Source organism: Sphingomonas sp. BL-S-30 (assembly GCF_055521475.1).
Genome location: NZ_CM145481.1, coordinates 2,485,966 through 2,543,636, shown reverse-complemented (window position 1 = coordinate 2,543,636; position 57,671 = coordinate 2,485,966). Strand labels below are relative to the sequence as shown.

General features: G+C 66.4%; 46 protein-coding genes (2 of these 46 only partly in view). 23 read left to right on the top strand and 23 right to left on the bottom strand.

All coding sequences use genetic code 11. The features are described 5' to 3' along the window. The 3 genes in view from ACZ1I5_RS11785 to ACZ1I5_RS11775 are tightly spaced (each overlapping or abutting the next) and all read left to right on the top strand, a layout consistent with a single transcriptional unit that may run on beyond the window. Nucleotides 1–733 carry the 3' portion of a hypothetical protein gene (locus ACZ1I5_RS11785; RefSeq protein ID WP_465169443.1) on the top strand. It extends 179 nt beyond the left edge of the window, so only the last 733 of its 912 coding nucleotides appear in the window; its start codon lies beyond the left edge, outside the window; the stop codon is at nt 731–733. Beyond that, nucleotides 730–1,206 carry a nuclear transport factor 2 family protein gene (locus ACZ1I5_RS11780; protein WP_465169442.1) on the top strand — a complete coding sequence of 159 codons (477 nt, stop codon included), beginning with the start codon at nt 730–732 and terminating at the stop codon, nt 1,204–1,206. The genes ACZ1I5_RS11785 and ACZ1I5_RS11780 overlap by 4 nt, the downstream gene beginning before the upstream one ends. Continuing rightward, the gene (locus ACZ1I5_RS11775) at nt 1,203–2,060 is read left to right on the top strand and encodes an alpha/beta fold hydrolase (RefSeq protein WP_465169441.1); all 858 of its coding nucleotides are present in this window, start codon (nt 1,203–1,205) and stop codon (nt 2,058–2,060) included. The genes ACZ1I5_RS11780 and ACZ1I5_RS11775 overlap by 4 nt, the downstream gene beginning before the upstream one ends. Nucleotides 2,061–2,070: 10 nt before the next feature. Here ACZ1I5_RS11775 and ACZ1I5_RS11770 read toward each other — a convergent pair whose 3' ends face one another. The 4 genes from ACZ1I5_RS11770 to ACZ1I5_RS11755 are packed head-to-tail and all read right to left on the bottom strand — an operon-like array spanning nt 2,071 to nt 5,556. Further along, entirely contained in the window at nt 2,071–2,994 is a 924-nt protein-coding gene (locus ACZ1I5_RS11770) for a polysaccharide deacetylase family protein (protein WP_465169440.1), read from the bottom strand. Next, on the bottom strand, nt 2,994–3,920 hold the full coding sequence (locus ACZ1I5_RS11765) for a polysaccharide deacetylase family protein (protein WP_465169439.1): 927 nt from the start codon (nt 3,918–3,920) through the stop codon (nt 2,994–2,996). The genes ACZ1I5_RS11770 and ACZ1I5_RS11765 overlap by 1 nt, the downstream gene beginning before the upstream one ends. After that, nucleotides 3,920–4,603 carry an isochorismatase family protein gene (locus ACZ1I5_RS11760; RefSeq protein WP_465169438.1) on the bottom strand — a complete coding sequence of 228 codons (684 nt, stop codon included), beginning with the start codon at nt 4,601–4,603 and terminating at the stop codon, nt 3,920–3,922. Before ACZ1I5_RS11760 ends, ACZ1I5_RS11765 begins: the two co-directional genes overlap by 1 nt. Then, entirely contained in the window at nt 4,600–5,556 is a 957-nt protein-coding gene (locus tag ACZ1I5_RS11755) for a hydroxymethylglutaryl-CoA lyase (RefSeq protein WP_465173953.1), read from the bottom strand. The genes ACZ1I5_RS11760 and ACZ1I5_RS11755 overlap by 4 nt, the downstream gene beginning before the upstream one ends. A 106-nt stretch (nt 5,557–5,662) precedes the next feature. Between ACZ1I5_RS11755 and ACZ1I5_RS11750 the strand changes: the two genes are divergently transcribed. From ACZ1I5_RS11750 to ACZ1I5_RS11735, 4 genes are read left to right on the top strand one after another with little or no spacing between them, the layout of a single operon-like run. Further along, nucleotides 5,663–6,844, top strand: coding sequence for a CaiB/BaiF CoA transferase family protein (locus ACZ1I5_RS11750; protein ID WP_465169437.1), 1,182 nt, complete (start codon nt 5,663–5,665; stop codon nt 6,842–6,844). Between the two features lie 2 nt (nt 6,845–6,846). Continuing rightward, nucleotides 6,847–8,250 carry a 3-isopropylmalate dehydratase large subunit gene (locus tag ACZ1I5_RS11745; protein WP_465169436.1) on the top strand — a complete coding sequence of 468 codons (1,404 nt, stop codon included), beginning with the start codon at nt 6,847–6,849 and terminating at the stop codon, nt 8,248–8,250. Further along, nucleotides 8,247–8,873, top strand: a complete 627-nt coding sequence (leuD, locus tag ACZ1I5_RS11740) for a 3-isopropylmalate dehydratase small subunit (protein ID WP_465173862.1) — start codon at nt 8,247–8,249, stop codon at nt 8,871–8,873. The genes ACZ1I5_RS11745 and leuD overlap by 4 nt, the downstream gene beginning before the upstream one ends. Before the next feature lie 18 nt (nt 8,874–8,891). Next, nucleotides 8,892–9,446 carry a cysteine hydrolase family protein gene (locus ACZ1I5_RS11735; protein ID WP_465173861.1) on the top strand — a complete coding sequence of 185 codons (555 nt, stop codon included), beginning with the start codon at nt 8,892–8,894 and terminating at the stop codon, nt 9,444–9,446. Between the two features lie 80 nt (nt 9,447–9,526). On the opposite strand, the gene ACZ1I5_RS11730 is transcribed toward ACZ1I5_RS11735, so the two are convergent. After that, entirely contained in the window at nt 9,527–11,224 is a 1,698-nt protein-coding gene (locus tag ACZ1I5_RS11730) for an ArnT family glycosyltransferase (protein ID WP_465173860.1), read from the bottom strand. A 28-nt stretch (nt 11,225–11,252) separates the two neighbouring features. On the opposite strand from ACZ1I5_RS11730, the gene rfbF reads away from it, so the two are divergent. Then, the gene (gene rfbF / locus ACZ1I5_RS11725; RefSeq protein ID WP_465173859.1) at nt 11,253–12,026 is read left to right on the top strand and encodes a glucose-1-phosphate cytidylyltransferase; all 774 of its coding nucleotides are present in this window, start codon (nt 11,253–11,255) and stop codon (nt 12,024–12,026) included. After that, entirely contained in the window at nt 12,011–13,102 is a 1,092-nt protein-coding gene (gene rfbG / locus ACZ1I5_RS11720; RefSeq protein WP_465173858.1) for a CDP-glucose 4,6-dehydratase, read from the top strand. Before rfbF ends, rfbG begins: the two co-directional genes overlap by 16 nt. Here rfbG and ACZ1I5_RS11715 read toward each other — a convergent pair. The 9 genes from ACZ1I5_RS11715 to ACZ1I5_RS11675 are packed head-to-tail and all read right to left on the bottom strand — an operon-like array spanning nt 13,078 to nt 23,268. Next, nucleotides 13,078–13,539 carry a GtrA family protein gene (locus tag ACZ1I5_RS11715; RefSeq protein ID WP_465173857.1) on the bottom strand — a complete coding sequence of 154 codons (462 nt, stop codon included), beginning with the start codon at nt 13,537–13,539 and terminating at the stop codon, nt 13,078–13,080. The genes rfbG and ACZ1I5_RS11715 overlap by 25 nt on opposite strands. Next, nucleotides 13,524–15,344: a thiamine pyrophosphate-binding protein gene (locus ACZ1I5_RS11710; protein WP_465173856.1), complete on the bottom strand. Its 1,821-nt coding sequence runs from the start codon at nt 15,342–15,344 to the stop codon at nt 13,524–13,526. The genes ACZ1I5_RS11715 and ACZ1I5_RS11710 overlap by 16 nt, the downstream gene beginning before the upstream one ends. Further along, a complete protein-coding gene (locus ACZ1I5_RS11705) occupies nt 15,341–16,354 on the bottom strand; it encodes an NAD-dependent epimerase/dehydratase family protein (protein ID WP_465173855.1) in 1,014 nt (337 codons plus the stop codon). Before ACZ1I5_RS11705 ends, ACZ1I5_RS11710 begins: the two co-directional genes overlap by 4 nt. Beyond that, nucleotides 16,351–17,649 carry a hypothetical protein gene (locus ACZ1I5_RS11700; RefSeq protein WP_465173854.1) on the bottom strand — a complete coding sequence of 433 codons (1,299 nt, stop codon included), beginning with the start codon at nt 17,647–17,649 and terminating at the stop codon, nt 16,351–16,353. The genes ACZ1I5_RS11705 and ACZ1I5_RS11700 overlap by 4 nt, the downstream gene beginning before the upstream one ends. Next, entirely contained in the window at nt 17,646–18,644 is a 999-nt protein-coding gene (locus ACZ1I5_RS11695) for a glycosyltransferase family 2 protein (RefSeq protein WP_465173853.1), read from the bottom strand. The genes ACZ1I5_RS11700 and ACZ1I5_RS11695 overlap by 4 nt, the downstream gene beginning before the upstream one ends. Beyond that, the gene (locus ACZ1I5_RS11690) at nt 18,641–19,750 is read right to left on the bottom strand and encodes a capsule biosynthesis protein (RefSeq protein WP_465173952.1); all 1,110 of its coding nucleotides are present in this window, start codon (nt 19,748–19,750) and stop codon (nt 18,641–18,643) included. The genes ACZ1I5_RS11695 and ACZ1I5_RS11690 overlap by 4 nt, the downstream gene beginning before the upstream one ends. Nucleotides 19,751–19,752: 2 nt before the next feature. Then, nucleotides 19,753–21,627 (bottom strand): SLBB domain-containing protein, encoded by a 1,875-nt coding sequence (locus tag ACZ1I5_RS11685; protein WP_465173852.1) that lies wholly within the window; start codon nt 21,625–21,627, stop codon nt 19,753–19,755. Beyond that, on the bottom strand, nt 21,624–22,421 hold the full coding sequence (locus tag ACZ1I5_RS11680) for an inositol monophosphatase family protein (RefSeq protein WP_465173851.1): 798 nt from the start codon (nt 22,419–22,421) through the stop codon (nt 21,624–21,626). Before ACZ1I5_RS11680 ends, ACZ1I5_RS11685 begins: the two co-directional genes overlap by 4 nt. Before the next feature lie 37 nt (nt 22,422–22,458). Further along, nucleotides 22,459–23,268, bottom strand: coding sequence for an aldolase/citrate lyase family protein (locus ACZ1I5_RS11675; RefSeq protein ID WP_465173850.1), 810 nt, complete (start codon nt 23,266–23,268; stop codon nt 22,459–22,461). 146 nt (nt 23,269–23,414) lie between these two features. Here ACZ1I5_RS11675 and ACZ1I5_RS11670 point away from each other — a divergent pair, with 146 nt between their 5' ends. From ACZ1I5_RS11670 to ACZ1I5_RS11650, 5 genes are all read left to right on the top strand, one after another. Next, nucleotides 23,415–24,062: a M23 family metallopeptidase gene (locus ACZ1I5_RS11670; protein ID WP_465173849.1), complete on the top strand. Its 648-nt coding sequence runs from the start codon at nt 23,415–23,417 to the stop codon at nt 24,060–24,062. 98 nt (nt 24,063–24,160) lie between these two features. After that, nucleotides 24,161–24,673 (top strand): RNA polymerase sigma factor, encoded by a 513-nt coding sequence (locus tag ACZ1I5_RS11665; protein WP_465173951.1) that lies wholly within the window; start codon nt 24,161–24,163, stop codon nt 24,671–24,673. Between the two features lie 54 nt (nt 24,674–24,727). Then, on the top strand, nt 24,728–25,657 hold the full coding sequence (locus tag ACZ1I5_RS11660; protein ID WP_465173848.1) for a FecR family protein: 930 nt from the start codon (nt 24,728–24,730) through the stop codon (nt 25,655–25,657). Further along, the gene (locus ACZ1I5_RS11655; protein WP_465173847.1) at nt 25,641–28,094 is read left to right on the top strand and encodes a TonB-dependent receptor; all 2,454 of its coding nucleotides are present in this window, start codon (nt 25,641–25,643) and stop codon (nt 28,092–28,094) included. Before ACZ1I5_RS11660 ends, ACZ1I5_RS11655 begins: the two co-directional genes overlap by 17 nt. A gap of 144 nt (nt 28,095–28,238) precedes the next feature. Beyond that, entirely contained in the window at nt 28,239–29,162 is a 924-nt protein-coding gene (locus ACZ1I5_RS11650) for an HPr kinase/phosphorylase (RefSeq protein WP_465173846.1), read from the top strand. Nucleotides 29,163–29,168: 6 nt separating this feature from the next. On the opposite strand, the gene ACZ1I5_RS11645 is transcribed toward ACZ1I5_RS11650, so the two are convergent. The 3 genes from ACZ1I5_RS11645 to ACZ1I5_RS11635 are packed head-to-tail and all read right to left on the bottom strand — an operon-like array spanning nt 29,169 to nt 36,294. Further along, nucleotides 29,169–29,450 (bottom strand): PqqD family protein, encoded by a 282-nt coding sequence (locus tag ACZ1I5_RS11645; RefSeq protein ID WP_465173845.1) that lies wholly within the window; start codon nt 29,448–29,450, stop codon nt 29,169–29,171. A 16-nt stretch (nt 29,451–29,466) separates the two neighbouring features. Next, nucleotides 29,467–29,619 (bottom strand): hypothetical protein, encoded by a 153-nt coding sequence (locus ACZ1I5_RS11640; RefSeq protein WP_465173844.1) that lies wholly within the window; start codon nt 29,617–29,619, stop codon nt 29,467–29,469. A 36-nt stretch (nt 29,620–29,655) separates the two neighbouring features. After that, complete coding sequence (locus ACZ1I5_RS11635) at nt 29,656–36,294, bottom strand: beta strand repeat-containing protein (RefSeq protein WP_465173843.1); 6,639 nt, start codon at nt 36,292–36,294, stop codon at nt 29,656–29,658. A 163-nt stretch (nt 36,295–36,457) separates the two neighbouring features. On the opposite strand from ACZ1I5_RS11635, the gene ACZ1I5_RS11630 reads away from it, so the two are divergent. Further along, nucleotides 36,458–36,790: a DUF6481 family protein gene (locus tag ACZ1I5_RS11630; protein WP_465173842.1), complete on the top strand. Its 333-nt coding sequence runs from the start codon at nt 36,458–36,460 to the stop codon at nt 36,788–36,790. Between the two features lie 42 nt (nt 36,791–36,832). Here the strand turns inward: ACZ1I5_RS11630 and ACZ1I5_RS11625 are convergent, their stop codons facing one another. Both ACZ1I5_RS11625 and ACZ1I5_RS11620 read right to left on the bottom strand, forming a co-directional pair. Then, nucleotides 36,833–38,881: an NAD(+) synthase gene (locus ACZ1I5_RS11625; protein WP_465173841.1), complete on the bottom strand. Its 2,049-nt coding sequence runs from the start codon at nt 38,879–38,881 to the stop codon at nt 36,833–36,835. A 45-nt stretch (nt 38,882–38,926) separates the two neighbouring features. Continuing rightward, nucleotides 38,927–39,436 carry a homogentisate 1,2-dioxygenase gene (locus ACZ1I5_RS11620; RefSeq protein WP_465173840.1) on the bottom strand — a complete coding sequence of 170 codons (510 nt, stop codon included), beginning with the start codon at nt 39,434–39,436 and terminating at the stop codon, nt 38,927–38,929. A 101-nt stretch (nt 39,437–39,537) separates the two neighbouring features. Between ACZ1I5_RS11620 and ACZ1I5_RS11615 the strand changes: the two genes are divergently transcribed. Together ACZ1I5_RS11615 and ACZ1I5_RS11610 are read left to right on the top strand one after the other, a co-directional pair. After that, nucleotides 39,538–40,941, top strand: a complete 1,404-nt coding sequence (locus ACZ1I5_RS11615; RefSeq protein WP_465173839.1) for a M20/M25/M40 family metallo-hydrolase — start codon at nt 39,538–39,540, stop codon at nt 40,939–40,941. Nucleotides 40,942–40,951: 10 nt separating this feature from the next. Continuing rightward, a complete protein-coding gene (locus ACZ1I5_RS11610) occupies nt 40,952–41,398 on the top strand; it encodes a hypothetical protein (protein ID WP_465173838.1) in 447 nt (148 codons plus the stop codon). A 142-nt stretch (nt 41,399–41,540) separates the two neighbouring features. On the opposite strand, the gene ACZ1I5_RS11605 is transcribed toward ACZ1I5_RS11610, so the two are convergent. Continuing rightward, a complete protein-coding gene (locus ACZ1I5_RS11605; protein WP_465173837.1) occupies nt 41,541–44,087 on the bottom strand; it encodes a TonB-dependent receptor in 2,547 nt (848 codons plus the stop codon). A 116-nt stretch (nt 44,088–44,203) separates the two neighbouring features. After that, nucleotides 44,204–44,842, bottom strand: a complete 639-nt coding sequence (locus tag ACZ1I5_RS11600) for a TetR/AcrR family transcriptional regulator (protein ID WP_465173836.1) — start codon at nt 44,840–44,842, stop codon at nt 44,204–44,206. Between the two features lie 90 nt (nt 44,843–44,932). On the opposite strand from ACZ1I5_RS11600, the gene ACZ1I5_RS11595 reads away from it, so the two are divergent. Continuing rightward, the gene (locus tag ACZ1I5_RS11595; protein WP_465173835.1) at nt 44,933–45,598 is read left to right on the top strand and encodes an O-methyltransferase; all 666 of its coding nucleotides are present in this window, start codon (nt 44,933–44,935) and stop codon (nt 45,596–45,598) included. A 217-nt stretch (nt 45,599–45,815) separates the two neighbouring features. Here ACZ1I5_RS11595 and ACZ1I5_RS11590 read toward each other — a convergent pair whose 3' ends face one another. Continuing rightward, nucleotides 45,816–46,418 carry a TetR family transcriptional regulator C-terminal domain-containing protein gene (locus ACZ1I5_RS11590; RefSeq protein ID WP_465173834.1) on the bottom strand — a complete coding sequence of 201 codons (603 nt, stop codon included), beginning with the start codon at nt 46,416–46,418 and terminating at the stop codon, nt 45,816–45,818. A 102-nt stretch (nt 46,419–46,520) separates the two neighbouring features. On the opposite strand from ACZ1I5_RS11590, the gene ACZ1I5_RS11585 reads away from it, so the two are divergent. Both ACZ1I5_RS11585 and ACZ1I5_RS11580 read left to right on the top strand, forming a co-directional pair. Beyond that, entirely contained in the window at nt 46,521–47,720 is a 1,200-nt protein-coding gene (locus ACZ1I5_RS11585; protein ID WP_465173833.1) for an aromatic ring-hydroxylating oxygenase subunit alpha, read from the top strand. A 97-nt stretch (nt 47,721–47,817) separates the two neighbouring features. After that, a complete protein-coding gene (locus ACZ1I5_RS11580) occupies nt 47,818–49,431 on the top strand; it encodes a phytoene desaturase family protein (protein WP_465173832.1) in 1,614 nt (537 codons plus the stop codon). Here the strand turns inward: ACZ1I5_RS11580 and ACZ1I5_RS11575 are convergent. Then, nucleotides 49,403–50,716, bottom strand: a complete 1,314-nt coding sequence (locus tag ACZ1I5_RS11575; RefSeq protein ID WP_465173831.1) for an amino acid permease — start codon at nt 50,714–50,716, stop codon at nt 49,403–49,405. The two genes, ACZ1I5_RS11580 and ACZ1I5_RS11575, sit on opposite strands and share 29 nt — an antisense overlap. A gap of 70 nt (nt 50,717–50,786) precedes the next feature. Here ACZ1I5_RS11575 and ACZ1I5_RS11570 point away from each other — a divergent pair, with 70 nt between their 5' ends. The 3 genes from ACZ1I5_RS11570 to ACZ1I5_RS11560 all read left to right on the top strand — a co-directional run. Then, the gene (locus ACZ1I5_RS11570; protein WP_465173830.1) at nt 50,787–52,403 is read left to right on the top strand and encodes a tetratricopeptide repeat-containing sulfotransferase family protein; all 1,617 of its coding nucleotides are present in this window, start codon (nt 50,787–50,789) and stop codon (nt 52,401–52,403) included. A 114-nt stretch (nt 52,404–52,517) separates the two neighbouring features. Further along, nucleotides 52,518–55,094: a TonB-dependent receptor gene (locus tag ACZ1I5_RS11565; RefSeq protein ID WP_465173829.1), complete on the top strand. Its 2,577-nt coding sequence runs from the start codon at nt 52,518–52,520 to the stop codon at nt 55,092–55,094. A gap of 425 nt (nt 55,095–55,519) precedes the next feature. Then, nucleotides 55,520–57,671 carry the 5' portion of a LamG-like jellyroll fold domain-containing protein gene (locus ACZ1I5_RS11560; protein WP_465173950.1) on the top strand. Its footprint extends 1,592 nt past the window's final position, so the window shows 2,152 of its 3,744 coding nt (coding positions 1–2,152); it begins with the start codon at nt 55,520–55,522; the stop codon falls past the right edge of the window.

Sequence of the window (57,671 nt, the reverse complement as noted above, 5' to 3'; positions counted from 1 at the left end):
CTCGCTCGAGCCGGCAAGTGGGGAACGCGTGCCGCTGCGTTTCATCGAGACGCCCCATGTCGAGCCATGGCGGGCCCTCACCACGCATGGCTGGAATGCGACCGAGATCATCGTCGAGGACGTGAACGCGCTGGCCGAACGGATCGAGGGATCGCCCTTCCGCCGCATCGGCGGGCCGCGGCCGTTGACCAATTATCCGAAGATCAGCGCGATGCAGGTGATCGGGCCGGCCGGAGAATGCGTGTATCTCACGCATGCGCCACCGGGCTGCGGGATGAACCTCGGACCCGCAAAGTCGTTCGTCGGGCGAGTCTTCTCGGTCGTTGCCGGCGGGCCTGACATTGAGGCGATGAACGCCGCTTATGCCGCGCGGTTCGACAATCACGTCCGCCCGCCCAGGCCGACGCCGATCGGCATCATCAACGAGGCGAACGGCCTGCCGGCCGACCACAAGACCGATCTCGGGCTGGTTGAGATCGACTGGGGCACGGTCATCGAACTCGACGGCTATGCCGATGCGATGGGTCCGCGGCCGACCCGGCCAGGCGATCTGCCGCCGGGCATGGCGATCGTGACGCTCGACGTTCGGGCGAATGCCGACGGCTATGATCCGGACATTTTGGCCGCGCTGCCGCTTTCCGCCCCACCGGGGGAGGGCCTGTCGCTCTGGTCCGGCGCGGCGGGGGAGCTCATCGAACTCGCGGCCAGCGATCTTGCGAAGGAATCGGCATGACTATCGACCAGGAAATCTCTGCCTTCGTCGCTGACTATGTGCGGCTGTGGAACGCCTATGACGTGCCGGCGATGCGCGCGATGTGGGACGAGGCGGAGGAGAGCCCGATCTACGTCGCCGAAGAGGCGGAGCCGATGATCGGATGGCCGGCCGTGCATGCCTATTGGGCGATCGACCGCAGCAAATCCGACCGGCTGCTGACTCACGACCGGCTGACCGTGCGGCAGGCGGCAGACGATATCGCCATCGCCTTTTATCATATGCGCTGGAACGTCTTCATCCCGGGCAACCGACTCTACCCCCGGCCGTTCGGCGGCGCGGTACGGGTGAGCGCGATGCTGCGGCGGCGCGAGGGCGTGTGGAAGCTGTTCCACTATGTCGAGGCCCCGCTCGCTGCGCTGATCCAGCTCCGGCACGCCGCCGAGGCGATGGTCGATCCGGCGCTGCACGAACGCATCGCCGCCAGGGCGTGACGCAGATCGACCGCGCGTTCGTGCGCCTGCCGCAGGGGCTGGTGCATCTGCGGCGCGTGGAGGGCGAGGGTACGCCGCTGGTGCTGGTCCATGCCTCGCCCGGATCGTCGCGGGCGCTGGCGCCACTGCTCGGCGCGCTGGGTACGGCGAAATACTGCCCACCGCTGATCGCGCCGGACACGCCGGGCAACGGCGATTCGGACGGCTTCGCCCCGGCCGATCCGGCGATGGACTGGTATGCCGATACGCTGGCCGGCCTGCTCGACAGGATGGAGATCGAACGGTGCGACCTGTATGGCACGCATACGGGCGCACGGATCGCGATCGAGACGGCGGTCCGCCATCCGAATCGCATCGGGCGGCTGATCCTGGACGGTCTGACCGATTATCCGCCCGAGACGCGCGACCTGTTCCTGAAGCATTACGCCCCGGCGATGGCACCGGACGATTATGGCGGGCAGTTCGCCTGGGCCTTCAACTATATCCGCGATCAGGTCGTGCATTTCCCGCACTTCCTGCGCGATCCCGAGCACCGGCTGATGACCCGCGCGATGCCGTCCGCGGCGGACCTGCACGCCGCGACGCTCGATGTGCTGAAGGGGCTGACCTCCTATCACAAGGCATACCGCGCCGCGTTCCGCTATGCCGCGACGGAGCGCCTGCCGCTGGTGCGGGCCGAAACGCTGGTGTGGCGCGCGGAAGGCGAATTGCCCGAGTTGCGCGCGGCGAGCGAAGGGCTCGCCGCGTTGTTGCCGAACGGCCGGATCGAGGATGTCGGGCGCTCGGCCGCGGCCAAGGCCGCGTCCATCTTGCGGTTTTTGCGGCCCGGTGGACCGGGCGTACGTCCGGGGTGACGATCCAGCCCTAGATCACGCCCTTCGCCGCATCGACGATCTCATCGCCGCGCGCGAACCAGGTGGCCGGGCGGGCCGCGAGATCGGCGAGCAGGCGTTCGAACGCGTCGATCCGGTAAGGCAGGCCCATGATGTACGGCGTGAGGTTGAGCGGCAGCATGCGCCCGCCAAAGGTCGCGCTTTCGGCTTCGAGCAGGTCATAGGCGTCGGTCATCTGCTCGACATAGGAATCGACTGAATGCTGCTGGTTGACCAGGATCTGTCGATCCGAGAGCTCGTGGTTGAGCGGCAGGTTGACGATGTCGCCCTGGGGTGTGGCGAAGCGATAGGGGAGCTCGTCGTTCACCCAATCGCACATATAGTCGAGGCCTGCCTCGACCAGCAGGCCGGGTGTGGCGAAGCTTTGCGAGCGGGCGATCGAATGCCAGCCGCGCGGGCGCTTGCCTGAAACCTTTTCAAGCGAATCGATCGACTTCAGGATCAATTCTCGCTCCGCATCCGAACCCATGCCGCTGGCGATGGTGCCGTTCATGTCAGTCGAATGCGCGACGATCTCATGCCCCGCGGCGACGATATCGGCGATGATCGAGGGATAGCGATCGGCAATGGCCGCGTTGACCGCGACCGAGACGGGCGCGCCGACCTTCGCGAAAGCATCGAGCAGGCGATAGAAGCCGACGCGCGTGCCATATTCGCGCGCCGTATAATGGCGATAATCGGGATAGGAGGTCTGCATGTGCCCCGGCGCGCGGAACGGCTTGTCGGCCGGGGTGATCGGAAACCATTCGAGATTGACCAGCATCCATACCGCGACGCCCTTGCCGCCGGGCCAGGCGAGCGGCGGTCGTTCCGTGATGCTCGACCACGGATAGGAATCATGGTCCATGCCGTGGCGGCGCCGGGAATATTCGAGATACGCGGGATCGAGCGCCATTACCGGCCTTTCGTCGTGTAGCGCGCCGCGTCAGCCATGGCGGCATCGTAATCATGGGCCAGGAAATGATCGGCGATGTCGCCGCTGCGGGTGATCCAGGCGCGCCCGTCGGCGGCGATGTGGCGCAGCACCTCCTCGAACGCGCCGATGCGGTGCGGCTGGCCGATCAGATAGGCGTGCAGCGGGATGCACATCACCGTGCCGGACTGCGCGCCTTCCGTCGCGAGGCGATCAAATTGGCGGATCAGCGTTTCGGCATATTCCCGGGGGGACATGTTGTAGACCGAGAAGCCGTAATGATCGTTCACTTCGAGGCTGTACGGCATCGACACCAGCCGGCCCGCGGCGACATGCACCGGCCCCGGCTGATCGTCATGATACAGATCGCAAGTATAGGTCAGGCCATATTCGGCGATCAGATCGAGCGTGCGCGGCGTGTGCGTAAGGGCTGGGGCGAGCCATCCCTTGATCGTCTGGCCGGTCGCCTCGCGGACCGTGCCGATCGAATCCTCGATCAGCGCGCGCTCCTGCGCCTCGTCCATGCCGTAGCTGTAGCGCGTGTTGTAGACGCCGTGGCTGAAGAATTCCCAGCCAAGCGCGTTGACCTGGGCGATGATCTCCGGATGATGCTGGCACATTGCGACCGACAGCGAGACGGAGCCCCTGAAACCGTGGCGTTCCATGACGTCGACCAGCCGCTGGTGGCCGACGCGGTTGCCATAATCGCGGTGGCTGTAGCCGACCACGTCCGGATGCGGCTTCGCCCAGCTCTTGCGATGCGGGTTGGCCGGCGGATCCAGTTCGTAGAATTCGATGTTCGGGGAGACCCAGACGGCGACTGTCTTGCCGTCGGGCCAGGCGATCTTCGCACGATCGCGGTAAGGGCGGAAATCGTACAGGCCGGGGTCGGCATCACCTTCCCGCATCAACGCGCCTCCAGCCAGTCGATCACGGTCTGGACCGGCTCGACATCGGCATATTTCAGCTGAAGATCAGTGAGGTTGGCGAAGTGATAGCTCTCATGCTTGTCGGCGCAGGTCTCGATCGGGACAATCGTGCGATAGCCGCGCGAAAGCGAGTCGACCGCGGCCGCGCGGACGCAGCCCGAGGTCGAGCCGCCGGTGATCACCACCGTATCCACCTTGTGCCACACGAGCAGGCTCTGCAGCGGCGTTTCGAAGAAGGGCGAGGGCATGCGCTTGGTGTAGATCGCGTCCTTTGCATGATCGATCTCGCAGCGATCGTCAAACGCGTGGCGGCGCGAGTCATATTTGATGTTCTGCAGCGAATCCGGGGTGTTGGTGCGCGTTCCCCACACACCGGCATCGGACGCGTCCTCGGCATAGGCGACGTGAGTCCACACCACCGGCATGCCCTTGGCGCGTGCCAGGCGGGAGAGGGTGTTGACGTATTCGATCTGGCGCGGATCGGTTTCATAGGCAGTCTTGAATTCGTCGATGCGGGTATAGGCGTTCTGGAAATCGACGTTCACGATCGCGAGCTTGTCGCCGAAGCCGAACTTGGCGCGCGCCGGGTTGGCCATCACCTCGTCGAACAGCTGTCGCGCGGTCTTGCCGTCGCTGACCATCTTCGTGCCGACGATATTCATGCAACCTCCTCGATCCGGCGCGCAGCGGCCGTCTTGAACCCGAGCGGCACGCCCGCATCGGGGATAAAACCATAAAGCGGCTCGCCCGGCAGGGCGTGCGCCAGAATCTCGCGCACCGCGGTCAGCCGATCGATATCGATGCCGGTGCGCAGGCCCATCGCCTCGAGCATGAAGACGAGATCCTCGGTGACGATATTGCCGGATGCGCCCGGCGCAAAGGGACAACCGCCCAGGCCACCGAGCGACGAATCGAGCGTGGTGAGGCCGCATTCGAGCGCAGCGAGCGCGTTGGCAAGGCCGAGGCCGCGCGTGTTGTGCAGGTGAATGCCGGTGACGGCATCACCGCCGACGGCATTCCGCACCAGCGCGATCAGCCGCTTCACCGCCGCGGGATCGGCATAGCCAGTGGTGTCGGAAATGCCGACCTCGTCGCAGCCAGCCGCCATCAGCCCCTCGGCGAGGCGGGCGATCTGCGCATCCGGAATCGGGCCTTCGAGCGTGCAGCCGAACGCGGTCGACAGGCTCCCTTCGAAATGCGGACGGCGCCCCGCCGGCAAGGCAGCGATCATCGCGGCGATTTCCCTGGCACCGGCCAGCACCTGTTCGTGCGTGCGGCGCAGATTGGCCAACGAATGCGTTTCGGATACCGACAGCGGCAGGGTGATCTTGTGCGCGCCGGCCTCGATCGCGGCCTGCGCGCCGCGCACGTTGGGAACCAGCACCGCGACGGTCAGGCCCGGGATGGTAAGCGCGTGGGCGACGATCTCTGCGGTGTCGGCGAGCTGGGGCAGGACGCTGGCCGGCACGAAGCTGCCGACCTCGATCTCGCGCACGCCGGCTGCTGCTTCAGCGCTGATCCACGCCTTCTTTGTCTCGGTCGGCATGATCGGCGAGATGCTCTGCAACCCGTCGCGCGGGCCCACCTCGCTGACCAGAATGTCGATGCCGTCCATGACGTTCACTGGAGGACCTTTCGTTGCCCGTTGCGTTATTTGTCTTACGTCTATATCAAATGAAACGCGCCATTCAAGGCGTGCTTACAGCAATATCGAGATACGAATGAAGCAGAGCGCCTTACCGCTGGCCGGCCTGAAAGTCGTCGAATTCACCCATATGGTGATGGGGCCGGCGGTCGGCGTGATCCTGGCGGACCTTGGTGCCGAGGTCGTCAAGGTCGAGCCGATCGGCGGCGACCAGACGCGCGAGCTGCTGGGTTCCGGCGCGGGCTATTTTCCGATGTTCAACCGCAACAAGCGCAGCATCTGCCTCGACCTGAAGAGCGAAGCCGGGCTGAAGGTGGCGCGCCAGCTGGCCGTCGACGCCGACATCCTGATCGAGAATTTCCGCCCCGGCACGCTTGCGCGGCTGGGCCTGTCCTACGAATCGCTGAAGGCGGAAAATCCCGGGCTGATCTATTGCTCGGCCAAGGGATTCCTTGCCGGCCCCTATGAGAACCGCACGGCGCTCGACGAAGTGACTCAGATGATGGGCGGCCTCGCCTATATGACCGGGCCTCCCGGCCGGCCGCTTCGCGCGGGTTCCTCGGTAATCGACATCACCGGCGGCATGTTCGGCGTGATCGGCATCCTTTCCGCGCTGGAACGTCGCCACCGCACCGGGGAAGGCGGTGAGGTGCGCTGCTCGCTGTACGAGACCACTGCCTTCCTGGTCGGCCAGCATATGGCGCAGGCGGCGGTGACCGGGCAGGCGGCGCGGCCGATGCCGGTGCGCATCTCGGCCTGGGCGATCTACGACGTGTTCGATACCGCCGTGCCGGACGAGCAATTGTTCGTCGGCGTGGTGAGCGATGCGCAATGGGTGGCGTTCTGCGCTGCCTTCGGGCTCGACGCGCTGGGCGCCGATCCGCGCTTCGCCAGGAACAACCAGCGCGTGTTGGCGCGCGACGAGATTGTGCCGCAGATTCGCGCCTTGTTCGGCGCGATGCCGCGCGCCGAGCTGATCGCGAAAGTGGAGGCGATCGGCCTGCCGTTCGCCCCGATCGCGCGGCCCGAGGATCTGTTCGACGATGCGCATCTGAATGCGGGCGGGCTGATCGAGCTGACCCTGCCCGATGGCCGCACGACCAAGCTGCCGGGCCTGCCGGTCGAGCTGGACGGCGCGCGGCTTGAGCTTCAGCGCGACATTCCCCGGATCGGCGCCGACAGCGATGCCGTGCTGGCCGAGCTTGGCTATGGGGCGCCGGCGATCGCCGAGTTGCGGGCGAACGGCGGAGTCGCCTGACCATGGGCCGTACGCTGTTCGACAAATTATGGGACCTGCACACCATCGCCGATCTGGGAGAGGGGACCGACCTGCTCCTGATCGACCGGATATTGCTGCACGAACGGACCGGCAGCGTCGCGCTGGAGAGCCTTGCCGAGGCGGGCCGTGCAGTCGCCGTGCCGGCCCAGGTATTCGTGACGATGGACCATATCGTCGATACGCTGCCGGGGCGGGGCGATCGCACGATCATGCCGACCGGCACGCAGTTCATCACTGCCACGCGCAAGGCCGCGCTGGACGCCGGGCTGACCCTGTTCGACATCGGCGACCCGCGGCAGGGCATCGTGCATGTGATCTCGCCCGAGCAGGGCATCGTGCTGCCGGGCCTGTCGCTGGTCTGTCCGGACAGCCATACCTGCACGCAAGGGGCGCTTGGCGCGCTGGCCTGGGGCATCGGATCGACTGAAGCCGAACATGCGCTGGCGACAGCGACGCTGCGGGTGCGCAAGCCGAAGACGATGCGGATCACCGTCCGCGGGCGTCTCGGCACGGGCGTGACGGCGAAGGACCTCGCGCTGCACATCGTCTCGCGGTTCGGATCGGCCGGGGCGAGCGGGCATCATCTCGAATATGCCGGCGAGGCCGTGCGCGCGCTCGACGTCGAGGGGCGGCTGACCCTGTGCAACATGGCGACCGAGCTCGCTGCCTTTTCCGCGATCATCGCGCCGGACGAAGTGGTGTTCGCCTATCTGCAGGGGCGCAGCTATGCGCCCGACGCCGCGGCGTGGGACGGAGCGGTGGCATTCTGGCGCACGCTGAACTCCGACGAGGACGCGGTGTTCGACGCAGATCATGTCATCGACGCGGCCGATGTGCCGCCGATGGTGTCCTGGGGCACCAGCCCGCAACAGGCGCTGGCGCTGGGCGAGCCGGTGCCGGCCTTTGATGCGGTGGCGTGCGGGACCCAGGCGGCGCATGATCGCGCGCTGAGCTATATGGGGCTTAAGCCCGGCGACCGGCTGGAGACGCTGCCGATCGATGCCGCGTTCATCGGATCGTGCACCAATGCCCGTATCTCCGACCTGCGGCGCGCGGCGGACATCTTGCGCGGGCGCAAGGTGGCCGCAGGCGTGAAGGCGATCTGCGTGCCGGGATCGACCGCCGTCAAAGCTGCGGCCGAAGCCGAGGGGCTGGACCGGGTGTTCCGCGACGCCGGGTTCGAATGGCGCGAGGCAGGGTGCTCCATGTGTTTCTTCGCCGGGGGCGAGAGCTTCGGTTTCAGGCAGCGTGTAATCACGTCGACCAACCGCAATTTCGAAAGCCGGCAGGGGCCGGAGACCCGATCGCACCTCGCTTCGCCGGAGACGGTGGCGGCCTCGGCGATCGCCGGGCATATCGCCGACCCGCGGGTGCTGGCGGCATGAGCGCGGCCCCGTTCCGCTCGCTCGCCGCCGTCGCGCTGCCGCTGGTGCGCGACAATATCGATACCGACGCGATCATCCCGTCGCGCGAGATGAAATCGGTATCGAAGAAAGGGCTGGCGGACGGACTGTTCGCCGGGTGGCGCTATACCGCGATCGGCGGGCGCGAACCCGAGCCCGGTTTCGTGCTCAACCGGCCTGAATTTGCGAACGCGCGGATTCTGATCGGCGGTGCGAATTTCGGTTGCGGATCGAGCCGCGAACATGCCGCCTGGGCGTTGGCCGAATATGGTTTCCGCGCAGTGATCGCGACGAGCTTCAACCCGATCTTTCGCGGCAATTGCGTGCGCAACGGCATCGTGCCGGTCGAACTGACCGAGGAGGCGGTGCGCGCGATCGCTGATATAGTCGAGGCGAGCGCTGGCGGCGAACAGGTCACGATCGATCTGGAGGCTCTGCGCGTGACGGTGGCGGATCGCGACTGGATCTTCCGGATCGACGACGAGGCGCGGCGGATGCTGTTGTTCGGCATCGACGCGATCGACCTGACGCTCGAACGCGGCGCCGACATCGCAGCGTTCCAGGCGACCGACCGGGCGCTCAGGCCCTGGGCCTATCTCGGCTGACCCCAAGAGGAATTTTCCATGTCGAATGCCCGTACCGCCTTGCTGCTGATGGATTTCCAGGCCGACATCGCCGAGCATTCGCGCGCGGCCGGCACGGTGCAGGTCGCGCTCGACGCGCTGGCGGCGGCGCGGGCCAGCGGTGTGAGAGTGATCTTCGTCAAGGTGGGCTTCCGCGACGGCTATCCGGAAATCGGCGAGGAGACTCCGGTCTTTTCCGGGGCGAAGGCGGCGGGCCGGTTCAGCGGCGCATCGTCGCGGCTGCTGGAGGAATTCGTGCCGCAGGACGGCGAGCCGGTGATCGACAAGCGCCGTTTCAGCGCCTTTGCCGGCAGCGGCCTGGAACTGGTGCTGCGCGCGCACGACATCCGCGATCTGGTGCTGGCCGGCGTATCGACGGGTGGCGTGGTGCTCTCGACGCTGCGCCAGGCGTTCGACATGACCTATCGCATGACCGTGCTGTCCGACGGCTGTTTCGATCCGGACGCCGAAGTGCACGACGTGCTGATGCGGAAGATATTCCCGCGGCAGGCCAGGGTGGTTTCGGGCGCCGAATGGGCGGCTGGCCTGGGATGAACCGGACGACATGGTCGACCCGCCGCGATGGATCGCCGGATCGCTGATCCGGTCGAGATCGCGGGAGTCGCGATCAATCGCTACCGTGTGGGTCCAGCCCGTCTCGGTGACTTCGGGTGCGTGAACGCTGTCTGCGTGCGGGCCAGGCGCATGATCCGCACGACCGGCCCAGTGCGCGAGCCGGGTTGCGGGCGGAAAACGGCCAATTGCCTGCCTCCCCGAAGCAACAGCGCGTAGCGACTCAGTTCATCCTGGAAAAGCGCTGGATCGGCCCGATAGCCGTCATAATGGGACAGGATTGCGATATCGGCATGGCAGGTCGGGATCTGTGCCGCATCCACATGCGCCAGATCGACCACGGCGCGCCCCGATCGCACGGTCTCGACCTTCGAATAGCGGATTTGCCCCGCGAGGATGGCGCGGGCATCGACACAGCCGAGCGAACCGAGCGGGAAGAGGAAGCGCCATGGCCCCTGCAGCAGATCGAAGGCGGCAGGTTCCGTCACGATCGTGCTGCCGCGCGGGACGTTGGCGCGGATCCAGGCGCTGGCGACCTGGCGCGTGTCCTGCGCGCGCTCGATCGCGCCCACCCGCGCGGCTTGCAGCATCGGGATCAGCAGCAGCAGCGCCGCTGCAGCGTCGAGAAAGGGCAAGGGGCGATTCAGCCGGGCCCGCGCCCAGTCGGCCAGCCAGCAGAGCGCGGCCGCGGCGGCGAGCGCGGCGAACGGCAGCATCGGCACGATCCAGCGCTCCCATAACAGGGCCTGTCCGCCGATGACGACCATGAAGGCGAGGCCCCCCGGCAGGACCGCCGCGGCGATTCGGGGGCGGGACAGCGCGCCCAGGGTGCCGGCCGCGACCAGCGCTAGCCCGACCGGGCCGAAGGAGCTCAGCAGCGGGTGCCAGACATACCAGCCGAGATTGGCGAGGAAGCCGCCGCCCGTGGCGCCCGGATGGACCGTGCGTGCTTCTCCGGCGAGGTTGTGCAGCACCGTTGCGTGATCGAGCACCAGATAGGGCGAGGCGATCAGCAGGGCGGCGAGCGCGGCCGCAGGCAGCAGCGCCAGGCGGTGCAAATCGCGGCGATCGGACAGACCGCGATAGAGGCCGGCGCAGAGCGGATTGAGGATGATGATCACCGCGGGCCATTTGGTCGCGCAGGCAAGGCCGGCCCAGACGCCCGCCAGCACATAATCGCGCGGGCGGCCGTGGCGGGCGATCGCCACGGCCGATTGCGTGCACAACAGCATGAAGATGGTGGCGTGCACGTCGGTGCGGATGATCTGCGAATACTGGATATGGACGGCATTCACCGCGAGGAATGCCGCCGCGATCAGCCCGAGACGCGGCCCGCCCAGCTTCCTGCCGAGCGACCAGAGCAGTCCCACACAGGCAATGCCGCACGCGATGATGAAGAGTCGCCCAGGCAGGAACAGGATGCCGGGGTCGGCATAGGCCGCCGCCATCAGCGCCTGGCCGTCGGCGAAGCGGCCCGTGGCGATGCCGATGCCGCCGACCGCCAGGCTGACCAGCGCGAGGCAATAAAGCGTGGTCGTGCCGGGATGGCCGAACCAGCCCGGATTGAGGCTGTGGTTCCGCAGCATCTCGAGCGCGGTCATCATGAACAGCGGCTCGTCCGGGTCGTTGAGCGAAGGCAGACCGAAACCCACCCCGTGGATCCTCAGCGCAGCCGCCACCGCGAGAATCAGCACCAAGGCGCCCTTTTCGGCCCATCCATGGGGTCGCCCGTTACGGGCCGGGGCGATCGGTTTCGTCATGCTGGTGAAGACATGACGTGGAGCGACGATGCGAACCGTAATCCTGGCTGGCGGATTGGGCACCCGGCTCGGCGAAGAAACCAATGTGCGGCCGAAACCGATGGTCGAGATCGGCGGCATGCCGATCCTCTGGCACATCATGAAGATCTATTCCGCGGCCGGATTCAATGACTTCGTCATTTGCCTCGGCTACAAGGGCTATCTGATCAAGGAATATTTCGCGAACTATTTCCTGCACACGTCGGACGTCACGATCGACCTGCGCGGGGGCAACGGCATGGAGGTGCATTTCGCCCGCAGCGAGCCGTGGCGCATCACCCTGGTCGATACCGGCGCGGAGACCATGACGGGCGGCCGGCTGGCGGCGATCCGCCATCACCTCGATCCCGACGAGCCTTTCTGCCTGACCTATGGCGACGGCGTGGCGGACATCGATGTCGGCGAACTGGTGCGCTTCCACAAGGCGCATGGCCATCGCGCAACGATCACCTCGGTCACGCCGCCGGGCCGCTTCGGCGCGCTCGAGTTCGACGGCGATCTGGTGACCGATTTCCGCGAAAAGCCGGCGGGCGATGGCGGGCGGATCAATGGCGGCTTCTTCGTTGCCGACCCCTCGGTGCTCGATCTGGTCGACGGGCCGGAGACCGTGTGGGAATCCGGCCCGCTCGAACAGCTGGCGCGGCGCGGGGAGCTGATGAGCTATCGGCATGACGGCTTCTGGCAGCCGATGGATACGCTGCGCGACAAGATGCAGCTCGACGAATTGTGGCGCGCCGGCAACGCGCCGTGGAAGCGCTGGTGAGCGGCGCGTGGCGCGGTCGCCGGGTGCTCGTCACGGGGCACACCGGCTTCAAGGGCAGCTGGCTCAGCCTGTGGCTCCACATGATGGGCGCCGAGGTCACCGGCTTCGCGCTGGCGCCGCCGACCGAGCCGAGCCTGTTCGAGGCAGCGCGTATCGGGGGGGTGGTCAGGCATGTCGAAGGCGATGTGCGCGATCTCGCCGCCATGCGCGCGGTGGTCGAGGCGACCCGACCGGAAGTCATCTTCCACCTTGCTGCCCAGCCGCTGGTCCGGCTGTCCTATGCCGAGCCCGTGGAGACCTACGCGACCAATGTGATGGGCACGGTGCACCTGCTGGATGCAGCGCGGCGCACCCCCGGCGTGAAGGCAATCGTCTGCGTCACCAGCGACAAATGCTATGAGAATCGCGAATGGATCTGGCCCTATCGCGAGAGCGACCCGATGGGCGGGCACGACCCTTATAGCAGCAGCAAGGGCGCGGCCGAGCTGGTCGTGTCGGCCTGGCGTCGCTCCTTCTTCGACCATGGCGGGCCGCTGCTCGCGTCAGTCCGCGCGGGCAATGTCATCGGTGGCGGCGACTGGGCGGCCGATCGCCTGTTGCCCGATCTGGTCCGTGCCTTCGAGGCGGGCGTGGCGCCGTTGATCCGCGCGCCCGATGCGGTGCGGCCGTGGCAGCATGTACTGGAGGCGCTGGGCGGCTATCTCATGATCGCCGAGCGGTTGCTCGCCGGCGAGCGGCAGTTCGCCGATGCCTGGAACTTCGGTCCGTCCGACGAGGATGCCCGGCCGGTGTCCTGGATCGTCGAGCGGATGCGCGCGGCCTGGGGCGGCGGCGCGGCGGATGCGCTGCCCGATACCGGCCCACGGCCGCATGAGGCGGGATTGCTGCGGCTCGATTGCTCAAAGGCGCGCGCCGCGCTTGGCTGGCACCCGGCGCTCGCGCTGGACGAAGCGCTCGACTGGATCGTGAGCTGGCACAAGGCCGTCGCCGGCGGTGCCGATGCGCGCGCCGTCACCCGCGGGCAGATTGCCGATTATCAGGCCACCACTGGCTACGCGATCCGATCAGCCGCCTGAGCGGGCCTCGGTTCCGCCGCCTTCCGCTCGTCCGTCCGGCGGAAGGTGACGTGATTGTGCCAGAACCAGCTGCCAACGATCAGCACCGCGGTAAAACCGAGCTGTGCCAGTACCGGCGGCAGGCCGGCGACCTCGACCAGCAGCGGCAGGGTGGCCCAGTTGGTGGCATAGTTGAGCAGGTAGAAGCTGGAGAAGGTGCCGAATTCGCGCAGGATGTTGCCGCGCGTGCGGAAGACGCCGAGCTTGTAGGTCGTAAAGGCGAAGCACAGGCTGATCGCCTGGGCGATACCCAGCGCGATCAGATAATGGCGGTGGAGTATGGGCGAACTCCACAATAGCAGCGGATAGATGGCGAGGCCGAACGCCGTGTTCGCCGCGCCGGCCACAAGGAAGCGCAGCGGGCGCCGCGCCCCGCCCGCGATCACGATTCTTCCCATAGCGGGATTCGCATATTCTCGCGCAGCACCTCGCGCGGCAGGAAGGGCGACAGATCCTCCAGCGCAGGCGAGGTGATCCGCCCGTCGGGATGCGCCTTTGCGCCGAGCTTGGGCGCGAAGGAGACATGCTCGTCGACGAACAGCTCGCACAGTACCGGGCCTTCGGTCGCCAGCGCCGTGGCGATGGCACCGGGCAGTTCGTTATGCGTGTCCGCCCGGAAATAGGCGAAGCCGAAGGCGCCGGCGACCTTGCCGAAGTCCGGAAAGGTCACGTTGCTCTTGGGCCCGCCGCCCACTTCCACACCGTTGAAGAAGTTGCGGTGAGTCTGGAAGATCGAGACATAGCCACTGTTGTTGATCAGGAAGATCTTCACCGGCAGGCCGTAACCCGCGATCGTCTGCAACTCCTGCAGGTTCATCATGATGCTGCCGTCGCCGGCGATGGCGATCACGCGCTGCTTGCCACCGGTCGCGGCGCACACGCCGATCGCTGCGGGCAGCTCGTATCCCATCGTGGCGCAGCCCGAATTGGTCCAGAGCCGCTGGCCGCGCTTGATCTCCGCCGCCTGGAAGCTGACGACGCAGGCGCTGCCATTGCCGGTGACGACCAGATCGTCCTCGCCCAATTGCCGGAACAGCGCGTCCATCGCGACATAGGGGTGCATCAGCGGCCCATGGTCATGATATTCCGGCAGCACGACCGGGAAGCGCCGGACCCGCTCGCGCGCCCACTCCATCCATTCGCGGTGATCTTCATTGGGGCCGGCATAGGGCTGGTCGAGCAGCGCCGGGATCAGTCCGGCAAGGTCGGCGACCACGGGCATGTCGGGCACGACATTGGGCTTGCGCAGTTCCACGGGGTCGATGTCGACCCAGATCTTGAACGCCGCGCGCGCGAAGCTCTGCCAGTTATAGCTGACCTGGCGGATGTTGAGCCGGCTGCCGAGTACCAGCAACAGGTCCGCGCTCTGCGTGACCATATTGCCCGCGCGGTCGCCCACCGTGCCGGGGCGGCCGGCATAGAGCGGGTGATCGTTCCACAGCACGTCATGCGCGTTCCACCCGGTGACGACGGGCACGCCGAGCTTCTCGATCAGCTTCAGGAAATCATCATAGGCGCCCGACAGCCGCACGCCGCCGCCGGCAAATACCACCGGGCGTTCGGCGCTGCGGATCAGGTCGAGGATCGTCCCGGCGGTGGCCGAAAGGTCGGTGGCGGTCCAGGGCTCGTCCAGCTCGGCCGGGTCGAAACCGGGCAGAGAATCTGGATCGATCTTCGAGGCCTGCACGTCGAGCGGAATGTCGAGCCAGACCGGCCCGGGCCGCCCGCTGGTCGCGAGGTGAAGCGCCTTTTCGAGATGGTAGCGGATCGTCTGCGGATCGTTGACCATCGTCGCGTACTTGGTGATCGGGCGGATCAACTCCTCGATGTCGAGCTCCTGGTCGCCATATTGGCGTAAAGGGAGGCCGGTCGCGCGCACCGTGGTCTCGCGCTTCACCTGGCCCGACAGCACCAGCATGCCGATCGAGTCGACATAGGCGCCGTACACCCCGGTGATCGCGTTGGTGCCGCCCGGGCCGGAGGTCACGTTCACCACCGCCAGCCGGTTGGTCAGCCGGTAATAGGCCTCGGCCGCCATCGAAAGCGCCTGCTCGTGATGCGTGAAGGTCGTGGCGAGATCGGGATGCGTGCCGAGCGAGTGGTTGAGGTGCATCGCCCCGCCGCCGGTGAGCATGAAGACATGCTCGATGCCGTGCCGGGCCAGCCGTTCGGCCACCCAGTCGGAGAGTTTCATCAGGGTCATTGAGTCCATCCGTTCGAAAGCGCGGTGCGCCGGATCGCCTCGTCGAGGCCGATCGTGGGAGAGAGCCCGAGCGCACCGCGGATCGCCGCGGTCGACGGGACATAGCGGCCGGGGTTCCAGCCGGGATCGGGCCGGCCGAGAATCTCGACATCGGGCGCGCCGAGCAGGACGGCGGTGCGCCGTGCCAGGTCGGCGACCGAGACGGCTTCCTCCGATCCGATATTGAAGACCGCGCCATGCTTGCCGGCGATCAGCAATGTCCACAGCCACACCGTCAGGTCGGCGGCATAGAGATAGGATCGTACCGCGGTGCCCGCGCCCTCGACCCGAATGGTCCGGCCGGCGATCGCATCGCGGATGAAATTGCCCGCGGCGAAGTGGATGTCGAGCGAGAGGAGCGGGCCAAGCAGCGCGAAGATGCGGGCGTTGACCGTCTCGAGCCCGAACTGCTTGCCGTAGATGGCGCAGAGCATCTCGGCGGCGCGCTTGCCTTCGCCATAGGCGGAGCGTGGATCGCGCGGATCGGGACCGCCCATCCAGTCTTCGCTCACATGCGTGACGTCCCAGGGCTGCGCGCCATAGACCGCGCCCGAGCTGAGGAAGAAGAACCGTTCGGCGCCGCGATCGACCGCGAAGTCGAGCGCGCGGCGGGTACCGGTGACGATCGTGTCGAACATGCGGCGCGGATCATTGGCGTTGAGCGCGGCGCTGGCGTCGGTCGCGGCGTGGATCACATGCGTGAACCGGCCGCCGGGCGGTGCAAAGTCGGTGACGTCGCCCGCGACGAGCTGGAAGCGCCGCGCGAGATGCGGCACCCTGGCGGCGAAAGCGGCGGGGTCGCGGCTCAGCAGGGTCACTTCGATATCGGTCTCGGCGCGGGCCAATGCTTCGAGCATCCAGCGGCCGATGAAACCGGTGCCGCCCGTCATGAAGATGCGCGCGCCGGCGAGGCGCCACCAGAACGGCGCGAGCGCGGTGTGCACCGCATCGAGATCCTGCTCCAGGATCATGCCGGCATCAGCCCGAGCGAGGGGCGATGGGCCGCATGCGCGCGGATCGCCCGCGCCACGCTGTCGAGCGCGAGCGACCACAGGATCAGCGCGACCAGGCCCGGCCGGACGAAATGCCCGATGGCGAGGCCGAAGCTCGGGCTCACCGGACGACCACCGAGCCAGCTGTCGAGCGACAGGTCGAGCACGGTCGACAATGGCCAGTCGGCGACCAGGCAGAGCAGATAAGCGCAGACGATCGCGGTGATCGGCCCCGCGCCGCGCCACGGCTCGAGCAGCACGAGGAACAGCAGGAACGCCTGGGTATAGCCACCCGGCGACTGCGTCACGAGGAACGCGCCGAGCAGGATCGTCGCGACGCGGTGCGGCGGCAGCGCGCGCGGCTGCAGCCAGGCAGCGGCCAGCGCGAGCACCGCCACGCCCTGGCTGGCGCGGATCAGGAGCGGCACGATCCGTTCGATCGTCTCGACCGTGCGCGACGGCACGAAATCGAGCACCGGGATCTGCGCGTTGCGGACCTGGAGCAGCGGCGCATAGCTGGTCGAATAATGGATCTCGTTCCACACCTGCCCGCCCTGGAAGACGACCCAGTTGGCGGTGTTCGCCGCGATCTCACCCGGCGTGCCGCTGCCGATGAGTGCCAGCGTGACGAGATAAAGCGCGATAGTGGCGAGACCCGCCAGTTCGAGCCCGCGCCAGTCGCGCTTCACGGCCTGGGCAAGCACCGGGAGCAGCAGATAGGGCTTGAAGTTGATCGTCGCGGCGGCGGCGAGCGCGCGCCATGCGCTCGATCGGACGAGTGGCCCGTGTGCAATGATGAAACAGGGCAGGGCGACCAGGATCAGGTTGCCGCGTTCCAGCGTAAACAGCAGCGGCAGGCCGAGACCGAAAGCGATCGCGCGCATCGGCGCGGTACGCGGATCGGCGCGGTGGAAGCTCCACCAGACCAGCACCACATCGAGCAGATAGAAGCCGATGATCGTCGAGCGCGCGAACCAGTCGCAGTCGCGCGCGTAAAAGGGCGACTGGAGATAGCAGCCGGGCAGGCTGAACAGATCGAGGAAGACGAAGGACAAAGGCGGATAGACCGTCCGCCACACCGAGAAAGCGCCGGGATGATTCGCCCAATAAGCGGTGTTGAACCAGTCCATGAACGTGTCGTTGGTGTCGAACACGAAGGGCTGGGGCAGGAAGCCAGTCTCGCGGAACTGCATGGCCGTCCATGCGACACTCGCCACCACGGCAAGCGCCAGCGCGACCTCGGGCAGCAGGGAAAGCCGCGTCCGGGTGCTCATGGCCCGCGCACCAGCGTCCGCGCGGCGGGCCGGGCGCGGGCGGCGGGGAAGTTGAGCCGTTCCTCCTCGATCACCAGCGGCACGTTGCGGCTGCGCTCGGCGAGCATGCGCACCTGTTCGCCGATCAGGCCGAGGAACAGGAGGATGATCGCGAACATCGCGGTGGCGATCGTCAGGCCGAACAGCGGCCAGGCGCTGCCACCCATGATCGCGGTTGCCACCGCGCCCGCCGCAAGCGGCACGACTCCTGCGGCCGCCAGGAAGGCAAGCGGGATCGGCAGACGCAGCAGCGACTTGGCCGATCCGGCAAGGCCGGACAGCGCGAAGGAATACAGCGCGGCGAGATTGTTCTTGGTCTCGCCCGCCGCGCGCTCGGGCCGGTCGAACGGCAGGATCGCCAGGCGGTACCCGCTCTCGACCAGCATGCCGCGGAAGAACGGCTCGGGCTCGTTCCACGCCGCGAGCGTGTCGATCACCTCGCGCGCATACAGGCCGAAGCCGGTCGCGCCGGGGATCACCGGATAGTCGCCGTAACGATTGAGCAAGCCGTAGCCCAGCCACCGCGCGGCCGTCAGCAAAGGCGGCGTCCGCTCGGATCGCCGCTGCGCCAGCACCACCTGAGCGCCCGCACGCCATTGCTTGACGAAGGCCCCGATCATCTCCGGTGGATCCTGGAAATCGGCGCACATGCCGATCACCGCCGCGCCCTCGGCCTGATAGATGCCATAGGTCGGCGATCGCATCTGGCCGTAATTGCGGTTGTTGAAGATCGCCCGGATGCGCGGGTCCTCGGCGCAGAGATGCCGCATCAGCAGGCGGGTGCGATCAGTCGAATCATTGTCGATCAGGATGATCTCGTGCGACCGCACATGGCGTTCCGCTTCCGCCGTCACGGCGGCGCAGATCGCCAGGACATTCTCCTCCTCATTGTAACAGGGGATGACGATCGACAGCTCGATCGCCCCGTCGGCTCCCGCGCCGTCGTTGGGGGTCATCGCGCACCGTCCTCGCGGCGCTTCAGCCCCAGGTCGATGCCGGTCGCCGGCGCGTAGATTTCGGTGAACAACGCCGCCAGGATCGTCAGGACAAGCAGGGCAACCGCGGAGATGTTGTATTTGCGATCGGCATCGAGGCGTGGCGCCTCGATCACCTGCACGTCGGACGCGGTTTCCGATGCAAGCGTCTCGACCGCCACTTCCTCGGAAGACCGCGCATAGACTTCGTACAGCGCCTGGGCGAAGCGATAGTCGCGATAGAGGTTGAGATATTCGCCCGAGACCTGCGACAGGCCGGCGACGTTCGGTCCGGTGACGCCGACCTTCGCTTCGGCCGTACGCGCGATCTGCGCGCGGATCGAGGCGACTTCCGACTGGACCGACTGGAGCTGCGGATTGTCCGGCCCCTGGAAGCGCTGGAGCGTCTCCAGCTCGACCAGCTTGGCCTGAAGCTGCGCCTCGAGCCCGGCGCGCAGCGACAGGGCGGAGCCGAGCTGCGCTTCCGGCTCGGCGAGGTTGTTGCGCCGGCGGAAGCCGTTGAGTGCGGCTTCGGCGGTCGTCACGCGGGTGGCGGCTTCCTTGAAGCGGTCCTGCACCACGTCGCGCTTGCGGCGGACCCGGTCGCGGCCCAGCGCGATGATCCGATCGCTGATCGCCTGCACATAAGCGCCAGTCAGCGCCTGCGCCCTGGCCGGGTCATGCATCCGGACCTCGACCTCGACGATGCCACCGGTCAGCGAATGCACGTCGACCCTGTGCGCGAGGGCGAGCCGCGCCGCATCGGCACTGGCATAACCCTCTGGCCCGACCAGCTTCAGGCGCCGGATCACGTCGTCGGTCACTTCGGTGCCGCGCGAGATCGCGAGATACATGTCGATCGGCTGCTTGGCGCCGCCGAGCAAGGCGGCGAACCCCTGGAGCTGGCCGCCGAGCGCGTTCATCATCGATCCCAGCCCGACACTGTTGCTGTCCTGCGGCACCAACTTCGCCCGGGCGACATAGGGGCGCGGGAAGACGCACAGCGCCGCCAGCAACAGCGCCAGCACCATATAGCCGAGCCGCCGCGAGTGCGGATCGCGCACCGCATCGGTCACGCGCGCGATCATCGTCAATTTGCCAGTCCCTTGATCGACGCCGCACCGACCAGGCCGCCGAACAGGCTGCCCGTGATGTCGCGCAGGCGCGCCCAGAACTCGCCGCGATTGGCGTCGATCGGCACATACACCAGGTCGCCCGGCAGCGCCGGCGCGTGCAATATCTTCTTGCCGTTCGCCAGCACGGTGCCGTTGGCGCGCACCACGAAGATCTCGCTCTTGTCGCCGAGCTGCTGCACGCCGCCCGCCGACCGGATGAAGTCGCCGATCGAACTGCCGTCGCGATAGGCGAAGGACGCCGGGCTCGGTACCGCACCGAACACGCCTACCGTCACCGGCCGCGGCGGCACATAGATGGTGTCGTTATTCTCGACGATCACGTCGCCGGGCAGCGCCGGCGCCGTGACCGGGAGGTCGAACACCAGCCGCCCGCTCGGCTCGCGCGTGCGGAGCTGCTCGACGATCGAGCGGACCAAAGCGAGATTGCCTGGCTGGGCCAGCTGCGCGCGATTGGCCGAGACCACGGGCTGGGCCGTGAGCTGAAACTCCATGTCCTTGATCGCTCGGTCGAAGCTCAGCTTCTGCTGCGCCTTCACACTCTCGCGCGTGATCACGCTGGCATAGGGAAAGGCCTGGGGGGTGAGGCCGCCGGCCTCAGTTACCACGTCTTCGAGCCTTGTGCCCGGACGGAAATAATAGCGGCCCGGTCGCGCCACTTCGCCGCTGATCGTCACCAGCACCGGTTGCTGGTCGATCGGGCGGGCGATGCCGACATCGGACAATACCCGTACGATATCGCCGCGCCGCGCCTTGCGGCTCCGCGCCTCAGCGGCGGTGACCTGCCGCCAGCCCGATTCCGACTTGCCGAGCGAATCCAGCACCATCAGCCGGCTGTCGTCGGCCACGGTGTTGACGCCGCCGGCATAAAGGACGGCATCGTTGAGCGTCTCGCCCGGCGCGATCTCGAAAATGGCTTCGCGATTGACGCTGCCGATCACGGCGACCTGCTCGCCGGCCGGCGCGACATGGATGACGTCGCCATTCTGCAGCGCTGCGTCGCCGGTTTTGTCGCCCTTGAGCAGCAGGTCGTAGAGGTCGAAGTCCGAAACCAGTTTCCCGTCGCGGCGAAGCTGGATCGAACGGAAGCTGCCGCCCGAGGAAGGTCCCCCGGCCGCGAGCACAGCATTGACCAGGGTCGACAGGCTGCTGACGGTATAGGAGCCCGGCGTCGCGGCGAAGCCCGTCACGTAAACGGTGATGCCGTGCAGCCGCCCGGCCGACACCTGCAGATCGAATCCGCGATACTGGCGCGAAACCTGGCGGGCGATCACCTCGCGCACATCGCCATAGCGCATGCCCCCGACCGTGATCGCGCCGACGCGCGGCACGAAGATCCGGCCTTCCTGGTCGATCGTCAGCCGCAAATCCGCCGCCTGCACCGATCCGGTCAGGCCGAGCAGAAGCTCGTCGCCGGGGTTGAGGCGGTAATCCGGCGGCACGGTGGTGGTGGGCGCCACGGTGAAGTCGCGCGCGCCGGGCACCAGCAGCTCGGCCCCGAAGCGGCGCAGCGGCTTGCCCGCCGCCTCGGAGACGAACGCCTCGAACTCGTTCGCTACTCGGGGTGCCGGCTGCTTCTTCGTCACGCTGTCGGCAGCGCTGTCGGGCGGCGGCGCGCCGGGCCGGCTGTCGATGACGGTCGGCTCGTAAGGCCGGACTTCCGCCTGCGGCACCGCGACTTGCCCAGCGGCGGCCCCGCGCGAGATGGCATCGTCGCCACCCTGCTGCCCGGTGGGCGACACGGGCGGGGATAGCTGGGCGCCCGCTTCGGCCGGGATCAGCGGCAGCGCGAACACGCAGCCGAGCAGCACTCGCTTCCAGGACGTGATCATATGGGGCAATCTTCTCTTTCGATCAGGCCGGCCGTCGGCCCGAGCAACAATTCGGCACCGGCCACCCAGAGCCGCTCGTCGGCGGCGGCGAGGATGCCGCGGCCGCTGCCGACCCGGTACGGCGTGCCGCTCCAGTCAGTGACGAAGCCGCCCGCTTCGGTCAGGAACAGCACGCCGGCGGCATGGTCCCATGGCAGGGTGCGCTGGAACAGGGTCAGGTCATTCTCGCCGAGCACCAGCCGCGGATAGCTTTCGGCGGCACAGCGCGGCACGGGCACGCGCTCGAACCGCGTATCGGCGAGATCATGGACGCGCTCGCGACGTTCCGGCGTCATGAAATGCGTGCCCAGCGCCGCGACCGGCATGGCATTGCCCGTCGGCCTGCTGCGCACGGGCACGCCGTCGCAGGTAGCGCCGGCACCCTTTGCGGCATGGCACATCCGCCCGCTGAGCGGGTCGAGGATCCAGCCGGCGAGCGGCACGCCTTCCTCGACCAGCGCCACCATCATGCCGAAGGGCGCGCGGCCCGCGGCGAAATTGGCGGTGCCGTCGAGCGGGTCGATCAGCCAGACCAGCCCCTCGCCGATGCCGTCGACCAGCTCGGGCTGGTGCTCCGCCGCTTCCTCGCCGACGATGCGGGCGGGGATGCCGATCAGCTCGAGTCCTTCGTGCAACAGCCGCTCGGCCTCGCGGTCGACGCTGGTGACGATCTCGCCCGGGCTCTTCTCCGCGATCTCGCTGGCAGCGAGCGTGCGGAAACGCGGCGTCACCGCGGTCGCGGCAACGCCTCGCATCAAGGCGGCAACTTCCTCCTTCAGCGACATGTCCGGATCAGGCAGCGACGCTGGCCAGCCGACCGCGCGCGACGACGGCCATGCGATCCTGGATCATCCGGATTCGCGACTGGTCCTCGTCGGCGATGGTGCGATAATAATCGCGCTTGTTCTCCAGCCAGGCGAGCTCGAACGCGACCGCATTGCTGATCGCCGCCTCGAAGCCGGGCATGTCGGCGGCGCTGCCGTCGAAGATCACCTTGCGCGTCTCGAACCGGTCGAGGCGGATGCGGCGCATCTCGCGCAGCGCGGGCCCGGATTCGACCGCGACCGACCCGCCGACCACCAGTTCCAGCCCGTGCTCGGCGCAGGACCTGGCGACGGTGAGCACCGCGTCAGTGATCCCGCGATCGTTGATCGCGCCGCGCGGCAGGCCGCGCGACAGGGTGAAGTCGACCCGGCCGAACACCACGCCATCCAGCGCCACCTTGGCGAGCGGTAGCATCGCTTCGAGATTGCGCAGCGTCGTTTCGGTCTCGAGGTTGAACAGAAACTGCGTGTCGCTGTCGTCGCCATAGACCTTGGCCTTGGCCTCGACGAACTTCGACAGGGCATAGGGCGTCTCGACCATCGGCGCGATGATGTAATTGGCGCCGTAGAGTTTCGAGGCGAGCAGGTCCGACACCGCTTCGCAGCCACCGATCTTGAGCGCGACCTTCAGGTCGGCGCGATAGGCGAGCTCGAGCAGGCGCAGCAGCTCGTCGGGACGCGTGCCTTCCGCTTCGAATTCCGCCTTCACCGCGACGACGCCGAAGCGGTCGCGGCCTTTCTTGAGCATGTCGAGCATGCGGCGTTCGGTCGAATTCACCCTTCGTCTCCTGAGTGCAGCCGTTGTTGGTGAACTGAGGGACGGAGCGCCGCGGCCATTCCCGCAGCCGAAACGGGACCGCAAAAAATAATTGAATCAGGCTTACGGGACGGGCGGAAGGTCTCCGTCCTTCAGACATAATGCCAGTGCTTTCCGCCCTTCCGCTGACCGGTGCCTTGTGGCTTTTGGGCAGCTCGGGGATGGCGGCGGCCGATAACGACAGGCTACCCGGCGGGCATGACGCGGTTCTGCACGAGCCTGTGGCCGAGTCCGCGGCCTTGCCGGAAATGCCGGTCTCGGCGCCGAAAACATCGGTACCGGTCGACCTGCCGCGCTTGTCCTCCGGGTTCGGCTGGCGCGTTGATCCGATCCTGGGCCGGCCCGCCCTGCACAGCGGCATCGACATACCCGGGCCGCTCCGTTCCCCCGTGCTGGCGGCCGCGGGCGGCGTGGTGCATTTCGCCGGCAAGGCGGGTGGCTATGGCAACATGATCGAGGTCGATCACGGCGGCGGGCTGGTGACGCGCTACGCGCATCTTTCCCGGTTCATGGTTGGGCCCGGCATGCACGTCGAGCGCGGTCAGGAGATCGCGATGATGGGCTCCACCGGCCGCTCGACCGGCAGCCATCTCCATTTCGAGGTGCGGCTGAACGGCCAGCCGACCGGCCCGCTTGCATGGCTCAGCGGGGAGCCGGCGGCGGCGCGGGTTTCGCTGGGTGGGGGGGAGCCCCATATCTCCGCTTTTGCCCGCGCTCGCGCGGAAACGGAGTCAGTGGTTGGAGCAGGTCTCTGATGCTTGTCGGGGGACCGGTCCCGACGTCGCGACAGGCTGGCCCTGCCGCGCGGCAACCGGGCTTGGCAAGCCCCTCCCCGGATGCTTTGCGTAACGCCATGGAGGGTGAGTCGATCGACGGCCTGCAGCGCGTCATCTTGAACGAGCGTGCGCGGCTTTTGCGCTTCCTCGCCGCGCGCGGCGCCGGCGACGAAGCGGAGGATGTGCTGCACGACCTGTGGCAGCGCGTCGCCATCGCGCCCGGACAGCCCGTGGCTGATCCTGTCGCCTATCTGTTCCGTGCCGCCGAGAATCTGATGCGCGATCGCCGCCGCTCGCTGGTCAGCCGCGAGCGTCGCCAGATGGACTGGCACGACGCCGGCCCGACCCCCGAGGACGAGCCGCTGGGCGAGCGCGTGCTGATCGCGCGCGAACGTGTCCGCCAGGCCGAAGCGATGCTGGCCGGGCTCGGCCCGCGTGTCGAGCAGGTGTTTCGCCGCTATCGCCTCGACGGCGTCGGCCAGGCCGCGATCGCCCGCGACCTGGGGGTCAGCCTCAGCTCGGTCGAGAAGGATCTGCAAAAGGCCTATCGCGCCCTCGCCGAACTCAAGGAACAGTTCGATGCGGAATAGCGAAAGCGAGTCCGTCATGTCAGTGAGGTGGGCATGATGGAACAAGGGTCTGGTATGATTGGAGAAACAGCGCGGCTCTGGGCGATCCGTGCCCATGACGCGTCCTTCGCCGATTGGGACGGGCTCACCGCATGGCTGGAGAGCGATCCCCGCCACCTGACCGCTTATGAGGTGGCTCTGGAAGACGATTCCTGGGCGGCCCAGCTCTTCGCCGCATCCCCTGTTGCGGCGTCGACAGCGCCCGCGCACTCCCCCCTGCGCGGGCGCTGGTTTGCCGCCGGCGGCGCGATCGCGGCGGCGCTGGTGGCAGTGGTCAGCGGGACGGTGATGCTGCGCGATGCGCCCGTGCACGAAGTCGCGACGGCGCAGGGCGAGCACCGGACGATCGATCTCGCCGATGGCTCGCGCGTCATGCTGAACGGCGACACGCGCGTATCGTTCGATCCCGATGCGCCGCGCCAGGTCACATTGGCCCAGGGCGAAGCGCTGTTCGACGTGAAGCATGATGCGAAGGACCCGTTCGTCGTGGTCGCCGATGGCACGCGGCTCGTCGATATCGGCACTGTCTTCAACGTGGTGCGGAGCGGTGATGCCCTTGACGTGGCGGTCGCTGAAGGCGCTGTCGACTATGAGGCAGGCAAGCAGCGCATCCGGCTCAACCAGGGCGACGCGCTGTCCCGGGCCGACCGTGATGCCGCGCCGGCGCTACGCAGGGCCAGCCCGGAAGGAATCGGCAGCTGGCAATCGGGCCAGCTCCAATATGACGATGCGACGCTCGATCAGGTCGCGCGCGATCTCTCCCGTAATACCGGACGCTCGATTCGGGTCGCAAACGGGGCAGCACGCCTTCGCTTCACCGGTACGCTGGTGTTGCGAGGGCCTCCGCGCGAAGTGCTGGCGCGCGCGGGCCCGCTTCTCGGCGTGACCTTTGCCGAGCGGGGCGATAGCTGGACGATGACCCCAGCCAATGTCCGGCGGCACTAACACCGCTCTCTCCCTTCCCCTGATCGCCGCAGTCCTGCTGATCGGCGCGCCTGCGCATGCCCAGGAGCAGGCGGCGGATATCGACATTCCCGCTGCCCGGCTCGACCAGTCGATCCGGCTGCTCAGCCGTCAGAGCGGCACCAGCATCGGCTTTCGCGACTCCCGGCTGGCGACGCAGCGGGTGAAGGCCGTGCGCGGCAAATTCACCGCGGCCCAGGCGCTCGAGCGGATATTGCTTGGCACCCGCCTCGCCGCCCGGCGGGTCGCGACCAACACCTTTCTCATCGAATATGTGCCGCTCCCGCCGCCACCCGTACGCGTCGCGCGCGGGGCGCCGCGGCAACCGGTCACCGTGCCGGACGAGACCGCCACAGCGGAAATCGTCGTGACGGGATCCAAGCGCAGCGTGCCGCTCAGCGTCTATCCCGGCGGCGTGCAGATCATCGACGGCGACACCGTGTCGAAGGCAGATGGTGCGCGCGGCACCGACGCGATCGGCGCGCGCGTCGCCAGCGTCGTCTCCACGCATCTCGGGCCCGGCCGCAACAAGCTGTTCATCCGCGGCATCGCCGATTCCAGCTTTGTCGGTCCCACCCAGGCCACTGTCGGTCAATATTGGGGCAATAGCCGGATCACCTACAGCGCGCCCGATCCCAGCCTGCGCCTCTACGACATCCGCAGCGTCGAAGTGCTAGAAGGGCCGCAAGGCACGCTCTATGGCGCGGGGTCACTCGGCGGCGTCGTCCGCGTGGTGCCGCGCGCGCCCGATCTGAACCTGACCGGCGGCACGATCTGGAGTGGCGCACAGGCCGTTCAGCATGGCCAGGCCGGGGTCGATGGCGGGCTCATCTTCAACGCGCCGATCGTCGACGACCGGCTCGCCTTCCGCGCGCTTGCCTTCGGCTCCGTCGACGGCGGCTATATAGACGATACCGGCCGCGGACTGAAGGATGTGAACGACGTCCGCACCATCGGCGGCCGCGCCGCCCTGCGCTTCGTGCCGGCGGACGATTGGACGATCGACCTCAGCGGCGTCGGCCAGCGCATCGACGGTGCCGACAGCCAATATGCCGAACGTGGCGGCGACGGCCTTACCCGCAGCAGCGACGTGGCGCAGCCCTATCGCAACGATTACTGGCTCGGCGACCTGGTCGTGCGCAAGCAATGGGGTAATCTCGAGCTGACCTCGTCGCTCGGCTATGCCCATCAATATGTCTTCGAGCAGTTCGAAGGTGCGGCACTGGCGGACCCGCTCGACCCGGTGGTGAAGCCGGTCGTGGACGCCGCGGCCGCCGCCTATATCCAGACCGACCGCATCTCGATGATTACCGCCGAGACCCGGCTCGCGCGCCGGGGCCCGGACGGGACGGGGTGGGTGATCGGTCTCAGCGTGCTCCACAATGAGGCACGGGTGAACCGCCTGATGGATGTCGGGCCGCTCACCGCGATGCTGACCGGCGTGCGCAACCAGGTGGACGAACAGACGCTCTATGGCGAGACGTCGGTCGAGCCGGTCGACCGGCTGACGCTGACATTCGGCGGGCGGCTAACCCATTCCCGTCTGGCGGGCGATTCCGAGGATGCGCTCCGCGCCGTCGCCTTGAGGGTCGATCCGGGCGCGAACAGCGACCGATCGGAAACCCGGTTCCTGCCCTCCGCCGCGCTCGCCTGGCGCGCGACCGACCGGCTGACGCTGTTCGCCCGCTACCAGCAGGGCTTTCGCCCTGGCGGGATCGCGGTGCGGCAGGATTTCGTGCAGCGCTTCAAGGGCGATCGGGTCGCCACCACTGAAGGCGGCGCTCGCTATAGCGGCGATACTTTCAGCCTGTCGCTGAATGCGTCCTGGTCGCGCTGGAACGATATCCAGGCCGATTTGATCGATGGCTTCGGCTTCCCCACCACGGCCAATGTGGGAGATGGCCGCGTCCTGTCAGTCGGGCTGTCGGCACGCTGGCAACCGCTTCACGGCCTGTCGTTCGACGCGTCGATCTATCTCAACGACAGCAAGGTGACGACGCGCGATCTGAGCAGCTTCGTGATCGTCGGCGGGACGACCACCTTGCCGGCCGATCTCGCCCAGACGAATTTCGATCGCCTCCCCAATGTCGCCGATGCCACCGGCCGGCTCGGCTTCGCTTATGCCACGCCGCTGTCGGACAAGCTCGATTTCGAGGTGAACGGCTATGGCCGCTATGTCGGAAAATCGACGCTCGGGATCGGCGCGATCCTCGGGCAGCTCCAGGGCGATTATCTCGATACCGGCCTCGAATTCAGGGTTGGCAACGCAAAGCGCGCGGTGACATTGTCGCTGACCAACCTGCTCGACGCCCGCGGCAACCGCTTCGCGCTCGGGTCGCCTTTCCTGGTCCGGGACCGCAACCAGATCACCCCGCTTCAGCCGCGCAGCATAAGGCTTGGCTTCGACGTCGCATTCTAGGGTCGCGTTGATTGTGTCTGAATGCGCGGGGGATTTTCCAAGCGCTGGTCTCATCCTGTCCGCCACCTCATTCAGGGCGAGTCGACAAGTGACGCGGCGGCGCATAGCAGGGCCGGGTTTGGACCAGGGAGTGCGCGCCGGACCATGACGGACCTTCCCGGCGACCGGCTCGTTTATCGCTATGCGCTGTTCGGCCTGACCATCAGATCGGAAATGGCGCTGCCCGAACTTCACCCCGCGCCGGGCGAAGGTGCCGATGTCTCTATCCGTTTCGCCGATCTGGGCGTTGCGCGTTCCGACGTCCAGGAGCTGGTGGTGAGCGGGAAGGGGGCCGTGCTCCATGTGCCCGGCATCGCGCGCTACGGCATCGAACAGGGTTGCCGGATCCTCGTCGACCCAGTCGACGGCGCTTCGCCGCGCAACATTCGCCTGTTCCTGCTGGGCTCCGCGTTCGGCGCGTTGCTGCATCAACGCGGCCTGATGCCGCTCCATGCCAATGCGGTGGCGATCGGCGACCGGGCGATCGCGTTTACCGGCGCCTCCGGTGCCGGCAAGTCGACCCTGGCGTCGCTCTTCCACGACCGCGGCCATGCGCTGTTGTCGGACGATGTGTGCGTGATCGGGGCCGACGATGCCGGCAGGCCGGTCGCTTATGCCGGCATTCCGCACATGCGGCTCTGGCGCGATTCGCTCGAGCGGTCCGGCCGCACCACTGACGGCTTCGAACGGGCGCTTGACGGGCGGGATAAGTATAATGTGCCCGCGCGTCGGGACGGCGCACCCGCGCAGATGGAGCTTGGTGCCATCTTCGTGCTCAGGCGCGCCGAGGAGGCGCGGCGCGTGGCCATCAGGCGGCTGCGCGGCGCGGAGGCGCTGAACGCGGTGCTCGCGAATACCTATCGCGGCCGCTACATCGCCACGCTTGGCCATACGCGACGCCATTGGGTCGCCTCCGTCGAACTGATCGGCAGGGTACCGGTGCTTGAATTGGAGCGGCCGTGGAGCCCGGACTGGTTCGCGCCGACGCTGGACGCGGTGCAAGCCCATCTGGCCGCGGACATCGATTGACCGGCGTCAGGCGGGGCCGGTCTCCAGCACGGCAAGGCCATCCTGTTCCAGGTCACGGAGCATGAGCAAGACCTGTTCCCCGCAGGTGGCGGGATCGATGTCGAATTCGGTGGCCAGGGCGTTGCAGATATCGGCGACGCTCCTGGGGCGATCGAGCAGTGCCCAGATACGCGCCGCGGTCGCGTTGAAGCTGTAGCAGGTGCCATTCTCGATATGGAGCGCGACGAGCTCGCCATCGACTTCCGCCTCGACCACTCCCGGCAGACGCCGCGCCACGAGCGCGTTCATCGCGGCACCCGGCGGATCAGGAGCCGAAGCTGAGTGCGCCGTCCGGGATGATCGGATCGAAGCTGTTTTCAGCGTCGCCGGCCTTCATCTTCTCGACTCGCGGAGCCACCCAAACGCGTCGCGGCTGCAAGGCGGGCTGCGTCCCGGTTGGCTTGACGACCTGCTTCATCCGAGTTTCCCCTGTAAAACCGTGACGATCTGCCACCTATAAGACAAAATCGCTCCCCGTGAAGCTGTATGCGCCAAGTGTCGTGACGGCGATCGCGAAATCGGCGATGCCATCCCCGTCCACATCGCCCTCGACCGTCCAGCTGGTGCCGGAGCCCGACACGCGAAGCTCGCCCGCGACATGGTTGAATGCGCTGCCCCCGATATAGGAAAAGGCGTCGTTGCCGCCGGCCGCGGTGCTCGCGTCGATCACCGAAAGATCGATATGATCGCCGGCATTGAAGTCGGTGATCTGATCCATCGCGCCGGTGGTCGATTCAGTGATGGCGCGGAAATAGAAGGTGTCGTTGCCGCCGCCGCCGGTCATCACATCCTGGCCGAGCCTGCCCCAGAACTGGTCGGCATTCGCGCCGCCGGTCATCGAGTCGTTGCCGGCGCCCATCATGAAGCGGAAGGAGCCGTCGGTCTCGGCCGAGCCGTCGAACGCCACGTCCTCGCCGGCTTTTAGCGCATTGGCCGAGATGGTCAGCACCTTTCCGGCGCCGACATTCGCGTCGTCGAGCGTGATATCGTAATCGAACGCCGTGCCCGGCGCCGCGAACCGCGCATCGGTCGCCGATATCAGCACCAGCGTTTCGATGTTGGTCATGGTCGTGGCGAGGAAGGTGACTCCGCCCGAATAATCGCCGCGCAGACCAAGCTGGTCATCCAGGCCGGCTTGGCCATCGACCCGGTCGGCCGCCGTGAAGCGTCCGTCATCGCCGAAGAAGAAGGCGTCGCTGCCCTGGCCGCCGGTCAGGTCGTCCTGGCCCTGGCCGCCATAGATCAGGAAGGAGCCGTCGGTTTCCGCCGCGCCGTCGAAGGTCAGGTTCTCACCGGCCTGCAGCAAATTGGCGTTGACCGTGAGTGTCTTGCCCGCCTCGACATTGGCGTCGATCGTGGTCAGGTCGTAGCTGTACTGGCTGCCGCTCGTGTCGCCGAAGCTCGTCGTGTTGCCGGAGAAGATCACCAGCGTTTCGATGCCGACCAGGTTGTTCGCGCCGAAGGTCAGCGCGTTCGGGCCAGTATAATCACCCTGCAACCCGACCTGGTCGTCCGTGCCGGCGCCTCCATCGACATTGTCGGTCGAATCCAGCGCGGCACCGAAATAGAAGCCGTCATTGCCGCCGCCGCCGGATGCGCTGTCGGTGCCGCCATGCTGGAGCATGTAGAGGTCGGCAGTGCTTCGGCCGAGAAGCACATTGGCGCCGGTATCGCCGGCCAGCCGGTCGTCGGCGGAACTCACGCCGTTGATGGTCACCGAGACCGTGCCGGTGTCGCCACCGTCCAGCGTATAGGAGAAGCTGTCGATCGCGCTGGTGTTGACCGCGCCGGTCGCGGTCGCGGTTGCGAGGTCGATCAGGCTGTTGAACGCCCCATGCGGATCATAGGTCAGCGTGCCGTCGCTGTTGAGCGACACCCGCGCGCCCGATGCCAGAGTGGTGAAATCACCGGGGTTTACGAGCGTCGCGCCATTGACCGTCGCCAGCACGGGCGCCGGACTGTCCACATCCGTGTCGTTGGCCAGCACGTCGACGATCACGGTCGCGTTCTCGAACAGAGTGAAGCCGGTATCGTCCGTCGCCACCCCGGCATCGTCGACCGGATCGACGGTAATGCCGACAATGGCCGAGACGCCTGAGCCGCCCGGACCGCCGATGCTGTTGTTGTTATAGGCGCTGAGCGTGCCGTCCAGCATATTGGCGACGATGATGTCCAGGTCGCCATCAGCATCGGGATCGCCCAGGGCGATCCCGACCGGCATCCCGTCGCTGCCGAGATCGACCGGCGCCTGGAACGTGCCGTCGCCATTGCCCGCAAGGATCGAGATCGTGCCCGGATCATTGCCGTTGGTGACGACCAGGTCGATGAACCCATCCCCATTGAGGTCGGCCGCGACGATCTGGGCGGGGGTGCCGTCACTGGTGGTGGTATAGCCGACCGCGGCGGCGAAGCTGCCGTCGCCATTGCCCAATGCCACCTGCACCCCGCTGATCGAACTCGGATCGGACGGGTCGGCGATCGAGGAAAAGGCGATGTCGAGCGCGCCATCTCCGTTGAAATCGCCAAGCACCAGATCGGTGATATGGGAAGCGCCGCTCAATATCTGGGTCGCCGATCCAAAGCTACCGTCGCCATTGCCGAGCAGCAGATCGATCGCGCCCGGCGGCGTCATGCCGGGCAAGGTGCCGGGACTGCCCGCGAGCAGGTCGAGAAAGCCGTCGCCATTGACGTCGCCGACCGCGACCGAAGCGATGAACTGGCTGGTCGTCGTCGAATAGGCCGGCGGCTGGAAGACGCCGGGCGCGCTTTGCAGCATCACGCCGACACGGCCATTGTCGGCATCGGTGACGATCAGGTCGGTCAGGCCATCGCCGTCCAGATCGGCCGCCACGAGGTCGAAGGCATAGGGGACCGCCGCGATCGTCTCGGTGTCGCCGGTGATCGACGAGACATAGCCGACATAGCCGCCGCTGCCCGCGCCCTCGCTGGAGAATGCGATATCGGTCACCCCATCGCCGTCGAAATCGCCAAAGGCGAAGGCGCGGGGCGAGCCGTCGGGTATTCCGAAGCCGCCACTGAACGTGCTGCCGAACACGATGATGCCGCCCTCGACTCCGATCACGATCTCGGCGGCGGAATCGCCGTCAAGGTCAGCGAAGCCGAGCGCGGTGGGCGCAGTGCCGACGGGCAGCGACGGGAAGGGCGTGAAGGAGATGGGCGCGCCTGAATTGACCGCGACGGCGGAGATGTCGAGCTCGTCAGGCCCGTTATAATCCTGATCGCCGAGATAGGTCAGGCCGTTCGCCGCCGCGAGCGTCGCGTTGATCTGATCCTGGGTACCGGTGAGGGTGATGGTGTTCGAACCGTCGGCGCCGCCGGTGATGGCGCTCGCGTCGATGCCGCCCGCCACGTCGGTGCGGATGTCGAGCGTGCCATGCGCGACCTGAAGAGTAACTGTCACCAGGCTGGCCGCCGGGTCGGCTGCGACGCCGTCGACGACGATGCCGGTCAGCGCGATCGCTGTGTCCTCGTCGCCGGTCACGTCCGGGCCGGTAAGGATCTCGGCATAAGGGAGGACGTCGAGCGCGACGGTCGCGCTGGCGGTCTCGGCGCCGTCGACGAAGCTGAACGTCACGTCGCGCGTGCTGGCGGCGGTGAGATCGTCGATATTCTCGTAGAGGATGCTGGCGGCGAGCAGTTCGATCGCGCAGGCGCAGGCATCGGCGTTGAAGGTGACGACCAGCGGGGCGCCATTGACGCCGCCGCTCCACGTGCCGACCACATCGCCTTCATAGGTGATGTTCGATCCGTCGACACCGAGCTCGCCGGGGCCAGTGCCGACATCCTCGATGGTCAGCTGATCGCCAGCGGTCGCGCCGGCGATCGAGATGGTCATCGTCGCGCCGTCCCACTCTTCATTGTCGTCGTCGAACACCGCGTCGAAGGCGAGATAGACCGGTCCGTCGCCTTCCGTGAAGGTGGCGACGGCATTGTTGCCCGAGGCGAAATAATCGAGATCGAGCTGAGGCGCGTCGTTGATCGCGGTGATGACGATATTGGCGGTCGCGCCGCCGCTCTGCTCGCCGCCGTCGCCGCTGTTGCCGCCATCATGGATGTCGAGCATCAGCGTGGCGCTCGACGGCGGGAAATCGTCGTCGGCGGTGTAGGTCACGACGCTGCTGGCGTCGCTGTTGAGCAGGGCGTTGATCTCGTCGATCGTGCCGGTCAGCGTCACCTGCCAGCTGTCATTGTCCGTGATGACGACGCTCGTGCCGCCCGCCTCGACATGCAGCACGCCGTAGTCGACGCCGAGGGTCACCGTCACCTCGCCGGTGCCGGCATCGGGGTCGGCGACCGAAAGGCCGCTATTCTTGATGTCGAGCGCGACCTGCTCGGTCGCGGCATAATCGGTCAGCGGCGCGGTCGCGGTCGGCGCATCGTTGATCGCCACGACGTCCAGCACGAGCTGCGCGCTGCCCGTATCGAATCCGCCGAGATCGGTGCCGCCGCCGTCGACCAGGCTGAAGTCCAGGGTGCGCTGGTCAGTCGTGGGCGTATCGGAACTGGTGAAGAAAGCGATGTTCTGCATCGTCGCCTGGACCGCGCAGCCACACGCATCGGCATTGAACACGACGATCAGCGGGCCACCATTGGTGCCGCCGTTGAGCGTGCCGACGATCGTGCCCTCATAGCTGAGGGTGAGGCCCGACACGCCGATTTCGCCTGGCCCGGCCCCGACGTCATTGACGGTAAGCTGGTCGTCGGCCGTGCCGTTGTTGCTGATGGTCACGGTCAGCGTGGCGCCGTCATAGCTCGTATTGTCGTCGGTCAGGGTCGCAAAGGGCGCCAGGCCCGCCAGCGGGTCACCCTCATAATAGGTCGCGACCGCGTCGTTGCCGGCTTCGAAGATATCGAGATCCAGCACCGGTGCGTCGTTGACCGACGCGACGGCGACGGTGACGGTGGCGGTATCAGTCAACCCGGCGCCGTTGCGCGTGACATAGTCGAAATGGGCGTCGCCGCTGAAATCGGCATCGGGCGTGAAGGTGACGCTGCCGTCCGCATTGAGCACCGCGCTGCCGCCCGACCAGGCGCTGACGCTGTCGATCACCAGGGTCTCGTTGCTCGCGACGCCGTCATTGCCGAGGATGTCGGCGGCGGCGAAGGTTATCGGGGTGTCCTCGGCCGCTGCAAGCACGTCATCGACCGCATCGACGCCAGGTGCGACGTTGAGCAGGATGGTGTAGGTGCTCGATCCCTCGATGGCGGTCGGATCGCCGATCTCTACGCTCGACGCATTGAGCTCCAGCTGGAGGCCGCCGCTATAGTCGGCGGCGGTGGTGATGGTCAGGTGCGCGGTGCCAGCGGCCAGCGCATCGAGAAAGGCCGCATCGCCCGGGTCGCTGCGATCGATCACCCAGGCGCTGGTGGGATCGCCGCTGTCCGCGCGATGCCCTGCCGACAGCGTGAAGTTTTCGGGAAGCTGGCCGATCGTTACCAGGTTCAGCATCTCCGACCCGTCCTGATCGGCGAGCGTGATGGTGGTCGGCAACTCGACCGTGTCTCCGGCCCGGACGTGAATAAACTCCGGGGTCGGATCGAAGTGACGGATGAAGATGTCCTGGTCGGTGCCGCCGCTGGCGCGGAGCTGCAGCCAGCCGACGGTGAAGGTGCCGTCGTCATTGACGGTGATGGTCGGCTGTGCGTCCTGGATCGGCTGACTCGAACCGTTCATGCCGGTGTTGCTGACGTTCACCGCGCCCCCCGCCGCCGGGGTGCCGTCACCTGAGAAGACCTGAGTGAAAATGTCGTTGGTCCCGTCGACGCCGTTATTGCCGATCCAGGCAAGGACGAACCGGCCGTCGGGCAGGCCGGCGACATCGACCGAGAATTCGGCGGAAGAGGCCAGGTTGAGCGGCGTGAAGTCGAGCACCGCCGCGGTGCCGTCCCAATGGAACAGGGTGACGTGCAGTTCCTCGCTGCCTGAGCCGTCGTCCTGCTGCCACACCACCACGAAATCGCCGTTCGCCAGTCCGGTCACGGCCGGCAGCGTTCCGCCGCTGCTGTTCGCCGGGATTTGCGGGCCGGGGGTGTCGGTCTCGTCGACGCGCGTCGCGACGATCATCCCGCCGCTCTGGGCCGCCACGACAAAGGCGCCGTCATCCCCCACCGCCGCGACATGGTGCGCCGGGGGATCGAAACTGGACCCGGAGTTGAAGCCGGGATCGGCACCGGTCATGACCAGGAAGGGGCCGCCATCGGTGGTGCCGTCCGCCTCATAACGCTGGGCATAGATGTCGGCGGCGCCGGCATTTTCCACTGCCCAGGTGACGACGAAGCCGTCACCGACCGCCGTCACGGTCGGATCGGCCTCGCGCCCCGTGCTGCTCGCCGCCGTGCTCACGACAAGCGCCGGCGTCGTCGTTCCGGCGTCGTAGAAAGCCGTGACGATGTCGCCGCCGCCGGTCGACCCGCCGTCGACGACCCAGGCGATGGCGAAGCCGCCATCCGGCCGCCCGGCGGCGGAGGGCTGTATCTCGTTGACTCCGCCGCTGGCGGTAACGGCAAAGGCAGCGCCTTCGGGCGCACCGCTCGCGTCATATATGCGTGCGCTGACGCTGCCGGGGAACAGACCCTGCTGCCAGACGACGAGCGTGCGACCGCCGTCGAGCGCGGTGACGATCGGGCCATTCTCCTGGCTGGACGTGCCGGTCACGTTCTCGGCCGGCCCGAGCACGTCGGGCTGATCGTTGATGTTGACGTCGATCAGCGGCGCGTCGGCGACGGGATCCGCCGTGATCGTCGCGGTTGACGGAGCGGAGACCTCCGAATCGCTATCGACCGCGACATAGTGAAAATCAGTGACGCCGCTCCAGTCGAGATCGGGCGTGAAATAGAGCACGACGGTCCAGAGCCCGGTATCGGGTTCCAGATAGTCGGCAACGTAATCCGCCCCGACGGTTACGGGATTGCCCAGGTAATCCGTGAGCGTGCCGTTGGCCGGCAGGTCGTCCAGGCGGAAAATGGGGGGAGTCGAATCGCCATCGTCCTGATCATAGGCCCGGAGAGTGACGAAGATGATTCCATCTTCCGTGCCGACCGCATCGATATCGTCCGATACTGGCGTTGCCATCGACTATCCCCCGCATTGGCGATCCGCCCCCGCGGATTCGTCTCCACATCGTATAATCAAATTACGTCAATACGTCATGAAAATTAATGGCATTCATCGTGCCAATATAATCTTCAATTCCTGTGGCATTTCCTATCGCGCGAAAAGTCTCTAAGGGGCGCCGATGGCATCGTATAAAGAACCCTCCTTCAAGGACCGCGCCGCGCTTTCCGCGCAGGCCAAGCAGGCTGCTCTCGAAAAACTGAAGGCGAAACCGCCGGTGGACCCCGTAGTCGCCGCCGAGCGTGCCGCCGCCCGCGCGACCAAGGAAGCCGCCGAAGCGCAGAAGCGCGCGGACAAGAAGGCCGCGATGGAGCAGGCCCGGCTCGACAAGATCGCCAAGGCCGAAGCCGCGAAGGCCGAGGCCGAGCAGGCCGTTGCCCGCTCGCAGATGACCGAAGCCGAGAAGAAGGCGGCGCGCGATGCGCGCTACGCCGCGCGCAAGGCCCGCAAATAGCTGTTCGGCAGACGGCCCCGCGGGGCCGCTGCTACTTCCACGCTAGGGCAGATTCTTCGCCAGCTCGTCGAGCCACGGCCTGGCCGTGCCGTCGGACGGCGCACGCCAATCGCCGCGGGGGGATAGCGCGCCGCCGGCCGAGACCTTCGGCCCATTGGGGATGGCCGAACGCTTGAACTGGCTCGTCACGAAGAAGCGGACGAGGAATTTCTCCAGCCACCCGCGGATCGTCCCCAGATCATAGTCATGGCGCGATGCCGGCGGGAAGTCGCGCGGCCAGCGGCCCGCCGCGGCGTCGCGCCAAGCATGGAGCGCCAGGAAAGCGATCTTCGACGGCGCCATGCCGTGCCGCACGACATAATGCAGGAAGAAATCGTTGAGCTCGTACGGCCCGATCCGCGCTTCGGTGCTTTGCATCGCGCCGTCGGCGCCGGCCGGGACCAGCTCGGGCGAGATCTCGGTCGCCAGAATCGCTTCGAGGATCGCATCGGTCTCGCGGTCATACTGGTCGGTCCGGATGCACCAGCGGATCAGGAACTGGATCAGCGTCTTGGGCACGCCCGCATTGACCGCATAATGGCTCATCTGGTCGCCGACGCCATAGGTGCACCAGCCAAGCGCCAGCTCCGACAGGTCGCCGGTGCCGACCACCAGCCCGCCGCGCTGATTGGCGAGGCGGAAGAGATAATCGGTGCGCAGGCCCGCCTGGACGTTCTCGAAGGTCACGTCATAGACTGGTTCGCCCTCCGCGAAGGGATGGCCCATATCGGCGAGCATCTGCCTGGCGGCGGGGCGGATATCGATCTCGTCGCCGTCGACGCCCAGGGCGCGCATCAGCGCCCAGGCGTTACTCTTGGTATGCTCGCTGGTGGCAAAGCCCGGCATGGTGAAGGCGAGGATGCGGTTGCGGGGTAGCTCGAGCCGGTCCATCGCCTTGGCCGCGACGATCAGCGCATGAGTCGAATCCAGCCCGCCCGACACGCCGATCACCAGCCGCTCGGCCCTGGCCGCCTCGAAGCGCTTGAGCAGTGCCTCGACCTGGATGTTGAACGCCTCGTAGCAATCGGCGTCGAGCTTTTCCGGGGTGTTGGGCACGAAGGGGAAGCGACGAATGTCGCGCTTCAGCCCGATATCGGCATAGTCGGGCTTGTGATCGAAGGCGATGCGGCGGAAGCGCGTCTCGGGATGCCCGGCCAGCACCGCTGAATCGTTGAACGTGCCGGTGCGCATCCGCTCCTGACGAATGCGGCCGCAATCGACATCGGCGATCAGCATGCCCGGCTTTTGCGGAAAACGCTCCGATTCGGCGAGCAGCTCGCCCAGTTCGTGCACCATGCCCTGGCCGTCCCAGGACAGGTCGGTGGTGCTTTCTCCCGGCCCGGCCGCCGAGAAGACATAGGCGCAGACGGCGCGCGCGCTTTGCGAGGCGCAGAGCAGCGCCCGCTCGCGCGCCTTGCCGACGACGATGTTGGAGGCCGAGAGATTGCAGCACACCAGCGCCCCGGCGAGCGCGCCCATGGTCGAGGGCGGGGTGGGCGACCAGAAATCCTCGCAGATCTCGGCATGGAAGACGAAATGGGGCAGGTCGCTCGCCGCGAAGATCAGGTCCGGGCCGAACGGTGCCGTCTGCCCGGCGATCGCGATCTCGCCGGACTGGCCCGCGCCGCTCGCGAACCAGCGCTTTTCATAATATTCGCGGTAGTTCGGCAGGAAGGTCTTGGGCACGACACCCAGCACCCGTCCGCGCGCGATGACCACCGCGCAATTGTAGAGCCGGTTGTTGCGCGGGATCGCCGCGCCGACCAGCAGCACCGGGCGCAGCCTGGCGCTGGCCGTGACCACGGATGCCAGCGCGTCCATCGTCGCGCGCTGCAACGCATCCTGCAGATGCAGGTCGTCGATCGCGTAGGAGCTGATGTTGAGCTCGGGGAAGACGAGCAGGTCGGCGCCGCTTTTGTGGCCCTGCTTCGCCAGCGCGATCGCTGCCTCGGCATTGGCCATGGGATCGCCCACCGTCGCGCGGGGCGTGCAGGCACCGACGCGGATCAGCTCATGGCTGTGGATCGAGTGGAACGGATGTGCCTTCGCCATGGCAAGCGCTTAGCGAGCTTTGGTTGCCAATGCCATGTTCGCCGCTCAGGGCAGTCTGGCGATCAGGACGCCGGCCACAGCATCCTTGCCGCCTTCGATCTGCAGCACGTAATTGCCCGGGGTCAGCGCGAAATCGACCATCTTGCGGATGCCGGTGCAGCTCAGCTTGTGCGTGTGGGCGGTGGACGCGAGGAATTTCCCGTCCTGCGCGATATTGATCCAGGCGCTGGTGCCGAGCGCCACGCGATAGGTACCGGCGCTCGCCACGCTGAAGATCGCCATGCCGCTATGAGTGGTGAGGGCCGGGGCCTTGTTCGGCATGGTGGCGAAGGTCACCTCCGGGGTCGGCGCCAGCGCCAGGTCGGTGCGGCTGCCGATCTTCACCAGCGCCTTGGCCAGTCCGCCGGGTGTGGTCGCCGCCGCAAGCGGGGTGCCGTTCGCCCAGCCGGCGAGTTCGGCGGGCAGGGCGGGGCAGGGGGCAGGGCTTGCTTCCTGCGCCATGGCGGGGAGCGCCGTGAAGGACAGAGTCAGCGCGAACAGGGCGGCAATTTTCACGGGTCACCTCGCAATCGATCGATCATCATAACGCCCCGCCGCCCGCTTGACGACCCGGAGCGCGCCGTTACGCATGTGTTTCAAGCAATTGGAGTCGGGCGATGAACATGAAGCGGGCAGCAGCGATATTGGCATTGGGCACTGCCTGCACGATCGGCACCGGCGCGGCGGCGAAGACCGTGGCGCACCCCCAGGCCGAGGCCCAGGCGCTCGACCTGGCGAAGAAGGCCATCGCGCTGCGCTCGGTGCGCGGGCCGGGCAACGAGACCGACAAGGTCGCCGCCCTCTACAAGGCTGCCCTGGTCGAAGGCGGCTTCGCTGACGGCGATGTCGAGATCACGCCGGTCGAGGACACCGCCTATCTGATCGGGCGCTGGCGCGGTTCCGATCCCAAGGCCAAGCCGCTGGTGATTTCGGGCCATATGGACGTGGTCGAGGCCAAGCCGTCGGACTGGCAGCGCGATCCGTTCACGCCGGTGGTAGAGAATGGCTATCTGTTCGGCCGCGGCGCGACCGACATGAAGCTCGACGGCACCATCGCCATCGCCGCGCTGATCGAGCTCAAGCGCTCGGGCTATAAGCCGAAGCGCGACATCGTCATCGAATTCTCGGGCGACGAGGAAACGACGATGAAGACCTCGGGCCTCATCGCCGACAAGCTCTCCCATGCCGAGATCGTGCTCAACATCGATGGCGGCGGCGGGCTGCTCGACGAGAAGACGGGCAAGCCGGTGCTGTGGACCTGGCAGGGCGCCGAGAAGACCTATGCCGATTTCGAACTGACCGTGACCAATCCTGGCGGCCACAGCTCGGCGCCGCGCAAGGCCAATGCGATCAACCAGCTCTCGGCGGCGCTGGCGCGGATCGGCGACTATCAGTTCAAGCCCGAGGTCAGCGACCTGACCCGCGCCTATTTCGTCGAAGCGGCGAAATATGAGGATGCCGAGACGGCGGCGGCGATGCGCGCCTTTGCCGCCGACCCGACCGACAAGGCGGCGATCGCCACGCTGACCGCCAACCCGGCGACGATCGGCAAGATCGGCACGACCTGCGTCTCCACCATGGTCAGCGGCGGCCATGCGCTGAACGCGCTCCCCCAAAAGGCCACCGCGAACATCAACTGCCGCATCTTCCCCGGCCACAAGCCCGCCGACATCATGGCCGAGCTGCAAAAGGTCGCGGCCGAGCCGGCGGTGACCTTCAAGGACGTGACCGAAGGCTCGGTCGCGACCGACGCCTCGCCGATGCGGCCCGATTTCATCGCGGCGGTGAACAAGGCGATGAAATCGGTCTATCCCGGCGTGCCGGTATTCCCGAGCATGGCGTCGGGCGCGAGCGATTCCATGTGGTTCCGCTACAAGGGCGTGGACAGCTATGGCGCGAGCCCGACCTTCAGCAAGGATTCGGACGATTTCAGCCATGGCCTGAACGAGCGGGTCCTGGTGTCGAACATCGCGCCGGGGATCAGCTATTATCTGTCGCTGTTCACCGACCTGTCGAAATAGGGGGCGGCGGGTGACGGAGCAGGGCGCGATCACGGACGACCCGGTCGTCGCCCGGCTCCTGCGCCACCCGAGCGGGCTCAAGGCGGGCGGCCTTCCCTCGGCCCATGAGGTGCTGGCGACCTATTGGTTAGCGGCGGGGGCAGCATCGTTCGCCTTTTGCCGTCACGGGCTGTTGCTGAATCCGGGCACGGCGGAACGATACATCCCTTTCGTCGAGATCGATGATGCCGGCTATTACAACGACGAGATGATCGCGCGGGCAAAGAGGGCCCGGGTCGATGGAGGCCCGGCCAACCTCGTCATCCGCTTGCGCTCTGGCGAGAGTGTCGAGCTTGCCCTGGAACGGCGTGGCGAGAAGATCCCGGACTTGCCGACGATCGCCCGGCTTGTCCATCAGCGCGTGGTGATTCATCGTGCTGAGCAGGAGAGGGCCTCCCGGCCGAGCGATCCCGCATGAGGATCACCGAACAAATGATCGCGGGTTACCGGGCGGGCGATTTACTCGGTTTCGTGCCGCTCGATGGGTCTCCGCTCTCACTCAGCGGCAGGCGAGGCCTCGATGAACGAAACCTCGCCTGCCGTTCGAGTTCCCACCGGGGTCAGTAAGCGGCCGACAATGTCAGGAACCACTGGCGCGGCGCGATCGGATAGGCGGAATAGCTGTTGGTCGCCGATCCGATCGACAGGGTCGATACCCCCTTCTTGTCGGTCAGGTTGGTGACGTTGAGCGCAAGCTCCACCTTGCGCAGCGGCACGATATTCTCCGGAAGCCGTGCGGCGAGGCGCAGCGACGTCAGGAAATAGGACTTCACGCTGGCGTCGTTGGTGAAGGTGCTGAAGCGGCGGCCGACATAGTCGCCGATCAGTTGTGCCTCGATCGGGCCGACCGATACCGTCGCGACCGTCTTGTTCATCCATTTCGGCGTGCCGGGCAATTGCTTGCCGCAAGTCGGCACGACGCCGGCGGTCACGATGTAACCGCCGATGCAGCTGTTGGTGGCGTTGCCGATGCCGAGCGCCGCCGAAGTATAGTCACTCTGATATTTGGACAGATTGTACGAGGTCGCATTGTAGAGCGAGAAGACGCGTCCGACGCGGAGCGTGAAGGCCGCATCGACACCGTCGGTCTTGACGTCGCCGACATTGACCAGGATCGAGGTGCCGCCGGTGATGTTGCCGCCTGCGATGCCGCCCGGGTTCGTCGAGATCGCCAGAAGGCGGTCGTTGAACACGACGTGGTAATAGTTGATCTGCGCGTCGAACCCGATGTCGCCGGAGAAATTGCGGCGAGTGCGCAGGCCGCCTTCATAGGTCCAGCTGCTCTCTGGCTTGCCCTGGTCGGCAAAGGCGTCGAACGCCGCCTGGCTTCCCGTGAACCACGGGCCGCCACCGCCGGCCAGATATGCCTGATATTGCCGCAGGTTCTTCTGGACGTTGAAATAGACCTCTTCATGGCCGTTGAAGTCATAGGTCGCGCCGATCGCCGGCAGGAACCAGCGCAGCGTGTTGATCTTGCCCTGCGGCAGGCCGCCCGACAGGCCCGACAGCGACCCCGCCTTGGGCTGGACCGGGAAACGCCCGTCCGCCCATTGCGCGCTGGTCTTGACGCCGCCCTGGACGATCAACCGGTCAGTGACCTGCCACGTGTCCTGGATATGGAGCTGCAGCTGGTTGATGCTCGCTTCGCCCTGATATTGGGTGAACAGCGGCGTCGCGACCTCGAGCGGGCGGATATAGGGTGTGCTCGATGCCGGATTGTTGACGTCGACGCCGTACCACCGGCGCCACTGCGTGGTGCTGTTATGCTCGAACCAGCCGCCCAGCTCGATCTTGTGGTTGCCGACATCGAGATTGAGCGCGGAGATCACACCTTCGCGGTCGATGCGATATTCCGTGGTGCGGGTGATCAGGCCCGAGCCACCCGTCGCCTTGACCAGCGCGGCACCGGCCGCGGCCGCCTGGGCATCGGTCAGCGCGGTGCAGGCGGTGGGCCGGATCCCGTTGGCGTTGGCGCCGAAACGGCAATTGGCCGGGAGCGTCGCGTAATTGGGGTCGAGATAGGGCTGGGCCGTCGTGATCGACTGGCCGAGCGGGCCGGCAACCACGCCGGCGCCGTCATTGTGATGGAAATAGGCGGTGGTCGACCAGGCGACATGGTCGGAGAATTTCGCGTCGTAGCGAAGATAGCCGAGATAGTCGGTCCGCTGCGCATCCGAATAATAGTTGCGATAATTGCTGCCCTGGGCGGCCGGGGAATTGCCCATCGCGCTCAGATAGGAGGTCCGGTACCCGTCGAAATCCGGGTAGAAGAACGGCTTGGTATAAGGTGTATAGAGCTGGACCGGGGTCGCCGTGCCGCCGGCGGAGGGCTTGAAGAAGACGGTCGCGTCTTCGTTCGGCTGAGTCATGTCGTTATAGTCGAAATACAGGGTCAGCTTCCCGATCGCGCTGTCGTGCACGAACTTGGCGTTCGCCTGATAACCGCCCTGGGTACCGTTGAAGTCCCAGGCCTTGGCATGCTGGCGCGCCGCCGAGATATAGCCCGACGTCGTGCCGCCGCCGAACGTGCCGGTGTCGATGCGGACAAAGGTGCGCGAGGTATCGTAGCTGCCGAAGGTCTGCGCGGCCTGGACCCCGAAACTGCCCAGCGGGCTCGACGAAAAGGTTTCGACGGTGCCGCCGAGATTGCTGTTCGAGGCCGTGGCGAGATCGCCGGCGCCGGTCGACACGACGACGCGGCCGACATTCTCCGAAATCACCGCGCGCTGTGGGGAAAGGCCATTGTAGTTGCCGTAGCTCTGGTCGCCCAGCGGAATGCCGTCCATCGTGTAGCCGAGCTGGTTCGCCGCGAAGCCATGGATGAAGATCTGCGCGTTCTGCTCGTTGTAACCCCAGGGATCGGCGGTGATGTAGAGCACGCCGGGCAGCGTCTGGATCGCCTTCAGCGGCGACACGCCCGGCAGGATCTTCTGGATCTCGCTCTGGGGGATCGCGGTCGACGAGCGCGTCGATTTGGCGGCGGTGACGACGATCGTCTCGTCCGACTGGCTGTCGCTCGAATCGACGACGGCCGTCTGCGCACAGGCTGCGTTGGCGTAGAAGAGCGCGCCCGCGAGCGCGAGCAGGCTGGAAGTATGTCGAATCACGGCAGGGCCCCCTTGGTGCAGTCGTTGCTGCGATGCAGCGACGCGCCCTGTGCGCCCGGACCATGCCAGTTTCGCGACGTTTCGGTTGCGATGGTGTGACAGTGGCCGATCTGGTCTTAACTGCCCGCGACTCCCAGCCGCTCGAGATAGGCGCACAACATGTCCGCCAGCGCGTCAGCATAGGCATGGATTTCCTCTGCCGTGCGCGGCGTGGCGGAAAAGCTGCTGCCCACCTCGCTCAAGGTCGTCTCGACGAGATCGCCGACCAGCGATCGCCTGCTCTCGGTGGCGTCGGGCAGCAACTCCCGCAGAAAGGACTGGAAGGCCTGTGCGCTCGAAGCATGGACGTCGATCGCCTCGGGCGCGTCGCGATACAGGGGTGCTGCGTCGTTGAGCGCGCCCCGGATCTCCGCTTCTTCGCATTCCGAGCGGATGAACATATGGACCAGGGTGCGCACGCGTTCGAGCGGCGGTTTTGTGCGATCCTCCAGAATTTCGCGCATCAGGTCGCTGGTGGCCCGCCACTCGTCGCTCTGCAGCCGGAACAGGATCGCCGCCTTGTTGGGAAAATATTGGTAGAGCGAGCCGACGCTCACCCCGGCGCGCTCGGCGACTCGGGCAGTGGTGAATCGCTGCGCCCCCTCGGTTCTCAAAACCTGAACAGCGGCATCGAGGACCGCCGCGACAAGGTCGTTGGAGCGGGCCTGTTTGGGCTGTTTGAGCAAGGAGACACGGGCACTTCGTCGGGTCGTCATCTGCGGTTTCGCCAATGCGAATAGGAAAGCTGACGAACTAGTCGTATTTTTGACGGCGAGCAAATAGCTGCTCGAAACCGGAGAAAATGGATGAGCATCCTTACCAGCGCGCCGGTGGCGCCGCTGCTCGATCGCCTGTTCGCTGAAGCCGAGGCTGCGCACCCGTCGATGAGCCCCGTCTTCGCGTCCGTCTCTGTCGAGGAGCGGCGTCGAGTCATGATGAGCAAGACCGATTATCGCGAACTGTATGACAGGCTGAAGGACTTCGCGCTTCCCGTCTCGCGCGAGACGGGCAAGCTCCTCTATCTGCTCGCGCGGGCGGGCAATGCCCGATCGATCGTCGAGTTTGGCACCTCGTTCGGCCTCTCGACCTTGCATCTTGCGGCGGCACTACGGGAAAATGGCGGTGGACGACTGATCACCAGCGAGTTCGAACCGTCGAAGCTCGCCAGGGCCAGGGAGAACCTAGCGGCCAGCGGTCTGGCTGACCTGGTCGAGTTCCGCGAAGGCGACGCGCTGGACACGCTGGCGTCGGATCTGCCCGAGACGATCGACCTGCTCCTGCTCGATGGCGCCAAGTCGCTCTATCTGGACGTGCTCGCGTTGGTGGAGAGCCGGTTGCGGCCGGGCGCGGTGATTATCGCCGACAACACCGATTATTGCCCCGACTATCTCGAACGCGTCAGCTCGGTCGCGAACGGCTATTGGTCGATGTCGTTCACGGACGACGTCGAACTCTCGATCCGCCTCGCTTGAGCCGCCTCGATGTCACCGACGACTGACATTTTGTCAGTCGTCGGTGATGCGGTTTCATCATAAGCATTTGAAAAACAGAGAAATAATCAGCGCACCTTGTCGGGTGAGCGCAAAATGTCACCGACCCTCATGACATTTCCAACGGACGTTCGATTCAATCGCCGCCCGGCAGGCGCTATCGAGGCAATCGCGGTGGCGATTACCGCCTGGCTCTTTCTCAGCGCTGGAGAGGTAGCAGCGCGTCGATATGGCGCTCGGCGATCGCGCTCGCCTCGGCTGGGGTGAAGGCGTCGGGGGCGAGGCAGAGTTCCAGCCACAGGCCGTCCACGATCGCACTGATGCCGATCGCGGCGAGGCGGCGCTCCGGCCCGGGCATGTCGCAGGCGGCGAGCAGGGTTTCGAGATCGCGCCGGTATGCGCCGTAAAGGTCGCGGTGCAGCCGGGCGATGTCGTCATTGCTCTTCACCAGGCTCCAGAAGGCGATCCAGGTCGAGAGCAGGCCGGGATCGGCGATCGGCCTGGCGAAGCTGGCGGTGACATGCGCGAGCAGGCGCGCGCGGGGCTCCGGTCCGGCGGCGGCCATGGCGGCTTCGAAGGCGGTCGAGACCTGCGCGTCGACATGCGCATAGGTCGCCGCGATCAGCGCATCGATGCCGTCGAAATAATGGCCGAGCAGGCCCGGCGACACGCCCGCCTCGGCTGAGATGGTACGGACCGACACGCCCGTCGCGCCGTGGGTGGCGAGTACGCGCGCAGTCGCCTCGATCAGGCTGAGGCGGCGCGCATCGGGTTCGGCGCGGGTGAAGGCGGGTTTGTGCACTTGCCCCTTCTCCCGTTCGTGTCGAGCGAAGTCGAGACACATTCGCGTTGCGCCTCCGTCTATCTTGTTATACGATCGTTCAACAAGAAAACGGAGGCCGGCATGGCGCATCGCTACGCGGACACTGGTGAAGGGAAGGGGGCGGAAGCCCACGATCCCGACGCCGACTTCAGCCTGCCGGGCTGGCTCTATACCGATCCCGAATATTTCGACGTCGAGGTCGCGCGGGTGATCCGGCCATCGTGGCAGATCGTCTGCCATGTCAGCGATATTCCCAAAGCCGGCGATTATCACACGCTCGATTATATCGGCGAAAGCGTGATCGCGGTGCGCGGCGAGGATGGCGCGGTGCGCGCCTTCGCCAATGTCTGCCGCCACCGCGCGATGCGGTTGGTCGAGGGGCCGGCGGGGTGCGCGAAGAAGCTGGTCTGCCCCTATCATGCCTGGGCCTATGAGCTTGACGGGCGGCTGACCGGCGTGCCGATGAAGGGCGATTATCCCGCGCTCGACATGGCGAAGAACGGCCTCGCGGCGGTCGATATCGAGATCTGGAACGGCTTCGTGTTTGTCCGGCTCGAGGATGACGGCGGCCCGTCGGTCGCCGGGATGATGACGCCGTACGAGGCCGAGATCGCGCCTTACCGCTTCGAGGAGATGCGCACGCTCAGCCCGGTGCGGCTGCGCGAGCGGGCGGTGAACTGGAAGAATGTCGGCGACAATTATTCCGACAATCTGCACATCCCGGTCGCTCATGCCGGCCTGACCCGGCTGTTCGGCAAGAGCTATGCGATCGAGGCGCAGCCCTGGGTCGACAAGATGTCCGGCTATCTTGCCGACAAGCCGTCGAACGACCGGTGGGAGCGCCTGTACCAGGCGCATCTGCCCCGCGCGGAGCATCTGCCCGAGGCGCAGCAGAAGCTGTGGCTCTATTACAAATTGTGGCCGAACATGGCGTTCGACATCTATCCCGACCAGGTCGATTTCATGCAGTGGCTGCCGCTGTCGCCGACTACCTGCGTGCTGCGCGAAATGGCCTTTGCGCTGCCCGACGACCGGCGCGAGATGAAGCTGGTGCGCTACGCCAACTGGCGGATCAACCGCACGGTCAATGCCGAGGACACCTGGCTGATCACGCGGGTGCAGCAGGGCATGGCGTCGCAAAGCTACACGGTCGGCCCGATCGGCGCGAGCGAAGTGTGCCTGCGCAGCTTTGCGAAGAAGATCCGGCGGCTGATCCCCGAGGCACGGCTGCACAAGGCGCCGGCGCCGGGGTGGAGCCGGCGACCGCGCCCGGTGGACTGACGATCCACCACCGTTCGTGTCGAGCGAAGTCGAGACACGGCCACGGGCGCGCCAGACGCGGTTTCTCGACTTCGCTCGAAACGAACGGGTGGTTTGAATGACGAAAAAATACGACGCGCTCATCATCGGCGGTGGCCATAACGGCCTGGTGTGCGCCTTCTATCTCGCGCGTGCCGGCCTCAAGGTCCGCGTGCTCGAACGCCGCGCGATCGTCGGCGGCGCGGCCGTCACTGAGGAGTTCCATCCCGGTTTCCGCAACTCGACCGCGAGTTACACGGTCAGCCTGCTCCGTCCCAAGGTGATCAAGGACATGCGGCTGCACGAGCGCGGCTGGCGGATCATCGAGCGGACGATCTCCAACTTCTTCCCGAACGAGAAGGGCTATCTCAAGCTCGGCGGCGGCGAGGATCGCACCCGTGCCGAGTTCGCGCGCTATTCGCAGAAGGACGCAGACACCTTCCCGAAGTACGAGGAAGCGCTCGAGCGCGTCGCCGAGGTGCTGCGCGACATGGCGCTGAAGACCCCGCCCAACGCCGGCGGCGGCATCCGCGCGCTGATCGCGGCGGCAGCGCAGGGCAGGCGGCTCGCCGGCATGGGACTCGAGGCGCAGCGCGACGTGATGGACCTGTTCGTCAAGTCGGCGCGGGACTTTCTCGATAGCTGGTACGAGGACGAATATGTGAAGGCCGCGTTCGGCTTCGACGCGGTTGTCGGCAATTATGCCAGCGTCGACACGCCGGGCTCGGCCTATGTGCTGCTCCACCACGTCTTTGGCGAAGTGAACGGCAAGAAGGGCGCCTGGGGCCATAGCGTCGGCGGCATGGGCGCGATCACCCAGTTCATGGCGGAGGCCTGCACCGACATGGGCGCCGAGATCAGCCTCGAGACCCCGGTCGCGAAAGTACTGGTCGACGGCAATCGCGTGACGGGCGTGACGCTGGAAAGCGGCGAGGAGATTGCCGCCGATATCGTCGCGGCCAATGTCGGACCGGCGCTGCTGTACCGCCAACTGGTCGACCGCAGCGACATGACCCCGGAATTCGCCCGCCGGATGGACAATTTCAAGACCGGCTCCGGCACCTTCCGGATGAACGTCGCCCTCTCCGAACTGCCCGATTTCTCGGTCCTGCCGGGCAAGCAGGTCGCCGAGCATCACACCTGCGGCATCATCATCTCGCCGACGCTCGATTATATGGACAAGGCCTTCACGGACGCGAAGGCCAAGGGCTGGTCGGACGAGCCGATCGTCGAGATGAAGCTGCCCACGTCGATCGACGACAGCCTGGCCCCCCCGGGCATGCACATCGCCAGCCTGTTCTGCCAGCAATTCGCGCCGGAACTGCCCGACGGACGCTCATGGGACGACGAGCGCGAAAAGGCGGCGGACCTGATCATCGACACGGTCACCAAGCATGCGCCGAACTTCAAGGGCGCGGTCATCGCGCGGCAGATCCATTCCCCGCTCGACCTGGAGCGCAAGTTCGGGCTGATCGACGGCGACATCATGCACGGGCATATGTCGCTCGATCAGCTCTGGGCGTCCCGGCCGGTGCTCGGGCATGGCGCCTACCGGTCACCGATCAAGGGCCTTTATATGTGCGGTGCCGGCACCCATCCGGGCGGTGGCGTCACTGGCGCGCCGGGCCATAACGCAGCGCACGAGATCATCGCCGATCGCGGCATCATGGGGCGGTGGCGGCGCTGGAAGTGACCCGCTCGCGGTGGACCATCCAATAAACCGGCAGGCCGAGCAGCAGCAGCACAAGGCCCCATAGATCGGCCTTGAGGCCGAGACCATAGACCATCCAGACCACGAACGCCGCGGCGATGGCGGCCGCCAGCTTGAGAGGAACATCGTCGGGCAACAGCCGGATCGCCGCCAGCGCGCAGGCGAGATAGGCAAGCATGCCCGAGGCGAGCGAGATCGAGGCGATGTCCTGGAACAGCTGACCCATCGACCCGGTATAGTTCATCAGGGTCACGATGGTGACCAGCACGCCCGAGACGAGATGCGCGCGCGCCGGGGTGCCGCGGCTGCTTTCCTTCGCCAGCCAGGCGGGGAACACGCCGCCGCGCGCCATCGCCCAGGGCACTTCGCCCTGCAGCAGGATGAAGCCGTTGAGCGCACCGAACGCGCTGATCGCGGCGAACAGCGCGACGACCTCGGCAGTGCCCGATCCGAACCCGCGGCCGAGGAATTCGGCGATCGGGGAAGGGGACGCGGCCGTGATCGCCGCCGGCATCAGGAACATCGTGGCGGCGGAGACCAGTACATAGACCAGGCCGGTCAGCACCGTGCCGATCAGGGTCACGCGCGGCACGATGGACGCGGCATTTTCCACCTTGTCGGCCGGGACGGTCGCCGATTCGACGCCGAGAAAGCCCCAGAAGGTGATCGCGGCGGCGCCGGCGATGGACCCCATGCCGAGCGGCACCGGCGTATAGGGCGCGATGGCGGCGCTGCCGTCGCGCAACAGCAGCCAGGCGGCGAGCAGGATCACGCCGACCAGCGGCAGCAGCTTCAAGGCGGTGGTGACGAACTGCACCTTGCCGGCCAGCGCCACGCCGCGGATATTGACCGCGATCAGCGCCCAGATCGCGACCAGCGCTGCGATGGCGGGCAGGCCCGGCGTCGATCCGAGCGCGGGAAAGATCAGGCTCAGCGCGCTGACCACCGCCACCGCGACCGCGGCGTTGCCGCACCAGATCAGCACCCAGTAGCTCCACGCGACCGCAAAACCGGCGGCAGGCCCGAACGCGGCCCGGGTAAAGGCATAGGGGCCGCCGGCACAGGGCAGCTTCGCACCGAGCCGGGCGAAGACGAAGGCGAGGCACAACGCGCCGCCGATCGTGACGAACCAGCCGATCATGCCGTTCCAGCCGAGCGGCGCGAGCGTCGCCGGGAGCATGTAGACGCCCGATCCGATCATGTTGCCGACCACCAGCGCCAGACAGGTCCAGAACCCCAGGGCGGCGCGTGACGGCGATGTGGACATAGGCGATCTCCCCGATAACGCACTCTACGGCTTGATCGGCGGCGCGCACCATGTTTCTTGGGCGCACCTCATGGCAAGCATTCCCCCCTCGCAATCCTCCTGGCAGCCCGAGAGCAGCCGCTGGCCGCCCCGGCTGATCGATGCGGCGCTCGCGCTGCACGACAATGCGCTGTCGGTCGCCGAGCCGCTGCTGCGCGCGCATCTCAAAGAGGATCCGTTCGACGTCGCCGCGATCCGCATGCTCGCCGAGCTGGCCGGGCGGATCGGGCGTTACAAGGATGCCGAAACGCTGCTGCGCCGCGCGCTGGAGCTGTCCCCCGCATTCACCGCCGCGCGCGCGAACCTCGCCATCGCGCTCTACCGGCAGAATCGCCCGACCGAGGCGATCGCCGAACTCGATCTGGTGCTCGACGACGAGCCGGACAATCCCGGTCATGCCAATCTCAAGGCCGCGGCGCTCGGCAGGATCGGCGGGTTCGACGAAGCGATCGAGCTGTACGAGGCAGTGCTGAAGAGCGCGCCGACACAGCCCAAGGTCTGGATGAGCTATGGCCATATGCTCAAGACGGTCGGGCGCCAGGCGGACGGCGTGGCCGCCTATCGTGAGGCTATCGCGCTGAAGCCCGAAATGGGCGAGGCATGGTGGAGCCTCGCCAATCTGAAGACCGTCAAGTTTGACGAGGCGGATATCGCGGCGATGCAGGCGGCCCTGGCGCGCGACGACATATCGGACGAAGACCGGTTCCATCTTGATTTCGCGCTGGGCAAGGCGTTCGAGGATCGCAGACAGGCGCCCGAAGCGTTCGATCATTATGCCGCGGGCAATGCGCTGCGCCGGACGAAGATCGACTATGACGCCGACGAGACCGGGACGTTCGTCGACCGCAGCATCAAGCTGTGCACGCCCGCTTTTTTCGACGCGCGGGCGGGGCAGGGCTGCGATGCGCCCGACCCGATCTTCATCCTCGGCATGCCCCGCGCCGGATCGACCCTGGTCGAGCAGATCCTGTCGAGCCACCCGTTGGTCGAGGGCACCTCCGAACTGCCCGACATCCCCGCCCTCGCGCTGGCCGTGTCCAATTACCCGCAGCGGCTCGAGGCCCTGGCGCCGGAGCGCCTCGAGGCGCTGGGCGCTGAATATCTGCGCCGCGCCAGCGTGCAGCGGCGCACCGACCGGCCCTATTTCATCGACAAGCTGCCCAACAACTGGGCGCATTTGCCCTTCATCCACCTGATCCTGCCCAACGCGAAGATCGTCGACGCACGGCGGCATCCGCTCGGGTGCTGCTTCTCCAACTTCAAGCAGCATTTTGCGCGCGGCCAGGCGTTCAGCTATTCGCTCGAGGATATGGGCCGCTATTACCGCGATTATGTGCGGCTGATGGCGCATATCGATTCGGTGCGACCGGGCCTCGTTCATCGCGTGATCTATGAGCGGATGGTGGATGATACCGAGGCGGAAGTGCGGGCGCTGCTCGTCGCGTGCCGTCTGGAATTTGATCCCGCATGCCTCGATTTCCACAAGACCGAGCGCGCCGTGCGCACCGCCAGCTCGGAACAGGTGCGTCAGCCGATCTTCCGCGAGGGCACGGAAAGCTGGAAGCCGTTCGAGCCATGGCTCGATCCGCTCGAGACAGCTCTGGGCGATGTCCTCGACGCCTATCCGGAAGCTCCCGCCTTCCACTGAACGTTGCAAAACTGTCACGATGCGGCGGCGAAATGATTTCGTGTGCTGCGCCCGATTGACGGATGTTGCGAGTGCGAACAGCATCGCTCCAGATACATAACATCGGGGGCTACGATGCTCGTCACCAAGCGTAAACTCGCCGTCACTGCCCTGCTGGCGTCCGTTGCCGGCATCGCGACACCTGCCTTCGCGCAGTCGACCGACACCCAGGCGGCGCCCGCCGAGCAGGACGACATCATCGTCACCGCGCAGAAGCGCGAGGAGAATATCCAGAACGTACCGATCAGCATCCAGGCGATCGGCACCAAGAAGCTGGATCAGCTCAACATCGCCAACTTCGCCGAATATTCCCAGCTGTTGCCGTCAGTGTCGTTCCAGGCGCTTGGCGGCACGCCCGGCACCAACGTCGTCTATATGCGCGGCGTCGCCTCGGGCGGCGACGGCAACCATTCGGGCTCGCTGCCTTCGGTCGGCGTCTATCTCGACGAACAGCCAGTCACCACGATCGGCGGCAATCTCGACGTGCATGTCTACGACATTGCCCGCATCGAGAGCCTCGCCGGCCCGCAGGGCACGCTCTACGGCGCCTCGTCCGAGGCCGGCACGATCCGCATCATCACGAACAAGCCCGACACGAGCGGCTTTTACGGCCGCGTGGATGGTGAGGTGAACTCAGTCAACAAGGGTGGCGTCGGCGGCAAGGCGGAAGGGATGATCAACATCCCGATCTCGCCCGACATCGCGTTCCGTGCGGTCGGCTTCTACCAGAAGGACGCCGGCTATATCGACAATGTGCCCGGCTGCCGCAGCTTCCTGCCCGAGACCAATCCGCTGGGCTGCACCGCGACCAATGGCGGTATCACGGTCAACAATTCGAAGTTCGTGAAGAAGGATTATAACGATACCGAGCTGTGGGGCGGCCGTGCCGCGTTGAAGATCGATCTCGACGAGAACTGGACGGTCACGCCGACCGCGATCTACCAGGATACGCGCTCGCACGGCAGCTATGGCTATGATCCGCGGCTCGGCGACCTGAAGGTCCAGCATTTCTTCCCGGAATATCGCCGCGACCGCTTCATCCAGGCGGCGCTGACGATCGAGGGCAAGCTCGGCAACTGGGATCTGACCTATGCCGGCGCCTATCTCGACCGGAAGACCTTATCCTCGAGCGATTATACCGACTACGCCGAGGCTTATGATACTCTCTACCAGTCGTACCACGGCATCAGCAGCTACTTCTATTTCCACGATGCGGCCGGCAACACGATCGACCCGCGCCAGAAGGTGATCGGCAGCGATCACTTCAAGAAGATGAGCCAGGAATTCCGCGTCGCCTCACCGCAGGGTGAGCGGTTCCGGGTGGTGGCCGGTGCTTTCTACCAGCGCCAGAGCAACGAGATTCACCAGGATTATCAGGTCGCGGGTCTCGCGCCCGAGCTGTCGGTGAACGGCTCCCCGGGCACGCTCTGGCTGACCCAGCAGCACCGCGTCGACAAGGATTACGCGGTGTTCGGGGAGGCTGCGTTTGACATCCTGCCGAACCTCACCCTGACCGCCGGCGGTCGCGCCTTCATCTACGACAACTCGCTGATCGGCTTCTTCGGATTCGGACGCAATCCGGGCAATGGCTTCTCGGACGGGCCGCCCAATGCGGCGGGCAGCAACCGCACCGGTGTCGCGCAGTGTTTCACCACGTCCGGTCAGCGGCTCTACGACCGCGATACCGATACCTATAGCAGCTCGCTCACCCTACTGCCCGCGGCGGTCGCGGGCAGCCCCTGTACCAATCTGGCGGTCTATGCGGTCGGGCGCGGCTTGCAGCCCGTCAACACTCAGGGCCAGGGTTTCACGCACAAACTCAACCTGACGTGGAAGCCGGTCGAGGACGTGCTGCTGTACGGCACCTGGTCGCGCGGCTTCCGGCCGGGCGGCATCAATCGGCGCGGTACCATCCCGCCCTATGCCGCCGACTTCCTGACCAATTACGAGATCGGCTGGAAGACGACGCTGGCGGGCGGCAAGCTCCGTTTCAACGGCGCGATCTATCAGCAGGAATGGAAAGCGTTCCAGTTCGCCTTCCTCGGCCAGAACAGCTTCACCGAAATCCACAATGGCCCCGATGCGCGCATCCGCGGTGTCGAAATGGACGCCAATCTCAATCTCGGCCCGCTCGTGCTGACGGCGGCGGGCTCCTACACGGACGCCAAGACCAAGAACAATCTGTGCCTGTATGACGATCCGACCTTTGCCTGCACACTGCCGGGGCCGGGCGGACAGGATAATTTGATATCGGCACCTGCCGGCACCAGGCTTCCGGTTACGCCACGCGTCAAGGTCAACGGCACGGCGCGCTATACCTTCGACCTCGGCACGCTGAAGCCCTATCTCCAGGGCGTGGTCGCCTACCAGAGCTCGGCCTCGTCCGATATCCGCACTGCGGTCATCCAGGCGGGGACGTTCGCGGTGGTCAATCCAGCCGCGCTGCAGGGACGCCTGCCGGCTTACACGACCGCGAATTTCGCGATCGGCGCCGAATTCACCAACTACACGCTCGAACTGTTCGTGCAGAACGCGTTCGACGAGCGCGGCCAGCTGTCGCGCTTCCAGGAATGCGGAAGCTGCTCGCAGCGGCCTTATATCGTGCCGATCAATCCGCGCACGATCGGGGTGAGAGCCGGCGCCAAGTTCTGATGAAGGGCGGCGGGCCATGTCCCGCCGCCGCTTTATGAACTTGATATCCGTTTGAAGCTAAGTACCTGAAATTAATTGGAATAACGGCGATCCAGGCGATCGGTAGCCGCAGGGAGATATGAGACACATGGTGTCCCATATCTCTCGCCGCTCGTCTCCCATTCGCGCTCTGCAGCGCTTCGATTCAACTCATATCGTTCCCGCGTTATCCCGATCTCGATCATCGACAGCTGGCAAGGGGACACAGCGCCAAAGCGTTTTTTCGGCAATGACATGGCGTTCGCCTGTTTTGGCTAGGAGAGCGCTCCAGATACTCGAACGCACGTTGATACCGGTGTCATTGGCTGCCATAGTAGCGAAAGGAAGGCGGACGTAACCGCCTCCATTGGAGCGCGCGTGTGACATTGGGCCTTCATACATCCTGGATCGCCTTGGGAATTGCGCTGGCCGCGGGCAGCGCGCATGCCCAGGGAGCGCCCGACCCCACTGGGCTGCTGTTCCGCGCTTCCGCCGACAAAAGCCTGATCGCCGAGCGTGCCGGGGGTGAGGCCGAGCCCAATTTCCAGAGCAATGTCGCGATCGTGCCGACCGGCAAGTCGGGCGGAGCGATCCAATGGGAGGATGACGGTTATGTCGCCTGGCGCGCGCCGGGCAACATCCTGGCCCAGCGGGGCACGCTCTCCTTCTTCTGGCGGCCCCGCACGCCGGTGGGTGAGGCACCGTTCGCGATCTTCCGCGTCGGCTTCGCCGATCATTCGAGCTGGGACATGGCGTTCCTGCGGATCGACTGGAACGGGCACGGTTTCGATGCCTTCGTTACTGACGCCAATCTGGCGCGGAGCCGGGTGTCGTTCCGCATCGACCCGCTTCCGGCGGCGGACCGGTGGAAGCATATCGCCTTTTCCTGGGACGAGGGCGTCGGCGTGCGGTTGTTCGTCGACGGCAAGGAGGTCGCGCGCAAGGACGGCAAGGCCGATCTCGATGCCGGGCTCGACCAGTTCGGCCTGGCCGGGCGCGTCCTGTCGCCGCATCAGGTGCAAAGCCGCTACAATTTCATGCGCGGCAGCGATGTCGACGAGATTCGCGTCTATGACCATATGCTCGGCGCGGCCGAGGTGGCGGCGCTGGCTGACAATGCGGAGCCGGCCGCCGCGCCCGCGCCTTCCGAAGCATCGCGCCGCGCCGCCTGGCTCCACCGCTTCGGCTGGGACACCGCATCGCCGCCCGGGCTGACCGGCGACACCACCAGCATCCGCAAGGTCGAGTTCGCCGATGCGAAGGACCTGAAGCAGTGGAACTGGAAGGGCGTGGACGGGATCCCCGAGACGACCTGGCCGGGCGTCTACAACCGCTCGCGACTGGCCGGGCGCGACGATTATTTCATCCTGCCCGACTGGAACACCTATGTGGAGGGCGGCAAGGCCTATGATCTGGCCCTGCCGGCTGGCGTGTCGTTCAACCGCGTCGAGATCCGCGGCGCCGCCTATGGCGCGCTGACCTGGTCGGCGGATGGCGGTTCCTGGGCGACGCTCGCGCGGCGGCCGCAGGGCGAGGTGCGCAGCGTCGACAGTTTCGGGCGGAAGACCGGGGGCCGGCTGCGCTTCGCCAATACGGCACAGGAAACCCCGATCCAGGAAATCTGGGCCTATGACATAACCGATGCGGCAGAGCCCGCGGGCAGCTTCAAGCTGAGCTACACGGTGCAGGCCAATGCGGCACCGGCTTTCGCCACGCTCGCGTCGCTCAACGATTACATCGCCGGCCGTTACGCACCCGACGAACGCACTACGGTGGTCGCCCTTCCGGCGGGCGCGCGGGCCGCCGCCGGCGCGGGCAATGCCGCGGCCACGACCGCGATCGAGCATCGCGCCGATGCCGCCCCGATCGTCCATGTCCTGATCCCGTCCGGCTTCGGCGAAGCCTTTCCCGGCAAGCCATCCGCGCGGTCGTGGAATTATGGCTGGGAGAATGTCCATGACGGGCTCGACGGCATCGCGATCGACATACCCGCCCTGAAGGCGGCGCCGGGCGCGGATGGGCTGATCCCGCTCAACATCCGGGTGAAGGACCCGATCTGGCCGGGCCGCGACATGATCGATGTGTCGGTGTCGGTCAGGCCGGGGCAGAAACGCACGGTCTGGCTCGACCTGCGCGACCGAATCCTGACCGATGACAGCCTGTTCCTGAGCATCGCTTCGGCCGCGCCCGATTTCGGCGCGGCGTCGCTCGACGGGATGCAAATTCGGCTGGTGTTCAAGGATCGCGCGGCGGCGCTGCCCGAGCATATCGCCGATCGGTTCAACCAGGTGAAGGACAATTGGGGTTTCCTGGTCGAGGAACATACCTCGTCGAAGCGCGCTGGCCTCTATCGGCGCCTCTATGGCGATATCTCCGACCTGCTCAGGGTCGATCCCGACAATGTCGAGGGGCGGCGCTATTGGGCCGACATCAGCTATGGCGAGCAGAATCTCCCGGCCTTCACGCAGCCCCAGGCGCCGGCTGGCGTGCCGCTCTGGGCGTTCCGGCAGCTCGAGGACCTGAAGCTGGTTCGCCAGTTCGTCACCTGGTGGATCGACA

Bases quoted from the DNA above. Each gene is read 5' to 3' on its own strand.
- ACZ1I5_RS11780 (WP_465169442.1), top strand. From the start codon at position 730: ATGACTATCGACCAGGAAATCTCTGCCTTCGTCGCTGACTATGTGCGG.
- ACZ1I5_RS11770 (WP_465169440.1), bottom strand. From the start codon at position 2,994: ATGGCGCTCGATCCCGCGTATCTCGAATATTCCCGGCGCCGCCACGGC.
- ACZ1I5_RS11765 (WP_465169439.1), bottom strand. From the start codon at position 3,920: ATGCGGGAAGGTGATGCCGACCCCGGCCTGTACGATTTCCGCCCTTAC.
- ACZ1I5_RS11760 (WP_465169438.1), bottom strand. From the start codon at position 4,603: ATGAATATCGTCGGCACGAAGATGGTCAGCGACGGCAAGACCGCGCGA.
- ACZ1I5_RS11755 (WP_465173953.1), bottom strand. From the start codon at position 5,556: ATGGACGGCATCGACATTCTGGTCAGCGAGGTGGGCCCGCGCGACGGG.
- ACZ1I5_RS11750 (WP_465169437.1), top strand. From the start codon at position 5,663: ATGAAGCAGAGCGCCTTACCGCTGGCCGGCCTGAAAGTCGTCGAATTC.
- ACZ1I5_RS11745 (WP_465169436.1), top strand. From the start codon at position 6,847: ATGGGCCGTACGCTGTTCGACAAATTATGGGACCTGCACACCATCGCC.
- leuD (WP_465173862.1), top strand. From the start codon at position 8,247: ATGAGCGCGGCCCCGTTCCGCTCGCTCGCCGCCGTCGCGCTGCCGCTG.
- ACZ1I5_RS11735 (WP_465173861.1), top strand. From the start codon at position 8,892: ATGTCGAATGCCCGTACCGCCTTGCTGCTGATGGATTTCCAGGCCGAC.
- ACZ1I5_RS11730 (WP_465173860.1), bottom strand. From the start codon at position 11,224: ATGACGAAACCGATCGCCCCGGCCCGTAACGGGCGACCCCATGGATGG.
- rfbF (WP_465173859.1), top strand. From the start codon at position 11,253: ATGCGAACCGTAATCCTGGCTGGCGGATTGGGCACCCGGCTCGGCGAA.
- ACZ1I5_RS11715 (WP_465173857.1), bottom strand. From the start codon at position 13,539: ATGGGAAGAATCGTGATCGCGGGCGGGGCGCGGCGCCCGCTGCGCTTC.
- ACZ1I5_RS11710 (WP_465173856.1), bottom strand. From the start codon at position 15,344: ATGACCCTGATGAAACTCTCCGACTGGGTGGCCGAACGGCTGGCCCGG.
- ACZ1I5_RS11705 (WP_465173855.1), bottom strand. From the start codon at position 16,354: ATGATCCTGGAGCAGGATCTCGATGCGGTGCACACCGCGCTCGCGCCG.
- ACZ1I5_RS11700 (WP_465173854.1), bottom strand. From the start codon at position 17,649: ATGAGCACCCGGACGCGGCTTTCCCTGCTGCCCGAGGTCGCGCTGGCG.
- ACZ1I5_RS11695 (WP_465173853.1), bottom strand. From the start codon at position 18,644: ATGACCCCCAACGACGGCGCGGGAGCCGACGGGGCGATCGAGCTGTCG.
- ACZ1I5_RS11690 (WP_465173952.1), bottom strand. From the start codon at position 19,750: ATGATCGCGCGCGTGACCGATGCGGTGCGCGATCCGCACTCGCGGCGG.
- ACZ1I5_RS11685 (WP_465173852.1), bottom strand. From the start codon at position 21,627: ATGATCACGTCCTGGAAGCGAGTGCTGCTCGGCTGCGTGTTCGCGCTG.
- ACZ1I5_RS11680 (WP_465173851.1), bottom strand. From the start codon at position 22,421: ATGCGAGGCGTTGCCGCGACCGCGGTGACGCCGCGTTTCCGCACGCTC.
- ACZ1I5_RS11665 (WP_465173951.1), top strand. From the start codon at position 24,161: ATGGAGGGTGAGTCGATCGACGGCCTGCAGCGCGTCATCTTGAACGAG.
- ACZ1I5_RS11660 (WP_465173848.1), top strand. From the start codon at position 24,728: ATGATTGGAGAAACAGCGCGGCTCTGGGCGATCCGTGCCCATGACGCG.
- ACZ1I5_RS11655 (WP_465173847.1), top strand. From the start codon at position 25,641: ATGTCCGGCGGCACTAACACCGCTCTCTCCCTTCCCCTGATCGCCGCA.
- ACZ1I5_RS11650 (WP_465173846.1), top strand. From the start codon at position 28,239: ATGACGGACCTTCCCGGCGACCGGCTCGTTTATCGCTATGCGCTGTTC.
- ACZ1I5_RS11645 (WP_465173845.1), bottom strand. From the start codon at position 29,450: ATGAACGCGCTCGTGGCGCGGCGTCTGCCGGGAGTGGTCGAGGCGGAA.
- ACZ1I5_RS11640 (WP_465173844.1), bottom strand. From the start codon at position 29,619: ATGAAGCAGGTCGTCAAGCCAACCGGGACGCAGCCCGCCTTGCAGCCG.
- ACZ1I5_RS11635 (WP_465173843.1), bottom strand. From the start codon at position 36,294: ATGGCAACGCCAGTATCGGACGATATCGATGCGGTCGGCACGGAAGAT.
- ACZ1I5_RS11630 (WP_465173842.1), top strand. From the start codon at position 36,458: ATGGCATCGTATAAAGAACCCTCCTTCAAGGACCGCGCCGCGCTTTCC.
- ACZ1I5_RS11625 (WP_465173841.1), bottom strand. From the start codon at position 38,881: ATGGCGAAGGCACATCCGTTCCACTCGATCCACAGCCATGAGCTGATC.
- ACZ1I5_RS11615 (WP_465173839.1), top strand. From the start codon at position 39,538: ATGAACATGAAGCGGGCAGCAGCGATATTGGCATTGGGCACTGCCTGC.
- ACZ1I5_RS11600 (WP_465173836.1), bottom strand. From the start codon at position 44,842: ATGACGACCCGACGAAGTGCCCGTGTCTCCTTGCTCAAACAGCCCAAA.
- ACZ1I5_RS11595 (WP_465173835.1), top strand. From the start codon at position 44,933: ATGAGCATCCTTACCAGCGCGCCGGTGGCGCCGCTGCTCGATCGCCTG.
- ACZ1I5_RS11585 (WP_465173833.1), top strand. From the start codon at position 46,521: ATGGCGCATCGCTACGCGGACACTGGTGAAGGGAAGGGGGCGGAAGCC.
- ACZ1I5_RS11580 (WP_465173832.1), top strand. From the start codon at position 47,818: ATGACGAAAAAATACGACGCGCTCATCATCGGCGGTGGCCATAACGGC.
- ACZ1I5_RS11575 (WP_465173831.1), bottom strand. From the start codon at position 50,716: ATGTCCACATCGCCGTCACGCGCCGCCCTGGGGTTCTGGACCTGTCTG.
- ACZ1I5_RS11570 (WP_465173830.1), top strand. From the start codon at position 50,787: ATGGCAAGCATTCCCCCCTCGCAATCCTCCTGGCAGCCCGAGAGCAGC.
- ACZ1I5_RS11565 (WP_465173829.1), top strand. From the start codon at position 52,518: ATGCTCGTCACCAAGCGTAAACTCGCCGTCACTGCCCTGCTGGCGTCC.